Source organism: Pseudomonas sp. CH61 (assembly GCF_059429415.1).
In genome coordinates, this window is the sequence record NZ_CM182098.1 from 5610503 (window position 1) to 5668173 (window position 57671).

The window sequence follows — 57671 nt, forward strand, 5'->3', positions numbered from 1 at the left end:
GGACCAGGTACACCGGCACGTCGACGTGCAGTTTCTGATGCACGTCTTGCAGACGGCCGCGAACCTGGCGTGCGAGGGTATCGATGTCCTGCTCACTGCCGCCAAGCAGGGTTTCCACCGGAATGGTCACCAGCACGCCGTTCAACGGACGCCCGCGACGGCGCTTGCGCAGCAGTTCCAGCAAGGTGGTCCAGGCGCTGCCGTCGACTTCCGCGTCAGGCTGGGTCATGTAGCGCCCGGCGGTGTCGATCAGCACACCGTGGTCGGCGAAGTACCAGTCGCAATGACGGGTGCCGAGGGTGTCGCGGGTCAGCTTGCGGTCGATCTTGTTGATCGGGAATTCCAGACCGGAAAAGTCCAGCAGGCTGGTCTTGCCGGAAGCCTGCGGACCGATCAGCAGGTACCACGGCAAGTCACTGCGCCAGCGCTCGCTGCGGCCGCGATACAGGCTGGAAGTCTTCAGGGTTTTCAGCGCGTCTTTGAAGCGCGCCTTCAACTCCTTCTGTTCTTCGTCGATCAGCTCTTCGCGGCGAATGCGGTCCTGGCCGTCCTCGCTTTCTTCCTCGGCTTTCTTGCGAATACCCGAGCGCCAGCTGACGAAGACCATGGTCAGGCCCCAGATCAGAAACAGCACAGCGATGGTCAGCAAGCGAGAGGTCGAGCTCTCCCAGAACTTGTAGTCATCAACCGCCAACAACGGGCCGACGAACCACACCAGCAGCGCCACGAACAGCACCAGCAGCAAGGTCCAGACCCAGGTCTGGCGCAGGAAGGCGCCGACTTTCTTGAAAAACTTTTTCATCACACGTCCCTGTTTACGGCTGCGACTGCGGTTGCACCGCGGCCGGATCAAGCGGCTGATAAGGTTGCAGAACGGTGTCGCGCTGCTCGCCCAAGACCCAGGCGAAGCCCGAATACATCACCACCAGGCAGACCAAAGTGAACAACACCACCATCCACGCCGGCACGATGCGCACCAGGTTGCGACGCTGATCGTTCAAGCCTTCCCAGTGCGGCGACAACTCGCGCGGCACGTCGCCACGTAACTGACGAATCTGCCGGTACAGAGCATCGCGGATGCCTTCAAGTTCGAGCATGCCGCGTGCCTGAACGCGGTACTTGCCCTCGAAACCGAGGGACAGGCACAGGTACATCAGTTCGAGCATCGGCAGGTGCTTGACCGGGTTTTTCGACAGTCGATCGAGCAACTGGAAGAACTTCTCGCCCCCGAAGGTTTCGTTGTGGAAGCTGCTCAGCAGGCTCATCTGCGACCATTCGCTTTCGTTGCCCCACGGTGTGGTCACGACAGCTTCGTCGACCACGGTGCAGAGCACGTAACGCGCGGCCATCACCTGGCTGCTTTCGGCGCCGTTGTGCAGGGCGCGTACTTCAAACAATTTCAGCCCGGCAGTCAGACGCTCGTTGAGTGCGTACAAGTCTTCGCGGGTTTCGCTGTGCTTGAGGCGCACCACTTCCGAAAGCAGCTCGGACGAAGCAGCGACCAGCGAATTGAGGCTGATGTTGAACGCTTCTGCCGGGCGCAGGCGCGCGGCGTAGATCATGCGTTCTTCCAGTTGCTCGAAACGCGGCGGCGCGGCGAAGTCGGTCAGCGGACTCGATGCCGGTCCGTGGCCCTGACGATCGAGCAGGACGGTTTTGTCGTCCTGGTTGTAATCCGTTTCCTTGATCATGTCGGTCAGTTCCTGATGGCCCAGAATTTCAGTTCAAGCTCGGCGAATTCGCCGGACACATGGAACGCGAAACCGCCGGAGCGCTCGAGTTGTGCCAGGTCTTCGGAACTGAGTTCGAGGATGAAATAGGTTTTGTTCGAGTGGAACGCGATCTGCCGCGGGGCCACCGGCAACGGTTTGACTTTGATCCCCGGCAAGTGCAGGTTGACCAGTTGGCGGATACGCTCCACCGGGCCGACCTTGAGGTGCGCCGGCAAACGGTGGCGCAGTTCTTCGGAGTCGCAGTTGGCACTCGCTGCCAGCACGAACGACGCCGAGCCGAGCAGTTTGTGGTCGTGCAACGGCGAGACGATGATGCCGTACTGACGTGCTTGCAGGATCAGTTCAATGGCGTGCTGCTCGAGCACCATCGACAGCACCTGACGAATTGCTTCCATCAGTTTGCGGAAGCTCCCACCCTGGTCAGCGTGGGAATAGCGGCTGTCCAGACGCGGGCGTTTGCTTTCGCCGGAGAAGGTCGCCAGATCGCCGAGCATGGTCAGCAGCGTGCGGTACAACTCTTCCGGGTGTACTTGCTCCAGACCGAGGTAGTGACGCAGCAGCAGTTCGGTGCGGTTGATCAGTTGCAGCATCATGAAGTCGCCGACTTCGGCACCGCCAACTTTGCCGTTGGAGCGAATCCGCTCGGCAATCGTGTCGCCACGGTGGTTAAGCATGCTGATGACTTCTTTCAGACACGACAGCAAGTAGCTGGAGGCGTGGGCCTGAATGTAGGTCGGCACGAAATCCGGGTCGAGGCTGATCACGCCGTCGGGCGTGGTGTCGAGCACGTCGCAGATCTTCAGTTTCACGTAGGCCTGATCGCTCTGCTGCTCGCCGAGCAACAGTTTGAAGTCCGGGCGACCGCAGCTGACCTGGCTAGCGGAATCGTCGCCGGCGTTGGAATCAGCGACTTCGGCGTCGTACGCGGTGTAACGCGCGAGCACGTCGGACTGCTCCGGACGGCGCGACTCGATGTGGTTACCGGTGACCAGCGGCAGCGCCAGATAGATCGGCGTGTTGCCGGTGTTCGGCGGCACGTCCAGCGCCAGCGGCTCAGTGTTGCCACCGAGCTCGAACAGGCTGCCGTCCGGCAGAATCCCCGAGGCTTCACTGATCACCAGTTTGCCCATGTTGAGGAACTGCAAGTCGATCTCCAGATTGAGGAAACCCCAGGTGTAACCACCCAGCAATTGGGTGCGGGTTTTCATCTGGTGATCGTAATAACGATCGTTGTGCTGGAAGTGCTGCGGACGCAGCAGCATGCCTTCCTGCCAAATGACTTTATGGGTATTCATGATCAGTCATCCGCCTTGGCGAGCACTTGATTGGTGTTGCGGATGCCGGTCTGGTCCAGAGTCAGATCGACTTCGGTAACTTCCAGCGGAGTGATCTGAACGGTGTGGCGCCATTGGGTGTCCGGCAAGTCGCGGTAAGCGGCGAGAACGCCCACATAAAGGCTGCCCTCTTCCACCTTGAGCTTCATTTCCACGGTTTCACCCGGGCGCAGCTCGAGCTCTTCGCTGGCCACCAGATCCGGGTTGAGGGATTCCTTGGCGCGCTCGTACAGGCTGAAGAAATCAGCGTTTTCGAAGGTCACCGGGTGCTTGAGTTCGAACAGGCGCACGACGATCGGCGACGGCCGACCGTTGAGGTCCGGGTTGAGCTGATCGCTGCCGGTCAGCTTCAGGTTGATCTTGGTCACTTTCGAGTACGGCGACAGCGACGAGCAACCGGCGAGCAGCACCAGCACGGTGAGCGCAGTCAGCGTCTTGAAAAAAGCGGTCGAGCGGCGAGACATGCGCATCATCCTTGGTGGTCGGTGTGGAGGGTGGAGATCAGGCGGATCTGTTCTTCGTAAGCCTGGGCAAAGTCGCGGGCCAGCAGACGCTCGCTCCAGTCATCGTCCTGACGCAGCGCCTGGTGATAACGACCGAACGCTCTCCAGCGTCCGCCCGAGGTCGCGATCAATGGCTTGTTGTCACGCTCGAAACGCAGGGTCAGTTGTTCCGGAGAGAAATGCTCCAGGGTGCCGCGCACGGCAGCGCGGCTGGCGGTCAGCAGGGCCACTTGATGCGCCTGCAGGTCGCGGAACGCGCGGGAGATCGCTTGCTCGGCCGGCAGATGGCCGGGCTTGCTTGGCTGCAACAGAATCTGCAGGGCTTCGCTCGGATCGACGGCGAATTTCAGCGGGTTCTTGTTGGTGCCTTGCACGGTGGTCTGGGCCAGACGCAATTCGTTTTTCAGCTCCGAGCGGGTACGCAGGCTCTGCTGCAGACCGCCGATGCTTTGGCGCAGCAAGCGCGCCGCGTTCAGCGCCAAGGCTTCGCGCTCGTCGTGGCTGAGGCCTTTGACGTCGACGCCCAGCGCTGCACCGAAATGATCCCAGAAACCTTCGCTTTGACGCTCAACGGCTTTCGGTGCCGGAGCGGGCTCAGGTTCGACGGGGGCTGCAATCAGCTCCGGCACCATCAGGCTTTCCATGTCGATGCGCGCGTAGTCGGCACGCTGACGGGAATCCTCAGGTTTGGTGTTCGGCGCCAGCAGTTCGTCGATTTCCGAGTACACACGCTCTTGCTGTTCAAGGGCATTGAGCGGGTCGAGATCGAGGAACGCGTCGTCCGGGATGATGCTGCCGGCAGCGCGTGGACGGCCGACTTCACCGTCGAAGGTCGCCGGGTCACGCACCAGGCGCGCGCGAATCTCGAAGTCACCCAGCACGTAGGTGCTGCCGTGCTCGATGCGCACTGGTTCGCCCTTGTGCAGGCGCGCGCCGCTCTCGCCGTCCTGGACACCGTTGCTGCTGGTGTCGGTGAGGAAGAACGTGCCCTCGCGGTAGCTGACAATCGCGTGATGATTGGACAGGTGACGCTTGCGGTCAGGGATGATCCAGTCGCAGTCCTCGCCCCGCCCGATCACGCCGCCGGCCTGTTTAAAGGTCTTCTGGCACAACTCGGTGGGCACGAACTGCTTGGTGTTCAGCATTTCGAAAACCAATTCCATGTTTGATGCTCCTTGCGGTCACTTGCCGCGATTGACCGCTTGCGGATCACCCAACGGGCGATAGTCGTTGTCGTTGAATTTGTAGTTGCCGCTACAGCCGCCCAGGCCGCATAGAACGACGAGGGTCAGCAGGACAGCTTGCCAGTGACGAACAGACATCAGAGGGTCTCCAGGTGTAGACAAAGCACAAAGCGCCGACCCTTGCGGGCGGCGCTGAAATTGGTTTTTGCGAGAATTTCGATGACGTTTTGCCTACCCATCGAAATCTCCCAGATTGATGTTCAGACGGCCGAGCCGATACAGCAGCGTGCGTCGCGGCAGGCCCAATTCGCGGGCGGCGAGGGTCTGGTTGCCGTCGTTTTTGCGCAAGCAATCGAGCAATAAAGTGCGTTCGACCTGCTCCAGACGTTCGCGCAAATTCAGGTGGCTGTTGTCTTCCGGCATTGCCTCCATGCGCAGGGAGAAATGCTCGGCGAGCAACTCGCCGCCTTCGCACAACAGCACCGCGCGCTCAACGAGTGCCTTGAGTTCACGCACGTTGCCGGGGAAGTTGTAGCCGGACAGGTGTTCCAGCGCCGCGCTCGACCAGCGCACCGGATCGCGTTGCAAATACGTGCAGGTCTTCTCGGCGAAGTGCTGGGCCAGTTCGAGGATGTCGCCTTCACGCTGACGCAGGGCCGGTAACTCGATCGGGAACTGCGCGAGGCGGTAATACAAGTCCTCGCGGAATTTGCCTTCGCTGACCAGCGTCGACAGATCGCGGTGGGTCGCGGCGATGATGCGTACGTCAATCTTGTGGGTGTCGTTGGAACCTAGCGGACGAATCTCGCCTTCCTGCAACACGCGCAAGATCTTCGCTTGCAACGACAGCGGCATGTCGCCGATCTCGTCGAGCAGCAGCGTGCCGCCATTGGCCGCATCGAACAGCCCGGCGCGGTCGCGGTCGGCGCCGGTGAACGCGCCTTTGCGATAGCCGAACAGTTCGCTTTCCAGCAGGTTTTCCGGAACCGCTGCGCAGTTCTGCACGATGAACGCCTGGGAACGGCGTGGGCCGCAATCGTGAATCGCCCGCGCAACGACCTCCTTGCCGGTGCCGGTTTCGCCACGCAACAACACGGTGTACGGGCTGTGCAGGACTTTGCTGATCAGCGAATGGGTCTGGCGCATCGCCGCGCTTTTGCCGATCAAGCCATAGCCACTGATGCTCGGCACGCTGCGTGCCACTGTTGCCGATTCCGCCAGCGGCTGACGCAGGCGTTGCAACAAATGCAATTGGCCAAGCACAAACGAGCCGAGCTGGCCGAGGGAATCAGCGAAGCCTTGCAGGTGGGTGCGACGACGGCTGGCGCACAGCAGCAGACCTTCGACAGCTTTGTGCTGATTGACCAGTGGCACGCACAACAGCGACTGCCACGGCGAGGTTGCCGCCGGCAGAAAACTGGTTTCGTGCAGGCTGCCGCTCAAGTCGTCGAGGCACACCACGCGGTTCTGGCACAGGGCAAATTGCAGCAGTTGTTCACCGTTGTAATCCGCCGGCAGGCTCGCCGCTTCGCGCGGTTGCAAGGCGCCGTCGAGGCATTCAGCGTTCATCCCCAGGCACGTGTGGGTGGCGTCGAGCAGATACAGCTGCGTCAATTCGCAACCGCTCAACTCGGCCAGACCACGCACGAAGTCACCCAGCAACGCAGCACCGTCCGCCGCCCGCGACAGACTGGCGAACTGCGCCAGCAACGCTTCGGCATAGACCAGTGGCTGCGGCACCTGAGTGAACATCACGCCCACCTCAGGCGAACTCGCACGTCACGCTGGCTTCACCGTCGAGCGTGGCATGCACACGCTTGAGGCTTTCACCGGTGGCCATGGCGTCGAGCAGACGATCCGCCACCAATGGCAGCACGTGCTGATCGAGCAGATGGTCGATCAGGCGCGCGCCGCTGTCGCTTTGCGTGCAGCGCTCGGACAGGTGATCGACGAGGTTCTGGCACCAGCTGAAATCCAGCTGACGACGGTTGAGGCGCTCGCCGAGGCGGCCGAGTTTGATCTCGATCAGCTCGCGCAATACCGGGCCGCCGACCGGGTAGTAAGGCACCACTTTCATCCGCGCCAGCAGCGCCGGTTTGAAGTGTTTGCTGAGTACCGGGCGGATGGTTTCTTCGAGGACTTCGGCGGTCGGGCGTGCGCCGTTCTCGCAAAGGTCGCTGATCTTGTCGCTGCCGAGGTTCGAGGTCATCAGGATCAACGTGTTGCGGAAGTCGATCTCGCGACCCTCGCCGTCGTTGGCCACGCCTTTGTCGAAGATTTGGTAGAACAGGTTGAGCACGTCCGGGTCAGCCTTTTCGACTTCATCGAGCAACACCACCGAGTACGGTTTCTGCCGCACGGCTTCGGTGAGCATGCCGCCCTCGCCGTAACCGACGTAGCCCGGTGGCGCGCCGATCAGGCGGGAAACGGTGTGCTTCTCCTGGAATTCGGACATGTTGATGGTGGTGATGAAACGATCACCGCCGTACAGCAAGTCAGCCAGGGCCAGCGCGGTTTCGGTTTTACCAACACCGCTCGGACCGACCAGCAGGAACACACCGACCGGCGCGTCAGGCTTGTTCAGGCCGGCAGCGGTGGCGCGCATCGAGCGATCCAGTGCGTGTACGGCTTGTTCCTGACCACGGATGCGCGTGCGCAGGTCGGTGGCGAAACTGGCGACTTTGGCGTTGTGTTCGCGGGCCAGTTGCGCCAGCGGCACGCCGGTCCAGGCGCTGATCACTTCGGCGACCAGACGCGGGCACACTTCGAAGCTGACCAGACGCTCTTTGACTTGGGCGGCGGTCAGGGCGCTGTGGGTTTCGTTGAGTTGGGCTTCCAGCGCCTCGACGCTTTGGCCTTCTTCGACTTCGGCAGCGACGGTTTCGATCACCGTGCCTTCGGCGTCTTCTTCGACGCTGACGGTCGGCTCGACGGCGGCGGCTTCGCGAGCCTTGGCCAGTTGCTGACGCAGTTCCAACAGGCGCTCGGCCAGTTGCTTCTGCTCAGTCCACAGGGTTTCCAGCGCGACCATTTCGTCTTCGGCTTCGTCGAGACGCGCTTCCAGAGCATCCAGCGCTTCGTGGTCGATCAGCAGACCGGCTTCGGCGTCGCGACGCAGGGCCTGACGCTGACGGCCACCTTCAGCCAGTTCGCCACGCAGGCGCTCAAGGCTTTCCGGGGCAGCGGCGAGGCTGATGCGAACGCGGGCGCACGCGGTGTCGAGAACGTCGACGGCTTTGTCCGGCAGTTGCCGGCCAGCCAGATATCGCGCGGACAGCTCAGCGGCCGAGACCACCGCGTCATCACGCAGGTAGATGCCGTGGCTCTTCTCGTAAACCTGGGCCAGACCACGGAGGATGGTCACCGCTTCGCTGACGGTCGGTTCGTGCAGTTGCACCGGTTGGAAACGACGGGCCAGCGCCGGGTCTTTCTCGAAGTATTTCTTGTACTCGGCCCAAGTGGTCGCAGCGATGGTGCGCAGTTCGCCACGGGCCAGTGCCGGCTTCAGCAGGTTGGCCGCGTCGGAACCGCCCGCGTTGCCGCCGGCGCCGATCAGGGTGTGAGCTTCATCGATGAACAGAATGATCGGTTTCGGCGAGGCTTTGACTTCGTCGATCACGCCTTTGAGACGACGTTCGAATTCACCTTTGACGCTGGCGCCGGCCTGCAACAGGCCCATGTCCAGCGATAGCAGCTCAACGCCTTTAAGCACTTGCGGTACTTCACCGGCAGCGATGCGCGACGCCAGACCCTCGACGATGGCGGTCTTACCCACGCCAGCTTCACCGACCACGATCGGGTTGTTCTTGCGGCGACGGGCGAGGATGTCGACCATCTGCCGGATCGCGCCATCACGGCACAGCACCGGGTCGAGTTTGCCGTCGCGGGCCTGCTGGGTCAGGTTGTGGGTGAAGCGCTGCAACAGCGATTCGCCTTGCGCGGCGGGTTTGCCATTGGCCGCTGGTTGCTCCTGTTGCGACAGGGCAAATTCCTTCAGGCGATCGATGTTCAGCTTGGCGAGCAGCGGCTGATAGCGGCTGCCGGCGTAGCGCATCGGGTTGCGCAGCAAGGCGAGGATCAGCGCGGCGTCTTCGACCTGGGTCTGGCCCAGTTCGAGGTTGGCCACCAGCAGCGCATCTTGCAGCCACTGCACCAGTTCCGGGGCGAACACCGGGTTGCGCGAAGCGCTGTGTTCGACGCGCGATTGCAGCGCGGCGCTGAGTTCGCCGGCGTCGACGTCTGCATCCTGCAGTGCGCGCGACAACAAGCCATTCGGACGCTCGAGCAGACCGAGCATCAAATCTTCGACGAGGATCTTGCTGCCGCCACGGGCCACGCAACGCTCGGCCGAACGTTCCAGATCACGACGGGTTTCGGCGTCCAGCGCCTGGATGAGTTGTTGCAGGTCTACGTTGATCATGGCTCACGTCCTTAATGAATTTTGCTGCCCAGGGTCACCACGCCGTCCGCTTTTTCGCGGCCCAGCCAACTGGTCCAACCGAGGCGACAGGCGTTCTGCTCACCGATGCGCAGTTCGCGGATTTCTTCCTGGCGCAACACCAGGCGGATGTCGTAATCGAGCGGGTCACGCAAGGTGAACCGCACCAGCGCGCAGAGCGGCTGGTAACCGAAACCGATCGGCAGGAATTCATGGAATCGCTGCCAGTCGAGTTCGGTGATGTGAATGCGGAATTTGCCGCTGCGGTCGCGCACGTGTTCGCCGAGCACCAGGTCTTCACCGAGCAGGCTGTTGGCGCGGCCCAAACGATTGCGCTGCTCTTCGAGAATTTCTACGCGGCGCTCGATGCACTGCTCGATGACCAGGTCTTCGTGCTTGAAGTAGTAACGCAGCACGGCTTCGATCAGCGCCGCCGAGTGCGCGCGCAAGCTGAGCAGGCCGAGGTACGGCAGCAGGCGTTTCCAGTTGAGTTCCTTGGCCTTGCGGATCTCTTCGCCACCCAGGCCAATCAGCGCAAACAGCTGCGCCGAAAACGGGTCAAGCGCGCCGCTCTGGAAGCTTGCGCGGTAACGATATTTGCGCCAGATCGGCAGCATCAGCCGTTGCAGGCGATGGTGGAACAGGTCGAGGAAGTTGCGCGTCGGGTTGCCGTCTTCGCTGTCGCCCAGGGCTTGTTCGCCGTAGAACGCCGGCAGCGGCGAACCCGAGCCGACCAGGCCGATCAGGTTGAAACGCATGCGCGCGCGCATCTGCCCGTGCTCTTCGAAAAACTCCACGCGATCGACGTCGCTGCGCGGAAAGCCCAGGCTCGGGTTGGCCTGAAACTCCACGTGGTCGTACAGATCGTCTTCGCTCAGGTACGGGTGTGCTTCGCGCAGCCGGTCGATCACCAGCAGCACGGCCTGAAACAGCGAGTACTCGCGTATTACCTTGGTCAGCCCGCTTAAAGCAGGGGCTGCAGGCCCATACGTGGTGTCCATTGGTACACCTCTCCCTGTGTGCTTTTTACGCGCAGCTCATGGAATGAATTGAGACTGGCGTAAAGCGCGAAAAACTCGTTAAGAACCGAAGCGAAAACGAACAGGTCGCCTTCGCCGATGTACCCTTCCGGGTCGATGGTCAGTTCGGTGCGCAAACCGCGCACCGGCAACCCACGGTGCAAGCGGTCGACGTGGTGATGCTTGATGTGCTTGAGGCCGCCGAGCAGGCGTTTGCTGACCTTCTCCGCGTGCTGGTCGTAGTAGCGCGGCAAGTCGTAGGTTTCGAGAATCACCTTCAACGCATTGACGTCGGCCAGCGACAGATAGTTAAGCGACATGTTGCTGATCAGCTTCCACAGGAAGTCACGGTTCAGCGGTGGCGCGAAGCTCGACGTGGCCGGGGTGATGTTGCGGAAACTCAAAAACTCCGGCGTCTCTTCGCAGGCCATGCAGATGTCGCCGAGCTTGAGCTTGCGCGGCAGATTCTGGTTGGTGCAGATCAGCTCGATCGACAGGGTTTCGTGGGCTTCGGTGTGGCGGATGCCGAAGCTCAGGTAGGTGTCGAGGCCATCGTGCAGCAAGGACGAACGCTGGCGAATGCTGTAATGCGGACGGCTATTGGGTACGTCGAAACTCGGGTCGTGCTCGAAGGATTCGAACGGCACGTATTCCTGATAACCGAGGCCACCGGGCTTCCAGCCGGTCACGGTTTCCACCGAAAACACACCGCAGTTTTCCAGATCGTATTCCGCTGGCAGCAGCAGGTATTCGTCCTGCTTGCCGTCCAGGCGAATCGGCAGTGCGTCGTGCGCAAACAGGTTCGCAATCGGCGTGCAGAACAGCTTGACGTTATCCAGAGTCGGACGCATGCGCATGATGCCGCTCTTGCGGATATCGAAGCGCAATTCGAGGCCACGCATCTGCTTGAGGGTGTCTTCCGGCAGCGCGTTGATGATGTCCAGACCGTTGACGTCGACAAACAGGAACTTGTCCTGGAAGGCGAAGTATTCCTGCAGGTAGCGATAGCCACGGAAGGTGTTCAGCGGATACGGGATCAACGCTTCTTCTTCGGCAAAGCCCACCGGTTTGACCCGATCACCGGGAATCTTGAACGCCATCGGCTTGCCGCTGACGCCATCAATCGGTTTGCCGGCGCCGTCGAGCGGGATCAGTTCGATGCCTTCAAGGTTGCGCAGCAGGCTCAGGTAGAGCATCTGGCTGATGTAGCGCTCACCGGCAAAGTGCAGACGCAGTTTGCTCAGTTCCAGCTCACCGAGGTGGCCATCGGCACTCATTTCCAGACGCAGGCTGAGCAGCGAGCCGTCGCCCTTCACCGAGTAGTTCAGCGCGGCCAGATCCAGCGGCAGCACGTCAGTCGGGTAGCAGGTGCGGAAGCGGCAACGCACGTCTTCGATCGGTTTGCTTTCAATCGGCGTATCGCGCTCGACGCGCAACGCCGGCCCGGAACGCTTGAGCGGATCGAACTGCAAAATGCTGAACGCCGGCAGCGGGCGCATGTAGTTCGGCCACAGCAGTTGCATCAGCGAATGGCTGAGCTCCGGCAACTCGTCATCGAGCTTCTGGCGCAGCCGCCCGGTGAGAAACGCAAAGCCTTCGAGCAACCGCTCCACATCCGGATCCCGCCCTGCCTGGCCCAGATACGGCGCCAACGCCGGACTACGCTCGGCGAAACGGCGACCGAGTTGGCGCAGTGCGGTGAGTTCGCTTTGGTAGTAGTGGTTAAACGACACGGGTTACCTGCCTGGTAGTGAAACGCATCAAAAAAATATCCTGTAGACCGCGACCGTCACGCCGGCACAGACGTAACCGCCAATCAGGAGAAACGGCACAATCGAGATCCAGCCGTACGCCATGTAGGCATCACTGAGCTGGCCGACGACCAGACTGAGCAAGCCATACAGCATCCATGGCACGGCGTAGAACGGGATGAACTTCACCGGCGCCCACCAAACCATCCGCAGCGCCTGCTGCTCGTTGCGGCTCTGCGCCGATCGGGACATCCACAGCGAAAAGCCCAGAAGCCCGGGAATTCCCCACCACAACAGGTACTGCCAATAAATCCCGGACGACTCGGGTGTTAAATACTCGCCATTCCACAGGTCATAGGAACTGATCGCCAACACCGCCAGCAATGGCCACCACAATGCAGCCATGAAGAAGCTGAGTTGCGCGCGACTAAGCATGAGCATCTCACTTGATGAGTCGGTCATGCGTCCGTCTCCTGCCCCGGGGTCGCTGGCACGTATTTATTCATCGCTGCGCAACTCCCTGTTTTTGCGCCGTGATCGCGACACCCGTATAGACATAGAGCTCTTCACCGCCGTAGCCACCAATTGCCGCAGCGCTGAGTGGATGGCTGTCCCTGGTGCCATATCGAACCCAGCCTTCAGTCCACATCCCTCCACTTTCGTGGCGAATCTCCACGTAATAGTCCGGCGCTTCGTGCTTGGTAATCTCGACGAATGCCCCGCCATCCTCGGCGCCAACCCACAACGCATTGGGATGCGCGAACAGCTTTGGTTCGGTCGAGCTTTCCATTCGCACCAGCAGCGTCAAGCCGACCACAATCGTCAGCAAACCGACCGAGCTGAGAAAAGCGGTGAGACATTGCCAGGCTCTGAGTTTCATCGAGCCAACCCGAACAAGTGCTTCATGGGCAGAAAGCCCCGGTATCGACCGTCCACGAACGGACAGCTTTTTCTTCAGTTTTTTTGATGCTCGCTACTGCCTTTCGCAAGGTCTGCGCGTCGATGGACTTAGTCGCGTTCTGGCTTTTGATCGACAGGCTGTACTGGTCGCTGATCTGACCCGATACGTCTTCACCGAATGACTGGTAGTTGCCGATGGAACTGCGCTGGTTCGGGTTTAACGTGAAACTGCGTGGCTGATCGTCATAGTTGGAGTCATTCGCCAGTTCCAGTTCCAGTGGTACTCCACAAGTGTTCAACAGGTAAACATCATTGCGATAGACCTGCTGCGCAGCACATGCAGTCAGCGAAACGAAGCACGCGAAGAAGCTTACCCATCTCATCATCAAAATCGTCCTTGGCAGTTTCATGGACAAACCGAAGCCTCGCTGATTGTCCACTCGCGCTCGTACACCTGCTGAGCAGCACAGCCATAAAGGGAAACGAACGGCAAGATGAGACCGGTCAACCTAGTCATCGAACTCGACCCTTGCCAGCCAAAGCAGGCTTTTGACGTCCTGTTCAGACGCCGCCATTCTCTTTTGCAGATCAGCGGAGGACTGCGTGTAACTGCTGAAGTAATGCATGACATCCACCTCGCCGGCGTTCGGCGTCGGGTGGTTGTCCTTAGGGTTTTGCATCAATGTCGATGTTTCTTTGTGAGTCCAGGAGTAACCGGGGATGATTCCCCCGCCATACTCATTGAGAATCAAATGACCAAACTCATGAGCCGACGTTTCTTTGAACTCTTCTCTGGCAATGTCTTTGGCGAACTCTGGAGTTCGACGTCGTTGAACAACGTAGCTTTCATAGGCATAGCCGGCGTTGTGATAAACCTTTCTGGCAATGGCCAGACTGGTGGAACGACCAAAGTCCTTCGACAAGGAGTCAATCAACGGGAAATTCCCGGCTTTGGGCTCGACGTTGATCTCGGTTTTGACCGTGACTTTGTAAAGGCCTTTGCTGGTCGTGATGCCCTCGGCGATACCGCCGCCGCGTGAGCCATTACGCGACCAGTACAACTCGATACCTTCCTTGGCCCAGCCGAGCAACGTGCTGAAAGGCGTGGGTACCAGTCCGGGTGTGGATCCACTGCTGCCGCCATCCGAAAAGCTCGGGCGCAACGTCACTTCAACGGTCTTGGCGTTGCGGTCAACACGCACATCGACCCATTTCACCTTTTTAGCCGAGCAATCAAGCTTCACTTCAGTCACTTGTTGCTTCCCCGCCCCGGTCGCGGTGAGGCGCACTTTCAGGTTCGGGCTTTTCAGGACTTTGGTATCGAGGACGCCGGCTGTGTCGTAGCCGTCCCATTGCCATGGATGCTTGCCTGGTGGCAGGAACGGCGCGGTATTGGCTTCGGCGTATACCAGCTTCTCGCCGTCCAGCACCTCCAACTTCACACTGTCAGCTGCGTCCATGCGGTTCTCGACGACGAAATCGACCAACTCACGGTTTTTCGATGTTCCTGATTTCAGTTCGTCGAAGTCTGGAATTTCCAGCGGCGTCAGTACCGAGTTGCCACCGGACTTCAAACCCAGTCGGTAATCCAGCGCCGCGACAACCGCTATAGCGGCAAGCCCCGAAAAGGGTGCTGGCGAATGCGAATTCCCGATGATCACTGTCCCGGAACCTGCCGTAACCTTGTTGCCGTGAGAGCCAACAGAGCCAACCGTGGCGGCCGGTTTGCCATTGATCAAAACCGTGGTCGCCAGATCGCCGACCATCGCACCACCACACGCAGAGGCATCGCCTTCACGGGCGGCCGCGAGGCCGTCGAAGAACACGTCGCCGGAACCGGCGGCGATCGGGTTGGTACCGTGGCCTGGAAGTGGGCAAGCGGTGGGGTCGGATACGCGTGCTGCTGGTTTGCCAGACATCGGGGATCTCCTTAGGTGACCTTCACTTGTCCACTGCCATCCAGGCGCGCGGAAAAACTGACCTGACGCTTGAAACCTTCAACTTCCAGCAGGCCTTCGATGCTGAAGGCCAGGCGCAGTTGATCGTGGTCACGCGGCAGGGAAATGACACGCACGTTGCTCAGGCGCGGCTCGTAGGCTTCGATGAAGTTTTCGATGGCCAGACGGGCCTGACTCAGGGAGTCGTGCAGGCTCAGACGCATGTCATTGAGATCGGGCAACCCGTAGTCGGCCAGCGTTTGCACGCTGCCGGCCCGGGTGCTGAGCATTTTGGCCAGATGGGCAGCCACTGACGCCATGGCACAAGCCTCAAGGCTGTTGCCCTTGCGTAGTTGTGCGTCGCCGTTGAGGCGTTCGAACAGGCTGCCGTATCCGTCCATGAGTCGCTCTTACTCTTTGTCCAGCTTGCCAACCAGCGACAGGGTGAAATCGGCACCCATGTACTTGAAGTGCGGACGCACGTTCAAGCTCACGCGGTACCAGCCCGGCTCGCCTTCAACGTCGCTGACGATCACTTGCGCAGCGCGCAGCGGACGACGGCCACGGACTTCGGCGCTCGGGTTTTCCTGGTCGGCAACGTACTGACGGATCCACTTGTTCAGTTCCAGCTCGAGGTCGGTACGTTCTTTCCACGAACCGAGTTGCTCGCGCTGCAGCACTTTCAAGTAGTGAGCCAGGCGGTTGACGATCATCATGTACGGCAGTTGGGTGCCGAGCTTGTAGTTCAGCTCTGCGGCCTTGCCTTCTGCGCTGATGCCGAAGAACTTCGGCTTCTGCACTGAGCTTGCGGAGAAGAACGCCGCGTTGTCGGAGCCTTTACGCATGGTCAGGGAGATGAAGCCTTCCTCGGCCAGTTCGTATTCACGACGGTCGGAAACCAGAACTTCAGTAGGAATCTTGGTTTCGATTTCGCCCATGCTTTCGAAGTGGTGCAACGGCAGGTCTTCAACCGCGCCACCGCTCTGCGGGCCGATGATGTTCGGGCACCAGCGGAATTTGGCGAAGCTGTCGGTCAGCTTGGTGCCGAACGCGTAAGCAGTGTTGCCCCACAGGTAGTGCTCGTGGCTGTTGGCAACGGTTTCCTTGTACACGAACGATTTGACCGGGTTTTCTTCCGGATCGTACGGGTTACGCAGCAGGAAACGCGGCACGGTCAGGCCAACGTAGCGGGAGTCTTCCGAAGTACGGAAGCTCTGCCATTTGGCGAATTGCGGGCCTTCGAAGTGGTCTTTCAGATCTTTCAGATCCGGCAGGCCGGTGAAGCTTTCCAGACCGAAGAACTTCGGACCGGCAGCAGCGATGAACGGCGCGTGGGACATGCACGAAACGCTGGCCACGTACTGCATCAGCTTGACGTCTGGCGAGCTTGGCGACATGTAGTAGTTGGCGATGATCGCGCCCACAGGCTGACCACCGAACTGGCCGTATTCAGCGGTGTAGATGTGCTTGTACAGGCCCGACTGCATGACTTCCGGCGAATCTTCGAAATCGTCCAGCAGGTCTTCTTTCGAGACGTTGAGGATTTCGATCTTGATGTTTTCGCGGAAGTTGGTGCGGTCGACCAGCAACTGCAGACCACGCCACGAGGATTCCAGAGCCTGGAAATCCGGGTGGTGCAGGATTTCGTCCATCTGACGGCTGAGCTTGGCATCGATCTCGGCGATCATGCGGTCAACCATGGCCTTCTTGACCGGCTCACCGTTGTTCTGCGGCTTGAGCAGTTCTTCGATGAACGCCGACACACCGCGCTTGGCGATGTCGTAGGCTTCGTCGTCCGGAGTCAGACGGGTTTCGGCGATGATGCTGTCGAGAATGCTGTACTCGCCGTTGCCGGCGCTCTTCTCTTGTGCTGCGCTAGTGCTCATTGTGTTGGCTTCCTTGGCTGGAGTCTCAGGCGTCCGGGGCTGCGGCGTTCAGGCCCAGCTCACCGAGTACGCGACCGCGGGATTCGTCGTCGGCGAGCACGCCTTCGATCGCTTTACGGAACGCAGGAGCGTTACCCAGCGGGCCTTTGAGGGCCACCAGCGCATCGCGCAGTTCCATCAGTTTTTTCAGCTCAGGCACTTGCTCGACCAGGCTGGCCGGGTTGAAGTCCTTCATCGAATTGACGCGCAGTTGCACAGCCAGCTCGTCGGCCTCGCCATCTTCCTGCAGACGGTTCGGCACGCTCAGCGTCAGACCCAGTTCTTGCTTGGCCAACACTTCGTCGAAGGTCATCTTGTCGATGCTGATCGGCTTGCGATCTTCGATTTTGCGATCGTCCTTGCGGTGGGTGTAGTCACCGATTGCCAGCAGCTTCAGCGGCAGTTCAATCTCTTCCTGAGCACCGCCGGTGGCGGGTTTGAAGGTGACGTTGATGCGTTCCTTGGGGGCTACCGAGCCTTCTTTGGCCATGGCTTTTCTCCTTGCGGTTGTGGCCCTGGGGCCTATTCGAGTACCACTTCGAGGTCGAGGTGGCACAGCCTGCGATAAATCTCTTCCTTGCGTTCACGTACGGCATGGTTCTGCGGCAACAACTCGCAGCAGCTATGCAGTAAATGCAGCACTTCCAATGCAAGATCGGGCTCCCAGGCGTGCAGGCCTGAGTCCTGTAATGTCTGATCGAGGGTTTCCAGCTGGTTCTTGGCCAGTTCGTATTTCTTGGCCATGAAGCACAGGCGCGCGAGGGCGAACTGCCAGAAGAAACGTTCGCGTCCGCCGTGGGCCGACTGCAAACCTTGCTTGAGCGTCTGCACGGCAGGCTTCAAGCCTTCCTTGCGCAGCAGCGGCAGGACTTCTTCGAGGGCCTTTTCCCAGGCCGGCTGGGTTTCGACGTTTTCGCTTTCGACCTTGCGCGGCGCACTGGCACTTTGCAGGTGCGGCATGACGTTGGCGGCGATCCACGCCCGGGTGGACGGATCGGCAAACGGCGCACCGTCATGGAAACGCAACTCGACAATGCCGGGCAGCCGTTGAACCAAAAGCGCGAAGTGGATTTCCACTTCGCGCATTGCCAACTCGGCGTTGAGGTTCTGGAGACATTCCCAGACCATCCTCTGGCCATCGAACCAGAACGGCGCCTTCGCCAGGCTCGCCTCCAGTTCCACCAGCAGGTCGGCGTATTTGCCCTGATCGAAACGGTCTTGATAGAGCTTGAGCTTTTCCAGCGGCAGGCCGCGCAACACGGTGATCTGCTCGGCGTTGCGCTCGGGCACCGCGTCGATGGTCATCCACAGCAGCGTGCGGTTCAGGCGCAGGGCGCGCAGGTCGGTGGCTTTCTGCTTAAGCCACCAGGCGCACAGCGGCCGGGCACTTTCCTGCTGGGCGCGCAGGGCTTTGTGCGCGTCTCGTTCGTTATCGATCGGCGCGCCGGGGGTGAGCAACTGGCTGGCAGCCTGCTTGACCTGCGCCACCGCCGCACCGACCACGCCAGGGGCCGGTTGGTTGTCGGCCGCGCGCTGGATCATGGTTTTCAGGCGACGAGAGATCGGCAGCAGCAGCGGCGAATCATCGCCCAAGTGCTCAGCACACGCCGCTTCGAGACCGGACAGGTGCTCGGAGAGCTGCCGGAACATCGGCAACTGCTCTTTGATCGCAATGTTTTCGGTGATGACCTGCTCAAGACGCGGCACCAGCCAGCCGATGGCGGCGGCACGGGTGCGGGGTTTGAGCGGGTGAACGTCGGCCCAGTTGTTTTCCGACAGATGGTGCAGCAACCCGAGGCCGGCCAGCAGCCCGGGGAAGGATTCGCGCTGGTACAGCGACCAGGTCAGCCAGGCGCCGACACGCAAATCCTTGGATTGGGTACGCAGCAGGTTTTCGCTGTTTTCGCGAATTTTCAGCCAGTCGATCTGCCCGCTTTCGTGCATCGACGAGGCTTTGGCCAGCTCGCTTTCCAGCGCCTCGAATTCGCTCGAAAAACGAACGTCTTCGCCCGCGAAATTCTCTTTGGAAACAGAGACTTTAGCGAGTTCGAGGTAATGGGCGGAAAGTTTGCTTGAGTAGGACATCCATGGCCTTTATTAAGGATTACAGTCAGGCGCCTATTGGAGTTACCGCGGCGCGGGACAGTATCGAAGAGCGGTGAAGCGACTCATCCAATTGAGATGTGCTCTTTCAAGTGGGCGCATCGTAATCACTATGATGGCCACTAGCAAGCATCTGATTAAACAACAAGACGAAGTGTTCATTGGGGTCTGTAGGAGATTGCCCTATATGTCACAAGGGAATCCCTGATAGTCATTAATATTCGCCACATTTCTCTCTCCCCAGCCAAAGCCCTGAGCTAGAGCGCTTCTGGGCGGGGAGACGACATCTTGCCGGACGCTCGTCCCATTACAGGGTGGCAAGCATGACAACTCTTGAAAAAAATAGAAGTAGGACACTTCCGAAAATGCATCAGCCTCTTTGAACAATTCAGCGAGGACAATGACGAACAGAAAAAGTGCCATCAATTTGATGGCAAAGTATTTTGTGAAACTATCAGCAGGCCGGAAACACTGCACATTCGTGCTAATTCAATAGTTATCGAACTCCCCTCCTACAGTCATCTCCTTCAATTCATACAACGTTTTACAACCCAGAAGTCTCTGACAGATGACAGAGACACTTCTTACATCAATTTATTTCTCACGCCGCTAGCGTGCCTTGGCAAATCTTTAATGCGTGGCGATCACGGAGGATCGGACACCGCGCAATGACTCACTTTGCTTAAGGACAAGCGTATGTTCAGCACGGGCAATTGCGCGCCTTTTACCCTGCAGATTCCCGGAGTTCGCCACGACTTCAAGGTGCTCGCATTTGATGGTGATGAAGCCATCAGCTGCCTGTACGCCATCCGGGTCGAACTGGTCAGTGAACGAGCGGATATCGATCTGGAAGGTCTGCTCAGTCAGCCGGCGTTTCTACAATTCGGGTTTAACCAAGAAGGCATTCACGGACGCATTGAAGATGTGCGGATGGGTGAAGCTGGAAAACGCCTCACCGATTACCAACTGACGCTGGTGCCGGCGTTGTACTACTTGCAGTTCAGCCATGACCAACGGATTTTTCAGCAGCGCACGGTGCCGCAGATCATCGCGCAGGTGCTCAAGGGTCACGGTATTCAAGGTGATGCGTTCACCTTTCATGTCACCCCGAATCCGCCTCGCGACTATTGCACTCAATACGCGGAAAGCGATTTTGAATTTATCCAGCGGCTGTGCGCCGAGGACGGTATCGCCTGGCATCACCAGCATTCGACAGACGACCATTTGCTGGTGTTCACCGATGACCAGGTGTTTCTCCCCAGGTTGGCTGCGACACCGTATAAGCAGGAATCCGGCATGGTGGCCGAGCATCAGGTGATCAGCCGATTTGGTGTGCGTAACAGCACGCGCACCAGCTCCGTCACCCGCCGTGACTACGACCTGAAGCGCCCGAGCCTGTTGCTTGAAAGCCGCTTCACCGCCGGGTTCACTCCAACGCTTGAGGACTACCGCTATCCGCTGCTGATCGAGAACGAACGGCGCGGCAAGCAAATTGCCCGTCAGGCACTGGAGCGCCACCGTAGCGATTACGAACTGGGCGACGGCGAAAGCGATCAGACGAATCTGCGTTGTGGCCACCTGTTTGAGCTGACCGGACACCCGCGTGAAAAGTGCAACGACCTGTGGCTTCTGCTCAGCGTCGCCCATGAAGGCCGACAGCCACAAGTGCTTGAGGAGTTCGGCCCCAGCGACGTCAAAACCGCCGATGGTTTTACCCAAGGCTACCGAAATCGCTTTAGCGTGATTCCCGCTGAGGTGGTTTTCCGGCCTCCGCTGCCTGCACCACGCCGCCCGCTGGTGATCCAGACCGCACGGGTTACCGGCCCCGAAGACGAAGAGATTTACTGCGATGAGTTAGGTCGCGTGAAGATCGAACTTCCTTGGGATCGCAAAGAACTCAACAGTGAGCGCAGCAGTTGCTGGGTACGCGTGGCGAGCAGTTGGGCCGGAGATCATTTTGGGGCTGTGACCATTCCGCGGGTCGGCATGGAAGTTGTGGTGTCCTTTTTGGAGGGTGACCCGGACAAACCGCTGATCACCGGTTGTGTGGCCAACAGAGTTACCACGCCGCCCTACTCTTTACCCGACCACAAGACCAGAACCGTCTTGCGCAGCGAAAGCTCGCCGCGCAATGGCGGCTACAACGAACTGTCGATTGAAGATCGCGCGGGACAGGAACTGATCTACCTGCGCGCGCAACGCGACATGGCGCAGAAAATCGGCAACAGCCTTCAACTGGAAGTGGGCAACGAACGCCGCGAAACCATCAATGGCAGCAGTTACACCCTGGCTGGAAAGTCTCTCGACATCGAGGCCGGCCAGCAAGTGCATCTGAAGGCCGGCGCCAGTGTGGTGCTGGATGCCGGCGCCAGCATCACGCTGAAAGCCGGCGGCCATCACCTCGTAATCGACGCGGGTGGCATTTTCAGCAGCACGGAAATTGAAACGGGACGCAAGCCACACGACAGTGAAGTCCCCCACCTGCTGCTGCCTGGACTGGATGGCGCATTACCCGTTGCGCCAGCGGTGCACGCACGCGCAGACGACGAACTCGAAGAAGAGGAGGAAGTCGAGCTGGAGGATGAAGCGCCGGGCGGCATCACCTTGCGCATCGGAGTGTTTTTCGATGGGACAGGGAACAATAAGGCCAACAGCGAAACAGTCGCCGCTTGCTACGCGCCGGATGCCAATCTCGCGGAGGCGGCCGAAGAGATACAGAAACACTGCGCTGCTTACGGTTACGACGGGGATGGAAACTCGCCGGATAACAGTTATGGGAATGATGTGAGCAATATTGTGCGGTTGTATGAGTTGTATACCGACCATACGTACGAAGCTTTACCGGATACCACTAAAAACGCATCGATAGCGGTTTACATCGAAGGCATTGGTACCAAAAGCAATGGCACCGACTCTCTCTACTCACAAGCAACAGGTCGAGGCGAGACAGGAGTAGTAGCACGCGTCGAACAATGCCCAGCGGTTATCAAGGAGCAGATAAGCCTGCTTGTGGAACGAAATCCGCAGTTAGTAATTCAACAGATCGAATTCGATATTTTTGGTTTCAGTCGAGGAGCTGCAGCGGCAAGGCACTTTGCCAATGCGGTGTTCAAAGGTAGTGGGGGGCTTCTTGCCAAATCGTTTCCAAATGGCATCGAAGGTTTGGTAAACGGCTTTAGCTGGCGTCCGAAAATCGACACGCAGATCAACTTCATCGGGCTGTTCGACACCGTCGCAGCAATCGCCAACCCATGGCTGCTGGATTTTACCGGCGCTAACAGTAGGAACCCCGGGCTCGAATTAAGGCTGCCGGAAGGTTGCGCCAACAAGGTGGTGCATCTAGTGGCGCGTGATGAATACCGTGAGAATTTCGCGCTTAACAGCTTGGGCGAAATTGATCTGTTATTGCCCGGCTCACACTCCGATCTCGGCGGTGGATACTTACCCAGAGCCAAGGAAAAACTTCTGCTGAGCGACCCAATCACCAGCACCATCAGCCAAGGCAAAGAAGCGACCCGTAGTGGGGCCTATATCGCAGCTGAGAAGGAAGCGTTTTCATGGTATGCAAAGGGTGTTATCGATGATGACGGTTCGGGTAACCAGTTACAGGTGGCTGTGTGGGAAAGACCTGTTGCGCAAACAACAGAAAAGGGAAGAACCAACCCGGATCCCCAGAAGCAGGTTTACGCGGCAGCCCGCATTGAGCGTCCCGTTCATGGTGAGCTGTCGCTGGTGTATCTGCGCATCATGCGTGAACTTGCGCTCAGAAACGGTGTGCCATTGAAAGTTATCCCTGAGACATCCGCTCTTAATCTGCCCGAAGAGTTGGTACTCATCCATAAGAAACTCCAGGCTTACGCCTTAGGTGAGTCCTCCGTTGAAGGACTGACTATTGAAGAAAGAGCTTTGCTACGGAGCCGATATATACATCTTTCCGCTCATTGGAACGCGGCCAAAAATCTGAACAGCAGTGATATGAGCATTGTGTTCATAAATCGACCGGCTAAAAAAAACCAACGGGTGGTGCACCTGAATGAATGACTTCAATCGACCCGTCATCAAAGGTGTGTGGCTTTTCTTAGGATTTGTACTGGCTGGCTGCATACAAAATATCTCCCAAGCGTCGGAAAAAAAATCCTGGTTCCTTGGCTTTGGAGCACCCAGCTACATGGAGGTCTGGATTGAAACCGCCGATGTCGTGGATGTTCGGGAACGAGTGTTCCGGCGTGCTGGAGCTGGTATTGCGTCGGTACAAACGCCCGTTGGCCTCAAAGGAAAGCCCGCTGGCTGGCCAGAAAACCCCGGCAGAGGCAAAGGCAGATATGTAACCGGCGCCGACTTGCCACGCCTGATCTACGTGCGATGGCAATCACTTGCCGAATCTCAAACCTATGAGGCTTACATCGTCATTCCGGAATCCGCCCGGGAAATCATGCGCAAGTCCGAAAAAGCTTTCTGCAGGTTTGGTGGGGAGTGGATCACCGAATCCCGCGACAATATGGGTATTGGACTTGCGCCGGGGGGCATAGTGAAGGTCTGGCTTGGAGGGACTTGCCTGAAGGCAGTTGAGATTGCCCGGGTTGAAGGGACCGTCAACAAGCAGGGCCCGGATCAAGGAAAAAGTCAGGGCCGCTATGCACTACCTCTTTCACCTGAGTCCAGAGCCTATATCGAAAAATTCGGAATTCCCTATGGCTCGTGGTAACTACAATGCGGCTAACACACCGAGCATTCCGCGAGACCGCACCCAAACGGTCGCAGTTTTGCTGTTGGGATTACTGCTCGCGGGTTGCACGCAAGCCTATGTTCAATCTGCGGATAAAAAGCCATGGTTTCTTGGTTTTGGAGCACCAGACTATATGGAAGTCTGGATTGAAACTGCAGACGTTGTAGATGTCCGAGAACGTGTTTTCCGACGCGCCGGAGCCGGGATAGCGTCGGTACGAAGGCCGCACAATTACAAGGGCCACCCCGCGGGCTGGCCAGAAAATCCTGGCAGTGGCGCGGGTCGTGATGTCATCGGTGCCGACCTACCCCGATTGATCTATGTGCGCTGGCAGTCGCTGGTCGAACCTCAAACCTATGAGGTCTATATCGTCATTCCCGAATCGGCCCGGGAAATCATGCGCAAGCCGGAAAAAGCTTTCTGCAAGGCTGATGGGAAATGGATCACCGATTACCGCAATGAAATAGGTATTGGTTTGGCACCCGGCGGAATTGCCAGGGTCTGGCTTGGAGGGCCCTGCTTGAAGGCTGTCGAGATTGTCCGCGTGGAAGGAACGGTCAATCCGAAAGGTCCTTACGAAGGTAAATCCGGCGGTACACATCGACCTCTTTCTGATGCATCCAAAGCCTATATCGAAAAATTCGGTATTCCCTTTGGCTCGTGGTAAACACAATCCGGTGATCTCACCGTGGAATCCAAGCCATAACATAACCAAATACTTAAGCCCGCTTTTCGGTTTTCTGCTGGCGGTTTGCACTCAGACTCATGCTCAAGCGAAAGACAGACTGCCCTGGTTCCTTGGCTTCGGAGCACCGGACTACATGGAGGTCTGGGTCGAAACCGCCGATGTGGTGGATATTCGAGAGCGAGTATTCCGACGTGCCGGAGCCGGAATTGCTTCGGTAAGAGCTCCCGCTGATAACAAAGGCACGCCCGCAGGGTGGCCAGAAAACCCCGGAAGTGGCGCAGGGCGGGATATCACCGGCGCCGACCTGCCCCGCTTGATCTACGTACGCTGGCAATCACTGGCCGAACCTCAGACTTATGAGGCCTATATACTCATTCCCGAGTTAGCTCGGGAAATTATGCGCAAACCGAGAAAGCTTTCTGCAGGCTTGATGGGAAATGGATCACTGACTACCGCGACGACGTCGGAATCGGCTTGGCTCCCGGCGGCATAGTGAAGGTCTGGCTTGGAGGGCCTTGCCTCAAGTCTGTAGAGATTGCCCGGGTCGAAGGGAGTGTAGTGAAGCAAGGCCCGTATCAAGGAAAAAACGAGGGACGGTACGCCCTGCCTCTATCACCGGAATCAAAAGCCTACATCGAAAAATTCGGCATCCCCTTCGGGAGCTGGTAAGGAGCACTACCTCATGGAATTGAAACCCCTGTTGTTCGCAGCATTGATCTGGCTTCCCGTTACTCAAGCCTCCGCAGATACCCCGCCACTGGACGGTCATTACTATTTAAACGGCGCAATGGAAATGGGCGCCGAGTTGCTACTGCGCAAGGACGGCACGTTTGACGCCGGCGTGGCGTATGGCAGTGCTGACGGGTTCGCCAAGGGTACCTGGCAGGTGGAAAACAACACCGTGACGCTGAAGAGCGAAACCAAACCGGCGTCGAACGGCGATTTGTCGGCCCTGTTTCAGGATCTGCAACTGGCGATCGAGCCGAACTGCCTGGCCGTGGATTTCGGCAACGGCAAGGCCTGCTTCCGGCGTCAATAAGCCGATTGGCAGGCACAAAAAATGGGCACCCGACCGCAATCGGTGTGCCCATTTTTTATTACGCTTTCCCCCGCTATTCAGGGGATCCGCCGCAATTAAGGATTAACGCTGTCTTTCAACGATTTGCCAGGCTTGAACGCAACGGTGTTGCTGGCCTTGATTTTGACCGGCTCGCCGGTCTGCGGGTTTTTGCCGGTGCGGGCGCCGCGGTGGCGTTGCAGGAAGGTGCCGAAGCCGACCAGCGTCACGCTGTCCTTGCGGTGCAGAGCGCCGGTAATTTCTTCGAGAACGGCGTTGAGTACGCGGTTGGCCTGTTCTTTGGTCAGATCTGCTTTTTCAGCGATTGCAGCGGCGAGTTCTGGTTTACGCATTAGTGAAGCCCCTTTGACGGTTTTTTGTTGTTATGTCCGTGCTGTTCTCGTTGGAACAGCGCCCAAGGCGCCGCAGGCTCTACTCTGCGGCAGACGGGAGTGAGAATGGCACGCGGATACCGGCGGCGCCAGTCTCCCCGCGACCTTTGTAGGGGCAAAAGCGGGGTGATTCCGACAGAACGACCGGTATTTACGCCAGCAAGGCCGGAAGCTGTTTGTTCAGGGCGAGTTTTTCCATCACCGCTGCGCCGGTCAGCGCGTAACCGAGCAACTGGCCGTCGGCGCTGTGACACAGAGCCTTGATGTCGGCGCCCTGCCCTTCAACCGTCCAGACGCCTTCGCTGCCCCGTGGCGGCGGCGAAACCACCAATGGGCACACCGGGGTTTTCACGGTGATCGGCATCGGGCCGTAGCTCACGGCGGTCGGATTTCCGGCGAGGGTTTGTGCCAGTGCTCGCGCACAGCTCATGAGGGGCATCACGTACAGCAGATTCAGCCCGTCGACCTCGGCGCAGTCACCCAGCGCATAGATATTGGCGTGGGAAGTCTTCAGGTGCCGATCTACTACAACGCCGCGATTGACCTGCACGCCCGCGGCGGCCGCCAGATCGATACGCGGTCGCAGGCCGATGGCCGAGACCACAACGTCGCACGGGATGACCTGGCCGTCGGACAGATGCGCTTCGAGGCCGTCAGCGACTTTTTGCAGGCGGGTCAGCACCGGGCCGAGGTGGAATTTCGCACCAAGGCTTTCCAGCCCGGCCTGCACCGCTGCCGCAGCGGCGGGGTGCAGCAACATCGGCATGACTTGTTCGCACGGCGCAACCAGTTGCACCTCGTAGCCGCCAAGGATCAGGTCATTGGCAAATTCGCAGCCAATCAGGCCGGCACCGAGCAGCAGCACCCGGCGTTTGCCCGCCGCAGCGGCGCGAAAACGCGCATAGTCTTCGAGATCATTGATCGGGAAGACCAGCTCCGCGCCATCGCCTTCGATTGGCACGCGCACGGTTTCTGCGCCCCAAGCGAGAATCAGGTCGCGGTAATGGACGGCTTCTTCGCCGATCCACAGGCGCTTGTGGCCGGCATCGATGCCGCTGATACGCGTGTGCGTGCGCACCTCGGCTTTCAACTGCTCGGCCATGGCGCCTGGTTCAGCCATGCTCAGGCCATCGGCGTCCTTATTCTTGCCGAAACCGGTGGAGAGCATCGGTTTGGAGTAAGAGCGGCCGTCATCAGCCGTGATCAGCAGCAGCGGGGTTTCGCTGTCGAGTTTGCGAAATTCCCGGGCCAGGTTGTAGCCCGCAAGGCCAGTGCCAATGATGACGACAGGTGCGCTCATGCCTTACTCCTCTGTTTTGCTTAGTTGATTTCGATCATTTCGAAGTCCAGCTTGCCGACGCCGCAGTCCGGGCACAGCCAGTCTTCCGGCACGTCCTGCCACAGGGTGCCCGGCGCAATGCCGTCATCCGGCCAGCCGTCGGCTTCGTTATAGATCAGGCCGCAGACCACACATTGCCACTTTTTCATTCAGGTACTTCCTCAGGGTTCAGGCTGGGTGCCGGCGCGGACGGTCGATGGAGTTGCGCTGCCATCCGGCTCAGGGCGTTTTGTACTGATGGTGCCGGGCAGATGCAAGCCTGTTCGGCGCAATGGTGCCCCGGATCAATCAATAGCGCAGCTCGCCATGGTAAGCTCGCCGCCTCATTTGCGGCCAATAATGACTCATTGTGCAACATTCAAATGCCTGCCCGACCCCGCTCTGGCTGACCCAAAGCCGACTGACGCCCCTCCCCGATTCGTTGACCCTCGACTGGTTGTTCGACGAAGGCTCCCTCACCCGCCGACTGACCCGGCTGTCCAATGACGGCTTCAGCGTCACGCCACTGTTTGAAGGCTGGGACACCCTGCGCGCTGACGAATGCGCTGCACTGGATCTGGCCGAGGGCAGCGAAGGCTGGGTGCGCGAGGTGTATTTGCGTGGCCACGGCGAGGCTTGGGTGTTTGCCCGTAGCGTCGCCTCACGCGCCGCCTTGCAGGGCGACGGGCTGCACATGGATGAACTGGGCAGCCGCTCGCTCGGCGAACTGCTGTTTTGCGATCAGGCGTTCCAGCGCCGCGCCCTCGAAGTTTGCCACTACCCTGAGGAATGGCTACCGCCAGCCGCGAAAGCGCCCGAGCTGTGGGGCCGACGTTCGCGTTTCGACCGTGGCGCGCTGAGCGTCCTGGTTGCGGAAATCTTCCTGCCGAGCCTGTGGAACGCCGCCCGCGCCCATCCGGAGAACTGCTGATGTATCAGAGCCTGCTCAAGTCCCTGAACCGCTTGAACCCGCGTGCTTGGGATTTCATTCAGTTGACCCGGATGGACAAGCCGATCGGCATTTACCTGCTGCTGTGGCCGACGCTGTGGGCGCTGTGGATTGCCGGCAAAGGCTCGCCGTCGCTGGCCAACGTGGTGATTTTCGTCCTCGGCGTGGTGCTGACCCGCGCCGGTGGCTGCGTGATCAACGACTGGGCCGACCGCAAGGTCGACGGCCACGTCAAACGCACCGCGCAACGGCCATTGGCGGCCGGCAGAATCAGTTCGAAAGAAGCGCTGGTGTTCTTCGCGCTGTTGATGGGTGTGAGTTTTCTGCTGGTGCTGTGCACCAATGCGCCGACCATCTGGCTGTCGCTCGGTGGTCTGGCGTTGGCCTTCACTTATCCGTTCATGAAGCGCTACACCTATTACCCGCAAGTGGTGCTGGGTGCGGCGTTCTCGTGGGGCATGCCGATGGCGTTCACCGCCGAGACCGGTGAGCTGCCGGCGGCAGCGTGGCTGCTGTGGATCGCCAATCTGCTGTGGACGGTGGGTTACGACACCTATTACGCGATGACCGATCGCGATGACGATTTGAAGATTGGCGTGAAATCCACGGCGATTCTGTTTGGCGAGGCGGATCGGGTGATCATCCTGAGTTTGCAGGCGTTGTCGCTGGGCTGTCTGTTGCTGGCGGGTTCCAAATTCGAGTTGGGGATCTGGTTCCATCTCGGTTTGCTGGTGGCTGCTGGCTGCTATGCGTGGGAGTTCTGGTACACCCGCGATCGTGACCGCCTGCGTTGTTTCAAGGCGTTCTTGCACAACCACTGGGCCGGGTTGGCGATTTTCGTCGGGATCGTGCTGGATTACGCATTGCGCTAAACACCAATCAATGTAGGAGTGAGCCTGCTCGCGATAGCGGTGTGTCAGTTAACGAAAATGCCGACTGATACACCGCTATCGCGAGCAGGCTCACTCCTACAGGGGACCTCGTTTACTTGGCTTTGGCGATTTTCCATGCGCCGTCCATTTTGCCGTCACCGGTCATGTCACCGGCCTTCTTGTCCATCACGAAGGTGTACAGCGGCATGCCTTGATAGGCCCATTGCATTGAGCCGTCGTCACGTTTGATGACAGTCCAGTCACCCATCGACTTGTCACCCGCCGCCGCCATCAACGGAGGCCAGTTGGTTGCGCATTTGTCGTTGCACATCGACTTGCCGCCCGAGTCCTTGGCGAAGGTGTACAGCGTCATGCCCTTGTGATCGGTGTACATGCCGTCCTTCTCCATCGCCGGCTCCGCGGCCAGCGCAAATCCAGGCAGCGTCAGGGCCGCAGCCATCAGCAGTGCTTTGAAAGAAACCGTCATTTGAGTCATGGAAACCTTCTTTTGTGGTTGTCAGGATTCGGACTTAGAGCTTAGTTGAGGATTTGCACAATCGCCGCCGGGCGAAAATACTGTCACACGACTGCAATAATTCCGTTATCTAATGCGGCGCAAGACAGTTAAATGACAAGAGGATTAAGGCATGGTTGGCAGGAGCATTCTGATCGTCGACGACGAAGCGCCCATTCGCGAAATGATCGCCGTTGCGTTGGAAATGGCCGGCTATGACTGCCTCGAGGCAGAGAACTCGCAGCAGGCACATGCCATCATCGTCGACCGCAAGCCGGACCTGATCCTGCTCGACTGGATGCTGCCGGGCACCTCGGGCATCGAGCTGGCCCGACGCCTCAAGCGCGACGAGCTGACCGGGGACATCCCGATCATCATGCTCACTGCCAAGGGCGAAGAGGACAACAAGATCCAGGGTCTGGAAGTCGGCGCCGACGACTACATCACCAAACCGTTTTCCCCGCGCGAACTGGTCGCCCGCCTCAAGGCCGTGCTGCGTCGCGCCGGCCCGACCGACGGCGAAGCGCCGATCGAAGTCGGTGGCCTGCTGCTCGACCCGATCAGCCACCGCGTGACCATCGACGGCAAACCCGCCGAGATGGGCCCGACCGAATACCGTCTGCTGCAATTCTTCATGACCCATCAGGAGCGCGCCTACACCCGTGGCCAGTTGCTGGATCAGGTCTGGGGCGGCAACGTCTACGTTGAAGAACGCACCGTCGACGTGCACATCCGCCGCCTGCGCAAGGCCCTCGGCGACGCCTACGAAAATCTGGTACAAACCGTGCGCGGCACCGGCTACCGGTTTTCCACAAAAGCATAAAAACAGCTGCAAGCTTCTAGCTACAAGCGGCAAGTAACAGCAAGCCGCTCTGACTTGTAGCTTGCAGCTTGAAACTTGAAGCTGCGGCTAAGGACGCCCCCGTGAATCAAAACTGGCATGGCACCCTGATTCGCCACATGCTGCTGCTGGTCACCGCTTGCCTGGTGATCGGCCTGATCACCGGCTATTACGGCTGGAGCCTCGCGGCGGGTCTGGGGATTTATCTGGGCTGGACGCTCAAGCAATTGCTGCGGCTGCACGAGTGGCTGCGCCAGCACCAACCCGACGAAGCACCGCCCGACGGCTATGGCCTGTGGGGTGAAGTGTTCGACAGCATCTACCACCTGCAACGCCGCGATCAACGCGTGCGCGGGCGTCTGCAAGCGGTGATCGACCGGGTGCAGGAATCCACCGCCGCGCTGAAAGACGCGGTGATCATGCTCGACAGCGACGGCAACCTGGAATGGTGGAACCGCGCCGCCGAAACCCTGCTCGGTCTCAAGACGCCGCAAGACAGTGGCCAACCGGTGACCAACCTGGTCCGCCATCCGCGCTTTAAGGAATATTTCGAGCAGGACAGTTACGCCGAGCCGCTGGAAATCCCCTCGCCGACCAATGATCGCGTGCGCATTCAGCTGTACCTGACCCGCTACGGCAACAACGAACACTTGATGCTGGTGCGCGACGTCACGCGTATTCATCAGCTGGAACAGATGCGCAAAGACTTCATCGCCAACGTCTCCCACGAACTGCGCACGCCGCTGACGGTGATCTGCGGCTATCTGGAGACCCTGCTCGACAACGTCGAAGAAGTGAATCCGCGCTGGAGCCGCGCTCTGCAGCAGATGCAGCAACAGGGCGGACGCATGCAGACGCTGCTCAACGATTTGTTGCTGCTGGCGAAACTGGAAGCCACCGACTACCCGTCGGACAACCAGCCGGTGCAGGTCGATACGCTGCTGCAATCGATCAAGAGCGACGCACAGCAATTGTCCGGCGCGAAAAACCAGCGCATCAGCCTCGAAGCCGACGCCAGCCTGTTGCTCAAAGGCAGTGAGGCGGAATTGCGCAGTGCGTTTTCCAATCTGGTGTTCAACGCGGTGAAGTACACCCCGGCCGAGGGCAACATCCGCATTCGCTGGTGGGGTGACGATCAGGGCGCGCACCTGAGCGTGCAGGATTCCGGGATCGGCATCGACAGCAAACACTTGCCGCGCCTGACCGAACGCTTCTACCGCGTCGACTCCAGCCGCAACTCCAACACTGGCGGCACTGGCCTGGGCCTGGCCATCGTCAAGCACGTGTTGCTGCGCCACCGCGCACGCATGGAGATCAGCAGCGTGCCCGGTCACGGCAGCACGTTCACCTGCCATTTCGCCCCGGCTCAGGTCGCCCAGGCACGGGCCATCAGCGCCGCTGAGTGATACCGGCCAGCACGCGCCACTAGGCAATCGCCAGGTCAGCCGCTACATTGGCTGACTTGTGCCTGCCTTTCAGGCGCGACTTTTCTCTCTTTTGAATCACACGGAACCCGCAAAACTCCATCATGGACCCTTCCCCTGGCTTGTCCCTCGCAACAATATTCGCCGATTTCGGCATGATCCTATTTGCTCTGATCCTGGTTTTGCTCAACGGCTTTTTCGTTGCGGCGGAATTCGCCATGGTCAAACTGCGCTCGACCCGGGTCGAGGCCATCGCTGAACAGAACGGCTGGCGCGGGCATATCCTGCGCACCGTGCACAGTCAGCTCGATGCGTACCTCTCGGCGTGTCAGCTCGGTATCACCCTCGCCTCCCTCGGTCTGGGCTGGGTCGGTGAGCCGGCGTTCGCGCATATTCTTGAACCATTGCTGGAAAGCGTTGGCGTGCAGTCGCCGGAAGTGATCAAAGGCGTGTCGTTCTTCGCCGCGTTCTTCGTCATTTCGTACCTGCACATCGTGGTCGGCGAGCTGGCCCCGAAATCCTGGGCGATCCGTAAACCCGAACTGCTGTCACTGTGGACGGCGGTGCCGCTGTACCTGTTCTACTGGGCGATGTACCCGGCGATCTACCTGCTCAACGCCAGCGCCAACGCGATCCTGCGTATTGCCGGCCAAGGCGAACCCGGCCCGCACCACGAACACCATTACAGCCGCGAAGAACTGAAACTGATCCTGCACTCCAGCCGTGGTCAGGACCCAAGCGATCAAGGCATGCGTGTTCTGGCGTCGGCGGTGGAAATGGGCGAGCTGGAAGTGGTCGACTGGGCCAACTCCCGCGAAGACCTGATCACGCTGGAATTCAACGCACCACTGAAAGAAATCCTCGCGATGTTCCGTCGCCACAAGTTCAGCCGTTATCCGGTGTACGACAGCGAGCGTCAGGAGTTCGTCGGCCTGCTGCACATCAAGGATCTGCTGCTGGAACTGGCGGCGCTGGACCACATTCCCGAGTCGTTCAACCTGGCTGAACTGACCCGCCCGCTGGAGCGCGTGTCGCGACACATGCCGCTGTCGCAGCTGCTGGAGCAGTTCCGCAAGGGCGGCTCGCACTTCGCCGTGGTCGAAGAGGCTGATGGCAACATCATCGGCTACCTGACCATGGAAGACGTGCTGGAAGTGCTGGTCGGCGACATTCAGGACGAACACCGCAAGGCTGAGCGCGGCATCCTCGCCTATCAGCCGGGCAAGCTCTTGGTGCGTGGTGACACGCCGCTGTTCAAGGTGGAACGCCTGCTAGGCATCGACCTTGATCACATCGAAGCGGAAACCCTCGCCGGGCTGGTCTACGAAACCCTGAAACGGGTGCCGGAAGAGGAAGAAGTGCTGGAAGTCGAAGGCCTGCGAATCATCATCAAGAAGATGAAAGGGCCGAAGATTGTGCTGGCGAAGGTGTTGATGCTGGATTGATGGGCTGATCCAGCACCGCGCCGCTTCCTTCGCGAGCAGGCTCGCTCCCACAGTTGAAATGCATTCCAGGGTGGGAGCGAGCCGGCTCCGGGCGGCGTTCCGACGAAGAGGTCCGCAGATGCAGCACATCATTGCTTGCCCAACGCAAAGTTGGGCAACGCCCCCAGCGGCTGGTTGAACTGATACGGAATCGACACCAACCCTTCCCCGGTATTGCGCTGCACCACAAAGTGCAAATGCGGGCCGCTGCTGTTGCCAGTGTTGCCTGACAGCGCCAGCGGACTGCCCACCGTCACTCGTTGCCCTTCGCGCACGCTCACCGAACCTTGCTTTAGGTGCAGGTACACGCCCATGGTGCCGTCGTCATGCAGCACCCGCACGAAATTGCCCGATGCATCCGAGCCGCGACCGCTCTGTGAATTCTCGGTCTTCACCACCACCCCTGCCCGCGCGGCAATGATCGGCGTGCCGACCGGCATCGCGATGTCCATCGCATAGCGATTCTTCGGTCCGTAGTGGCTGTACTGGCCGTTGGCACCCTGGCTCAGACGAAACGGTCCGCCGCGCCATGGCAGTGGATAGCGATAGCCCTGCGCGGTGCCTGTGGGGTCGCCGAGGGAGTAATGGAACTGCGGCGTATACACCAACGGCTTGCCGCCGGTAATCGCCGTGAGCAGAGCCAAGCGCGTGTTGCTGCGCGCTGGCAGCACCCGGCGGATGGTTTGTGCCGGCGCGCCACGCACATTGCTCATCCCGGTAAACGCCAGCGCCACCTCGACCGGCGCATACAGATCATTGCGCACGAAGACCACGTCAGTGCCTTTCTGTTTTTTGATGTCGAGATAGACCTGCCGCTCGAGGCGCTCGACCATGCGGTCCTGAAAGACGAACACCTGCGCGCCTTTGCTTGGCCGGTCGCTGTAGGAGACCACGCCGTTGGCATCGGTGGATTTGTAAATGGTCATGGCCACAGCCGAGGAGGAGGCCATGAAGAGACCATAGAAAAACAGCAGGCGCGCGAGCATGGGCAAGAGTCTGTCGAAGTAAGGCCTGGGAATGAGCCTAGCAGGTGAAGCAGACCAGGCTAGTCGACAGATGTTTCAAATTGGCCAGTCTGGGAGATTGGTGGTGCAAGTGATGGCCCCTTCGCGAGCAGGCTCGCTCCCACATTTGAAACGCATTTCAAGGTGGGAGCGAGCCTGCTCGCGAAGGCGGACTGTCAGACGACGAAGATCACGCGCCCGGAACGAAGTGCTTCTGCGCCGTGCCGCGGGCGATCAGGCGGGAGATGTAGTCGAGCTTCTGCGCGTCCTGATCGACGAAGCGGAAGGTCAGTTGCAGCCATTCGCTGTCCGGTTTCGGCTCAAACGCGACGACGGCGTGCAGGTAACCGTTGAGGCGGGCGATTTCCGCGTTGTCGCCCTGCTCCAGATCGAGCACGGCGCTGTCGAGGATCTGCGGCAGGGTGTCGGTGCGTTTTACCACCAACAACGCTTCCTTGATGCTCAGAGCCTTGATCACGCATTGCTGAGTACCGCTTGGCAGGCGCAATTGGCCCTGGCCACGGCCGCTGGCCGGAGCCGACGCGGCGGCTGGTGCCTTGACCGGTGGGCTGTTGAGCAAACCACGCGATGGCGCAGCGGCGGGCGCTGGTGCGGCAACTGCCGGTTTGGCAAACGGATTGACCGCAGCGGCCGCCGGAGCACCGCCGACCACGGCGGGCTTGCCACCGGTCAAGGCGCTCAGGGAATCGTTGCCGAACGCCGAGTTCATTTTGGTCGGCGCGCTGTTCATCAGGGTGTCGAGCTTGCCGACCTTGTTCAGCGCCTGCTTGACCTTGGTCAGCAGTTGCTCGTTGGTGAACGGCTTGCTGACGTAGCCGGAAACGCCAGCCTGAATCGCCTGCACGACGTTTTCCTTGTCGCCACGGCTGGTGACCATGACGAATGGCATGGTCTTGAGGTTGTCTTGCTCACGGCACCAGGTCAGCAGTTCGAGACCGGACATTTCCGGCATTTCCCAGTCGCACAGGACCAGGTCAAAGGCTTCTCTGGCCAGCATGGCCTGAGCCTTTTTACCGTTGACGGCGTCCTCGGTGCGGATCCCCGGGAAGTAATTACGCAGGCACTTTTTCACCAGGTCACGAATGAACGAAGCATCGTCCACGACCAACACACTGATCTTGCTCATCCAACACCCCTATTAAAATCCCGGCAAGCATAACGCTGGCTGATGGCACATTGCCAAAACTCTTCAGTCACGCCGGGACTTTTCGTTCGCGGGTGCTGCTTTTTAATCGAATCTGCCCATGAAAAGCACAAACAAAAACGCCCGGCCAAAGGGCCGGGCGCTTTTCTCAGGCAATCTTACTTATCGTCAGCATTGCCCGGAACATTAGCGGTTTCGCCGCTTGTGCCTTCAACTTCTTCTTTCATGCGCTTGAGGCCCATGTGGCGCACGTCGGTGCCGCGCACCAGGTAAATGACCAATTCAGAGATATTGCGCGCGTGGTCGCCGATGCGTTCCAGCGAACGCAGGACCCAGATAATGCTCAAGACCCGCGAGATAGAGCGCGGGTCTTCCATCATGTAGGTGGCCAGTTCACGCAATGCGGTCTTGTATTCGCGGTCGATGATCTTGTCGTATTGCGCCACCGACAACGCCAGATCGGCGTCGAAACGGGCAAACGCGTCCAGCGCATCACGAACCATATTGCGCACCTGGTCGCCAATGTGACGAACCTCGACGTAACCGCGCGGCGCTTCGCCTTCTTCGCACAGCTGAATCGCTCGACGAGCGATCTTGGTCGCTTCGTCACCGATGCGCTCGAGGTCGATCACCGACTTGGAGATGCTGATGATCAAACGCAGGTCGGACGCCGCCGGCTGACGGCGGGCGAGAATGCGCAGGCATTCTTCGTCGATGTTGCGTTCCATCTGGTTGATCTGGTCGTCGATCTCGCGCACCTGCTGAGCCAGACCGGAATCGGCCTCGATCAGCGCGGTCACCGCGTCGTTGACCTGCTTCTCGACCAGCCCGCCCATGGCCAGGAGGTGGCTGCGCACTTCCTCAAGCTCGGCGTTGAACTGCGCAGAGATGTGATGGGTAAGGCCTTCCTTAGAAATCATTGTGTTCGCTCCGCAAAAGCTTTAACCAAGAGCTGCAAGCTACGAGCTGCAAGCTGAAATTTGTCGTTACGCTGAACCGCTTTGACTTGCCGCTCGCAGCTTGAAGCTCGCGGCTGTACGGTCAACCGTATCGACCGGTGATGTAGTCTTCGGTCTGCTTCTTCGCCGGATTGGTGAACAGGGTATCGGTGTCGCCGAATTCCACCAGTTTGCCCATGTACATGAACGCCGTGTAGTCGGACACCCGCGCCGCCTGTTGCATGTTGTGCGTGACGATGACGATGGTGAACTTGGATTTCAGCTCGTAGATCAGCTCTTCGACTTTCAGCGTCGAGATCGGGTCGAGGGCCGAGCACGGTTCGTCAAGCAGCAGCACTTCCGGCTCAACCGCGATGGTACGGGCGATGACCAGACGCTGTTGCTGACCACCGGACAGACCGAGTGCCGATTCATGCAGACGGTCTTTGACTTCGTCCCACAGCGCCGCGCCTTTCAACGCCCACTCGACCGCTTCATCAAGGACGCGTTTCTTGTTGATGCCCTGGATGCGCAGGCCGTACACGACGTTCTCGTAGATGGTTTTCGGGAACGGGTTGGGCTTCTGGAACACCATGCCGACACGACGACGCAGCTCCGCAACGTCTTCGCCTTTGCGATAGATGTTGTTGCCGTACAGGTTGATCGCGCCTTCTACGCGGCAGCCGTCAACCAGATCATTCATGCGGTTGAAGGTGCGCAGCAACGTCGATTTACCGCAACCGGACGGGCCGATGAACGCGGTCACGCGCTGCTTCGGGATGTTCATGCTGACGTCGAACAGTGCTTGTTTCTCACCGTAGTACAGGCTCAGGCCCGGTACTTCGATGGCCACGGTTTCCTGTTCGAGACTGAGGCTCTGCTTGTCGCGGCCCAGGGCAGACATATTGATGCCGTGGGTATGTGTTTCGTGCTGCATGGGAGGCTCCCTGTGCTAACAAATTTGGTTCGGAACACTGCTTGTTGCAGCTTCCATCAATATTCCAGTGGACGCGGTTCAATGTGGGAGCGAGCCTGCTCGCGAAGGGGCCCTTGAGGCCGCCAAAAGCTTCGCGAGCAGGCTCGCTCCCACAGGGTTCGCGTCGTCCTTAGCTATCCAGTGCTTTGTATTTTTCACGCAGGTGGTTGCGGATATACACCGCCGACAGGTTCAACGTGGCGATCACCAGCACCAGCAGCAGCGCCGTGGCGTACACCAGCGGGCGGGCCGCTTCGACGTTCGGGCTCTGGAAGCCGACGTCATAGATGTGGAAGCCCAGGTGCATGATCTTCTGATCCAGGTGCAGGTACGGGTAGTTGCCGTCCACTGGCAGCGACGGCGCCAGTTTCACCACACCCACCAACATCAGCGGCGCCACTTCACCAGCAGCACGGGCCACGGCGAGAATCATGCCGGTCATCATCGCCGGGCTGGCCATCGGGATCACAATCTTCCACAAGGTTTCAGCCTTGGTCGCGCCCAGTGCCAGCGAACCTTCACGCACGGTGCGCGGAATACGCGCCAGACCTTCCTCGGTCGCGACGATCACCACCGGCACCGCCAGTAGCGCCAAGGTCAGCGAGGCCCAGAGCAGACCCGGCGTACCGAAGGTCGGTGCCGGCAAAGCTTCGGGGAAGAACAAGCGGTCGACCGAACCACCGAGTACGTAAACGAAGAAGCCCAGACCGAACACGCCGTAAACGATCGCCGGTACGCCGGCGAGGTTGTTCACCGCGATACGGATGATCCGCGTCAGGGTGTTCTGCTTGGCGTATTCGCGCAGGTACACCGCCGCCAGCACGCCGAACGGGGTGACGATCATCGCCATGATCAGGGTCATCATCACGGTGCCGAAGATCGCCGGGAAAATCCCGCCTTCGGTGTTCGCTTCACGCGGGTCGTCCGAGAGGAATTCCCAGATCTTGCTGAAGTAGAAGCCGACCTTGGTAAAGGTGCTCATCGCGTTCGGCTGGTAGGCGTGAACCACTTTGCCCAGACCGATTTCGATCTCTTTGCCGTTGGCGTCACGAGCCGTCAAGGCATCGCGGTTGAACTGCGCATGCAGATCGGCCAGACGCGCTTCGATGTCCTGATAACGCGCATTCAGCTCGGCACGCTCGGATTCCATGTCCGCTTGCGCGGTGGCGTCGAGCTTGCCTTCCAGTTCCAATTTGCGACCGTGCAGACGGATGCGTTCCAGCCCTGCGTTGATCGCACCGATGTCGGTTTTTTCCAGCGACTTCAGTTGTGCCGCCAGACCGTTCACACGGTTGATCCGCGCTTGCAGTTCAGGCCACGCAGCCTCGCCTTCGGCGATGACTTTGCCATCCTGTTTGACGTTGACCAGGTAGCCGTAGAAGTTGCCCCACTCGCGACGCTCGATCGCCATCAACTCTGGCGGCGTGGTCTGGTTGGTCAGCCACTCGCCGACGATCCAGGTGAAGTCGTTGCCGTTCAAGTCTCGGTTGCCGACCTTGATCAGCTCACGGGTCATGAATTCCGGACCTGCGTCAGGCACCGGCAAACCGGCACTCTTCAGACGGGCACGGGGCACTTCTTCTTTCTGTACCACTTCGCCGATGACCAGGTGATTGGCCTGGCCCGGTACGTCGTAGTTGGCGTGGACCAGGTCCGCCGGCCAGAAGTGACCCAGACCGCGCACGGCAATCACCGCCAGCAGGCCAATGGTCATGATGACCGCGATGGACACCGCGCCACCGCTGATCCAGACGCCCGGGGCGCCGCTCTTGAACCATCCTTTCAGGGAGTTCTGTTTCACAGACTTCTACCTTTGCTTAAAGCGACGAGTATTTCTTGCGCAGACGCTGACGAATCAGTTCTGCCAGGGTGTTCATGACGAAGGTGAACAACAGCAGCACCAGCGCCGAGAGGAACAGCACGCGGTAGTGGCTGCCGCCGACTTCCGACTCGGGCATTTCCACCGCGACGTTGGCGGCCAGGGTGCGCAGGCCTTCGAACAGGTTCATTTCCATGACCGGGGTGTTGCCGGTGGCCATCAGCACGATCATGGTTTCGCCGACCGCACGGCCCATGCCGATCATCAGCGCCGAGAAGATCCCCGGGCTAGCGGTCAGGATCACTACGCGAGTCATGGTCTGCCACGGCGTGGCACCCAGAGCCAGCGAACCGAGGGTCAGGCCGCGCGGCACACTGAACACGGCGTCTTCAGCGATCGAGTAGATGTTCGGGATCACCGCAAAACCCATGGCCAGACCGACCACCAGAGCGTTGCGCTGGTCGTAGGTGATGCCCAGGTCGTGGGAGATCCACATGCGCATGTCACCGCCGAAGAACCAGTTCTCCATGAACGGACTCATGTACAGCGACAACCAGCCCACAAACAGGATCACCGGAATCAGCAGCGCACTTTCCCAGCCGTCCGGGACTTTCAGGCGGATCGATTCAGGCAGACGGCTGAAGGTGAAACCGGCGACCAGGATGCCGATCGGCAACAACATCAGCAGGCTGAAGATGCCCGGCAGATGCCCTTCTACATACGGTGCGAGGAACAGACCGGCGAAGAAGCCGAGGATCACCGTCGGCATCGCTTCCATCAGCTCGATCACCGGTTTGACCTTGCGGCGCATGCCCGGGGCCATGAAGTAGGCGGTGTAGATCGCCGCAGCAACCGCCAGTGGCGCGGCCAGCAGCATCGCGTAGAACGCGGCTTTCAGGGTGCCGAAGGTCAGTGGCGAGAGGCTCAGTTTCGGTTCGAAATCGGTGTTGGCCGCAGTCGATTGCCAGACGTATTTAGGCTCGTCGTAGTTCTCGTACCAGACCTTGCTCCACAGCGCGCTCCACGAGACTTCCGGGTGCGGGTTGTCGAGCAGCAATGGTTGCAGCTTGCCGCCGGCTTCAACGATCACGCGGTTGGCGCGCGGTGACAGGCCGAATACGCCTTGACCATCGACCACCTGATCAACCAGCAGCGTGCGATGTGCGGTGCTGTGGAACACGCCAAGCTTGCCGCTGGCATCCAGCGCGAGGAAGCCTTTGCGCCGTTCTTCAGCGCTGATTTCAACGATCGGCGTGGTGCCCATCTGGAAGGTGCGGATCTGTTTCAGGCGCAGCTCACCGTCGGTATCACGGGCCATGAACCATTGGGCCAGACCACCCTTGGAGTCGCCGACGATCAGCGAGATGCCACCGACCAGTTGCGTGGTCGCGGTAACTTCAGCGTCAGCGTTTTCCAGCAGTTTGTAGCGCCCGTTGAGGCTCTTGTCGCGCAGGCTGAACACATCGGCCTGAGCGCGACCGTTGACCACATACAGCCACTGCTGGCGCGGGTCGACGAAGATGTTTTTCACCGGCTCAGTCATCTGCGGCAGATCGATACGCTTCTGCTCGTTGGTGACTTCGCCAGTCATCATGTTTTCTTCGCTGGTCAGCGACAGCACATTGAGTTGCGAACCGGTCGAACCGACCAGCATCAGGGTCGTGTCGGTGGCGTTGAGGCTGACATGCTCCAGCGCACCGCCGGCTTCGTTCAGCGCGATCGGCGTCTCGCCATACGGATATTCGATGGCCGGGCTGATGGTTTTCTTGCCATCGGGGTAGCTGACTTTATAGGTGTGACGGAACACCAGCGCCTGACCGTTGGACAGGCCCACGGCCACCAGCGGATGGCCCGGCTGGTCTTCACCAATCGAGGTTACGGTGGCGCCGGCCGGCACCGGCAGATCGACGCGCTTCAGTTCAGCGCCACTGTCGATATCAAAGAACAATGCCTGGCCCTTGTCGGAAACGCGCATCGCCACCTGATTCTGCTCTTCGAGCGAAATCATCAGCGGCTTGCCGGCGTCCTGCATCCAGGCCGGGGTGATCGAGTCTTTCGCGGTCAGGTCGGCACCCTGGAACAGCGGCGCAACCACGTAGGCGAGGAAGAAGAAGATCAGGGTGATGGCTGCCAGCACCGCGAGACCGCCAACGAGGACGTACCAGCGGGTGAAGCGATCCTTGAGCGCGCGAATGCGGCGCTTGCGTTGCAGCTCAGGCGTATTGAAATCAATGCGCTTGGGAGGATTAGTAGTCATGTGGGAATTGGCCAGATCATTCATGCGCTCACCCTAGCGATCCTGTATGACAGAAAGATGACAATGCAGTGACGCAGCAAATCCACCGCCAGCGGGACTGGCAGAGGATCAAAAATTTGAGGTGTGGAAAAGGCCGGCCTGCAAGCAGATCCGGCCTTTTACCTGAGTCCGGCGGGGTTCACCCCGGACTCAATTTGTTACTTCTTTGCGACAGCGCCGCCTTCCTGCAGACCCAGGTCAGCCAGTGCTTTTGCAGCAACCTTGGCTGGCAGTGGGATGTAGCCGTCTTTCACTACCACTTCCTGGCCCTGTTTCGACAGCACCAGTTTCACGAACTCGGCTTCCAGCGGAGCCAGAGGCTTGTTCGGGGCTTTGTTGACGTAAACGTAGAGGAAACGCGACAGCGGATATTTGCCGTTCAGGGCGTTTTCTTCGGTATCTTCGATGAAGTCAGTGCTGCCCTTCTTCGACAGCGCAACGGTTTTCACGCTGGCAGTCTTGTAGCCGATGCCCGAGTAACCGATGCCGTTCAGCGAGGAGCTGATCGACTGCACCACCGACGCCGAACCTGGTTGTTCGTTGACGTTTGGTTTGTAGTCGCCTTTGCACAGGGCTTCTTCTTTGAAGTAGCCGTAGGTGCCGGATACCGAGTTACGACCGAACAGTTGCACTGGCTTGTTGGCCAGGTCGCCGGTCACGCCCAGGTCGCCCCAGGTTTTCACGTCGGCTTTGGCGCCGCACAGACGGGTCGACGAGAAGATCGCATCAACCTGTTCCATGGTCAGGTGCTGGATCGGGTTGTCCTTGTGTACGAAAACGGCCAGGGCATCCACGGCAACCGGGATAGCGGTTGGCTTGTAGCCGTACTTCTGCTCGAAGGCCGCCAGTTCGGTGTCCTTCATCTTGCGGCTCATCGGGCCCAGGTTGGAGGTGCCTTCAGTCAGCGCAGGTGGCGCAGTGGCGGAGCCAGCGGCCTGAATCTGGATGTTGACGTTCGGGTATTCTTTTTTGTAGTTCTCAGCCCAGAGGGTCATGAGGTTGGCCAGGGTATCGGAGCCGACGCTGGACAGGTTGCCCGACACACCAGTGGTCTTGGTGTAGCTCGGGATAGCAGGGTCAACAGCGGCGAACGCGTTGGCAGTCGCAACGCCAGCAGCGACAAAAGTCATTGCCGCCATCAAACGCTTCAGTTTCATGCCTTACTCCTAGCAGATAGGGTGTGTTAAGTCGGGGCCAAGTATCAGCAGGCCGTGTGAACACTCTATGGCTGAAATATGACAATTGGATGAAAGGCCAGCATCCGGGTTTTACAAGATGATTCGAGTTGCCCCCCATTCGCGAGCAGGCTCGCTCCCACAGTTGAAATGCATTCCAAATGTGGGAGCGAGCCTGCTCGCGAAGACGCCGGGACTATTGAGGGAGATTTCGGATCAACGCCCCTTCTTCCACAGCCACGCCCCCACCAGAATCCCCATGGTGCACAGCACCGCCACATAGTAGGCAGGTCCCATCGCGCTTTCTTTCAGCAGCAGACTGACCACCATCGGCGTCAGGCCACCAAAGATCGCGTAAGCCACGTTGTACGAGAACGACAAGCCGCTAAACCGCACCACCGGCGGAAACGCTTTAACCATCACATACGGCACCGCGCCGATGGTGCCGACCAGAAAACCGGTCAACGCGTACAGCGGGAACAGCCAGTTCGGGTGATCGGCGAGGCTGTGATAGAACGTCCACGAGCTGATCAGCAAGCCCAGGCAACCGAACACAAACACGCGGCCGGCCCCAAAGCGATCTGCCAGTGCGCCGGAAATGATGCAGCCGATGCTCAGGAACACGATCGCCAGACTGTTCGACTGCAGCGATTGCGTCGGCGTGAAGTGATAGACGGTTTGCAGCACGGTCGGGGTCATCAGGATGACCACAACGATGCCAGCGGAGAGCAACCAGGTCAGCAGCATCGAGATCGCAATCGCGCCGCGATGGTCACGCAGCACCGCGCGCAGCGGCACTTCTTCGGCCAGCGCCTTGCGCAATTGCAGCTCGGCGAACACCGGCGTCTCGTGCAACCAGCGGCGCAGGTAGACCGAGAACAGGCCGAACACACCGCCGAGCAGGAACGGGATCCGCCAGGCGTAATCGGAAACCTCGGCAGGCGTATAAATGCTGTTGATCGCCGTAGCGACCAGCGAGCCGAGCAGAATGCCGGCGGTCAGGCCGCTGGTGAGGGTGCCACAGGCGTAACCCATGTGCTTTTGCGGTACATGTTCGGAAACGAAGACCCACGCGCCCGGCACTTCACCGCCAATCGCCGCGCCCTGAATCACCCGCATCACCAGCAACAGGATCGGCGCCCACAGGCCGATCTGCGCGTACGTTGGCAGCAGCCCCATGATAAGGGTCGGCACGGCCATCATGAAGATGCTCAGGGTGAACATCTTCTTGCGCCCCAGCAGGTCGCCGAAGTGCGCCATGACGATGCCGCCCAGCGGCCGCGCGAGGTAACCGGCGGCGAAGATGCCGAAGGTCTGCATCAGGCGCAGCCACTCGGGCATGTCGGCCGGGAAGAACAGCTTGCCGACCACGGTGGCGAAGAAGACGAAGATGATGAAATCGTAAAACTCCAGCGCGCCACCGAGGGCGGACAGCGACAGAGTCTTGTAGTCATTGCGGGTCAACGGTCGTGCGGGTTGCTCGGGCTGCGCGAGGCTCGAAGGCGCTGTGGTCATGGCAAGGGCTTCTCTTATAGTCGGAACTGCCGCCACAACAACGCTGGCGGTGGCTTGGGCAGGTTCGGCACCATAGCAAATTGTTCGAAAAAGCACATAGAGCCGCGTAATTGACGGTCGAAATGAGAACCGGATGGTCGTCGTGGAGTCTACCGACCGATATACTCGCAACCTGCTCCGGTTTGTAGGGGGTTGCTGTGCGAAAACGTCGTTGGCCCGGCCTTTGCTCGGGATTAGCCGGTTTCGCAGAGTTTCTCCTTAGGCGCCTGATGGAAAACGTGACGAACGTAGTAGGTTCGGTGCTGAATCGTTTTTCCCGAAGACGGCTACCACCAGCAATACCAACGAAGAGTCACGGGTCAGAGGCACCCCCGGCATGATAGAGCTCGAACAAGAAGATCCAATCCCGCAAGGCGACCTGGCCCTGCAAATCACCGCACTTCCACGCGAAACCAATGGCTTTGGCGATATTTTCGGCGGCTGGCTGGTAGCGCAGATGGATTTGGCCGGCACCGCGATGGCCAGCCGTGTCGCTGGCGGTCGCGTCGCCACGGTTGCCATCGATCGCATGGCGTTCCTCGTGCCAGTGGCTGTCGGCGCACAATTGTCCTTCTATACCCAGACCCTGGAAATCGGCCGCAGCTCGATCCAGATGATGGTTGAAGTGTGGAGCGACGACCCGCTGTCCAGTGAGTGGCGTAAAGTGACCGAAGCCGTGTTTGTCTTCGTCGCCATCGACGGCAGCGGCCGCACTCGCTCGGTTCCGCCACGCGCGCGTTAAACCTCGCGGCCGTTTTACGGTCGATAATCGTCCCAAGTGTCTGATCGAGAGCTGTCCCATGAACACGCCCAACGTTGAAGCGGTGAAACTGGATGAACTGAACTGCTGGCGCATCCGCCACGGTCAGGCCGAAGTGCTGGTGGCCCAGCAAGGCGCGCACATCCTCAGTTATCAGATCGATGGGCAGCCGCCGATCATCTGGCTCAACGACAAAGCCGACTTCAAGACGGGCAAAAGCATTCGCGCCGGCGTGCCGGTGTGCTGGCCGTGGTTCGGCAAGTTCGAGCGCAACCCGCAGAGCGTGCAGGCCATGTACACCGGTGCGCAACCGGCACCCGCGCATGGTCTGGTGCGGGCGATGGATTGGGAGTTGGGCGGCATCGAATCAGAGGCTGACGGTGTCAAGGTCGAGTTCAAGCTGCCCTACCCTGACGGTGGCCTGCCGGGCTGGCCGCACGAAGTCGATCTGACCCTGACCCTGCATTTGTCCGAACAACTGAGCTTCAGCCTGACCAGCCACAACCGTGGCAGTGACAGCGTCAGCCTGAGCCAGGCGCTGCACACGTATTTCGCGGTCAGTGATGTGCGCAATGTGCAGGTCGACGGTGTCGATGGTTTGAATTACATCGAGACGCTGGATGACTGGAAAACCAACAGTCAGCAAGGCGATCTGCATTTTGCCGGCGAAACCGACCGCATCTACCTCGACGCTCCGCCGCAGTTGAGCATTGTCGACCCGACCTGGGAAAGACGCATTGTGCTGACGGCTACCGGTTCACGCACGGCGGTGATCTGGAACCCGTGGATCGATCGCGCGGCGGCATTGGCGGATATGGATAACGATGGCTGGCAGCGCATGTTGTGCATCGAGACGGCGAATGTGATGGATGACGTGGTTACGCTGGCGGCGGGTGCGAGCCATACCATGGGCGTCAGCGTCGCCAGCAAGCCGCTCTAACAGCACCGCAAAACCAAATGTAGGAGTGAGCCTGCTCGCGATAGCGGTTTGTCAGATCCATTAAATTGGCTGACACGACGCTTTCGCGAGCAGGCTCGCTCCCACAGTTGTTTGGTGGTGATTGTTAGAGATCAGATTCCTGCACCACCCGCACCTTGTCCGCTTCCAGCGCATACGCCGCATCGGCCAGATCATTGCTGACCTTCTCGACCTTCAGCGTGCCGGTCACCCACAGCGGCGTATAGATGTCGTCCAGTTTCAAACCCTTCGGATAACGCACCAGCACCAGTTGATTCGGCGGCGGTGGCGGCACGTGGATGCAAGCGCCCGGGTACGGCACGAGGAAGAACAGCGTGCTGCGGCCCTTGGCGTCGGACTCCAGCGGCACCGGATAACCACCGATGCGGATGTGCTTGTCGTTCATCGACGCCACGGTTTTGGTCGAATACATCACCGCCGGCAGACCTTTGGCCTGCTTCATCCCGCCCTTCTCGGTGAAGGTGCCGGTGGCTTCCGGGGAGTTGTGGTCGATTTCAGGCATGGCCTCGAGGGCCTTTTGATCCGACTTGGGCATCAGTTCGAGCCAGTCGGTTTCCGGCAGTTCGCCGGCGTGGGCCAAACCGCTGCCCAGGAAAAGGAGAGTCAACAGAAGACGGCGCATGAAGGTGCTCGGTATAGAAAGGAAGGAACATTGAATCGCCGAGCATTCTAGCCCTCCCGGCCACGTTGGCAGAGAGGGCTTTGTCGCTTTGGATCAGTTCTTTTTGATCAGGCCGTAGATCACCAGCAACACGATCGCGCCGACCAGTGCGCCGATGAAGCCTGCGCCCTCGCCCGCGTGATAGATGCCCAGGGCCTGGCCGCCGTAAGTGGCTGCCAGCGAACCGCCGATACCGAGCAGGATGGTCATGATCCAGCCCATGCTGTCATCGCCCGGCTTCAGGAACCGCGCCAGCAGGCCGACGATCAAGCCGATAAAGATGGTTCCGATAATTCCCATGGCAATTCCCTCTCAGTAGTAGATATGCGAAGCCTAGTCAGACTTTGGCATCCTGCCATGAGAGAACGGCGGCCCCTGAATGGTTCCGCCGCTGCCACATGAAACTGTCGTTACTCGCCGATCAGCGCTTCGACCTTGACGATCTGCGCCTGCAGCGTGGCCATGTCGGCGCAACGCAGGTTGGCGTGGCCGACCTTGCGCCCGGCCTTGAAGGCTTTGCCGTAGTGATGCAGATGGCAATCTTCGATGGCGATGACTTTCTCAACCGGTGGAACAACGCCGATGAAGTTGAGCATCGCACTCTCGCCGACCTTGGCCGTCGAACCCAGCGGCAGGCCGGCAACGGCGCGCAGGTGGTTTTCGAACTGGCTGCACTCGGCACCTTCGGTAGTCCAATGCCCGGAGTTGTGCACGCGCGGGGCGATTTCGTTGGCCTTGAGGCCACCGTCGACTTCAAAGAACTCGAACGCCATCACACCCACATAGTCGAGCTGCTTGAGCACACGGCTCGAGTAATCTTCGGCCAACGCCTGCAACGGGTGATCGGTGCTGGCCACCGATAGCTTGAGGATGCCGCTGTCGTGGGTGTTGTGTACCAGCGGATAGAACTTGGTTTCGCCATCGCGAGCACGCACGGCGATCAGCGAGACTTCACCGGTGAACGGCACGAAGCCTTCCAGCAGGCAGGACACACTGCCCAGTTCGGCGAAGGTGCCGACCACGTCTTCCGGCTTGCGCAGGACTTTCTGGCCCTTGCCGTCATAACCCAGGGTGCGGGTTTTCAGCACGGCCGGCAGACCGATCGAAGCCACGGCGGCATCCAGATCGGCTTGCGATTGAATGTCGGCGAAGGCCGGGGTCGGAATGCCCAGGTCCTTGAACATGCTCTTTTCGAACCAGCGGTCGCGAGCGATGCGCAGGGCTTCGGCACTCGGATAAACCGGCACAAACTGCGAGAGGAATGCCACGGTTTCGGCCGGGACGCTTTCGAATTCGAAGGTCACCAGATCGACTTCATCGGCCAGTTGGCGCAGATGATCCTGATCGCCGTAATCGGCCCGCAGGTGTTCGCCCAGCGCAGCGGCACAAGCGTCCGGCGCAGGGTCGAGGAAAGCGAAGTTCATGCCCAGCGGGGTGCCCGCCAGGGCCAACATGCGACCCAACTGGCCGCCACCGATTACACCGATCTTCATCTCAACAACCTCAGGCAATACGTGGGTCTGGATTGTCCAGGACGCTGTCTGTCTGCTCGGCACGGAAGGTTTTCAGTACCGCGTGGAACTGTGGATGCTTGGCGCCGAGGATGCTCGCCGAGAGCAGCGCGGCGTTGATCGCGCCAGCCTTGCCGATAGCGAGGGTGGCGACCGGGATGCCCGCTGGCATCTGCACGATCGACAGCAGCGAGTCGACACCCGAGAGCATGGCCGACTGCACTGGCACGCCCAGCACCGGCAGGTGGGTCTTGGCCGCACACATGCCTGGCAAGTGGGCTGCGCCACCGGCACCGGCGATAATCACCTCGATGCCGCGGCTTTCAGCCTCTTCGGCGTACTGGAACAGCAGATCCGGGGTACGGTGGGCAGAAACCACCTTGACCTCGTACGGGATGCCGAGCTTTTCCAGCATATCGGCGGTGTGGCTAAGGGTGGACCAATCGGACTTGGAGCCCATGATCACGCCAACCAGTGCACTCATCGTCGCGCCTCTTCTCTCTGGAGCGCCCGCAGGCGCGTCATAAAACAACAAGCCACGCAGGTTGCGTGGCTTGATTGTACGAAAAATGGCCGGACGTGCCGGCCGAAGGCCGCGCAGTATACCGCAAAGAAAGCAATAAACAGCCCCCCGCACGACCATCTGTCATCTGCCGCAAATGCCCGGTTTTATTGACCTGAAGGTCAGCGCCGCAACACCGCAAATCCCCTGTAGGAGTGAGCCTGCTCGCGATGGCGGTGTGTCAGTCACATCGTCGCTGAATGTGCTGACGCTATCGCGAGCAGGCTCACTCCTACATTGGATCTCTGTTCAGGTCAGGAAGCTTGTGCCGCGCCACCCTCGAGCTTGCGCCACAGCAGGCGCACGTTGGCTTTACGCACCAAGGCGCAGCGATACAGGCGAATCTCCAGCGGCACGTGCCATTGCGGGCCGCCGCAGACCACCAGTTCGCCACGCGCCAGCTCAGCACGCACGCTCAGTTGCGGCACCCAGGCAATTCCAAGCCCTTCCAGCGCCATGCTCTTCAGGCTGTCAGCCATCGCGGTTTCGTAGATAGTGGTGAAGCGCAGCTGACGCTGACGCAACAATCCATTCACCGAGCGACCGAGAAACGCCCCGGCGCTATAGGCCAGCAACGGCACGCTCGCCTCCCCCTCCAGATCGAACAACGGCTTGCCATCAGCATCTGCTGCGCACACCGGCAGCATCTCGGTCTGGCCCAAATGCAACGAGGGGAAAATCTCCGGATCCATCTGCATCGCCGCGTCCGGGTCATAGAACGCCAGCATCAAGTCGCAGCCACCTTCACGCAATGCATGCACCGCGTCGCCGACGTTGGTTGCGACCAAGCGCGTGGCGATGTTCAAGCCTTCATTACGCAGTTGTGCAATCCAGCGCGGGAAGAAACCCAGCGCCAGCGAGTGAGCCGCGGCAACCTGCATCACTTCGCCCTGCCCGCCCTCCAGATGATGCAGATGGCGCAGCACTTCACCGAGCTGTTCAACCACCGTGCGCGCGGTCACCAGAAACAATTGCCCCGCTGCCGTCAGCTCGATCGGCGTGCGCGAGCGATTGACCAGGGTCAGCCCCAGCGCAGCCTCGAGACTGCGGATCCGCCGACTGAACGCCGGCTGGGTCACGAAGCGCCGTTCGGCCGCTTGCGAGAAGCTGCGGGTGGCGGCCAGAGCACTGAAGTCCTCGAGCCATTTGCTTTCCAGATTCATCACGTCCTCCCGGACACGCACCAAAACAGGTCACACGTCTGCCGCGCACGCGGCGTCACACGGGCATTATGCCGAATGTGCATAGGGCAGTGCTGAACAGCATTGGCCCAAAATTTCCTACAAGCCTAGCATTCGCAGCGTTCCGGCACAGACCGGGTCCATATCGAGATGATTTCTATCATGTCCTCCGCTGCATCTTTCCGCACAGAAAACGACCTGCTTGGCGCCCTCGAAGTACCGGCTCAAGCGTATTACGGCATCCAGACCCTGCGAGCGGTGAACAACTTCCGTCTCTCCGGCGTTCCGATTTCGCATTACCCGAAACTGGTTGTCGGCCTGGCAATGGTCAAACAGGCCGCTGCTGACGCCAACCGCGAGTTGGGTCACCTGAGCGAAGCCAAGCACGCTGCCATCAGCGAAGCCTGTGCCCGATTGATCCGCGGTGATTACCACGAAGAGTTCGTGGTCGACATGATTCAAGGTGGCGCCGGTACTTCCACCAACATGAACGCCAACGAAGTGATCGCCAACATTGCGCTCGAAGCAATGGGTCACCAGAAAGGCGAGTACCAGTACCTGCACCCGAACGACGACGTCAACATGGCGCAGTCGACCAACGACGCTTACCCAACAGCGATCCGTCTGGGTCTGCTGCTCGGTCACGACACCCTGCTGGCCAGCCTCGACAGCCTGATTCAGGCATTTGCCGCCAAGGGCAAAGAATTCGATCACGTCCTGAAAATGGGCCGTACCCAGCTGCAAGACGCTGTGCCGATGACCCTCGGCCAGGAATTCCGTGCCTTCGCCACTACCATGGGCGAAGACCTGGCCCGTCTGAAGACGCTGGCCCCGGAACTGCTGACTGAAGTAAACCTGGGCGGCACCGCGATCGGCACCGGCATCAACGCCGACCCGCGTTACCAAGCGCTGGCTGTTCAGCGTCTGGCCCTGATCAGCGGTCAACCGCTGGTTCCAGCGGCCGACCTGATCGAAGCGACTTCCGACATGGGCGCCTTCGTGCTGTTCTCCGGGATGCTCAAGCGCACTGCGGTGAAGCTGTCGAAGATCTGCAACGACCTGCGCCTGCTGTCCAGCGGCCCACGCACCGGCATCAACGAAATCAACCTGCCAGCGCGTCAGCCAGGCAGCTCGATCATGCCCGGCAAGGTCAACCCGGTGATTCCGGAAGCTGTGAACCAGGTGGCGTTCCAGGTCATCGGTAACGACTTGGCGCTGACCATGGCAGCCGAAGGCGGCCAACTGCAGCTGAACGTGATGGAGCCGCTGATCGCTTTCAAGATCTTCGACTCGATCCGCCTGCTGCAACGGGCCATGGACATGCTGCGCGAACATTGCATCGTCGGCATCACCGCCAACGAAGCGCGCTGCCGCGAACTGGTCGAACACTCGATCGGTCTGGTCACCGCACTGAACCCGTATATCGGCTACAAAAACGCCACCCGTATCGCCGGCCTCGCACTTGAAAGCGGCCGCGGCGTGCTGGAACTGGTGCGCGAAGAAGGTCTGCTCGACGAAGCCATGCTCGCCGACATCCTGCGCCCGGAAAACATGATTGCTCCACGTCTGGTTCCGCTGAAAGGCTGAACCGACGCGTTACTTGTAGCACCGCTCACCAGGTCGAGGGACTAGACACCTCTCACCTTTTGAGGGCTTGGGGATTTAGTCCCCAAGCCCTTTTTTTTAACTTTCTGACCCTGAGACCCGTATGTCTGGGGACTGAACAATGTGGGAGCGAGCCCGCTCGCGAAGACGGCGGCACATTCAAAAACGATGTGTCTGCAATGCCGCTTTCGCGAGCAGGCTCGCTCCCACACAGAGCAGTTCCTGCACAAGCCCGGCGCCGGTAACGCCGGGTGTTTCAAAGCCTCGTTTCGTCGCTTGCACCACTACCGTGCAGACGGGCGCGTCACTGATCGGTATAGTGCCGCCCCTCTTCGCGTGAGCGGTCGTCGGTAACGAGGCCATAACCCATGCGAAACCCGAACTAATAACAAACCCGCGAAATGGAACCGGACGAAACCTTCGCCTCACCCGTCGTGCCGCGCGCACACCGGTGTAACACGATGTTTCTTCCATCCAGTATTTGCTTACACAATAAACAGCGAGGAAAAATCCATGCTCGAAGTCATTAACGACTTCCTCTCAGGGAAAGTACTGATCGTGCTCATTGTCGGGCTCGGTAGCTACTTCACGATTCGCTCGCGTTTCGTTCAATTGCGCCACTTCTTCCACATGTTCGCGGTGTTCCGCGACAGCCTCAAGGGCAGCGCCGGGCAACTCAGCTCGTTCCAGGCCCTGATGCTCAGCCTTGCCGGCCGAGTGGGTGCAGGCAACATCGCCGGTGTCGGCATCGCCGTGACCCTCGGTGGTCCGGGTGCGGTATTCTGGATGTGGGTGACCGCACTGGTCGGCATGTCCAGCAGCTTCTTCGAATGCACCCTGGCCCAGGTCTACAAGCGCGCCGATGGCGACGGCCTGTACCGTGGCGGCCCGGCCTACTACATCCAGCACGGCCTTAAGCTCAAAGGCATGGCGGTGGTGTTCTCGGTCCTGCTGTTGGTCACCTACGGCTTTGCCTTCATTGGCCTGCAGTCCTACACCGTGACCCACTCGCTGCAGAACGCCTTTGAATTCAACCCACAACACACCGGTATCGTCCTGGCAGTGCTGCTGGCCATCACCTTCCTCGGCGGCATCAAGCGCATCGCCTCGGTGTCCGACCTGCTGGTGCCGATCAAGACTCTGGCCTATATCGGCGTAACCCTATACGTGATCGGTACTCAGATCGAACACGTGCCAGCCATGCTGGAAACCATCTTCAAGAGCGCCTTCGGTCTTGACCCGGCCTTTGGCGGCCTGCTTGGCAGCGCCATCGTCATGGGCGTGAAGCGTGGCGTATTCGCCAACGAAGCGGGCTTGGGCAGTGCACCGAACGTCGCCGCTGTGGCTGCCGTGAAGCACCCGGGCGCGCAGGGCGTGGTTCAGGCTTTCAGCGTGTTCCTCGACACCTTCGTGATCTGCACCTGCACCGCGCTGCTGATCCTGCTGTCGGGCTTCTACACCCCGGGCTTCGAAGGTGACGGCATCGTCCTGACCCAGAACTCGCTGGCCGCTGTGGTCGGTGACTGGGGTCGCATGTTCGTCAGCGTCGCGCTGTCGCTGTTCGTCTTCACCTGCATCCTCTACAACTACTACCTGGGCGAAAACAGCCTGCAGTTCCTCACCCGCAACCGCGCCGCGCTGATGATTTTCCGCGGCCTGGTGCTGGCGCTGGTGGTATGGGGTTCGATGCAGGACCTGTCGACGGTGTTCGCCTTCGCCGACATCACCATGACCTGCCTGGCCTTCGTCAACCTGGTGGCCCTGGCCATGCTGTTCAAGGTCGGCATGCGTGTGATGCGCGACTACGACGAGCAGCGCCGCGCCGGCGTCAAACAGCCTGTGTTCGACTCGAGCAAATTTGCCGATCTGGACCTCGACCTGAAGGCCTGGCCGACCAATCCGTCTGCCGCTGCCGGCCAGACCGAAGCCGAGCCGCAAGGCGTACCTGCAGCGCAACGCTGACAGGTGAATGACGGGCGCATCCCCTGCGCCCGTCAGTTATTGTGGTGCAATAACTTGTAGGAGTGAGCCTGCTCGCGATAGCGGTCTTTCAACCAACATCAATGTTGAACGATGAACCGCCATCGCGAGCAGGCTCGCTCCCACAAGGACCTCATCCTTTCGGAGAATCCCCATGAATTCGTCGACCTACCCCGCCGCCCAGCACGTCATGGTGCTCTACACCGGTGGCACCATCGGTATGCAGGCCAGCGCCAATGGCCTGGCCCCGGCGTCCGGTTTCGAAGCGCGGATGCGCGACTACCTGCACAGCCAGCCTGAACTCGTCGTACCGCAGTGGCAGTTCCGGGAAATGTCGCCGCTGATCGACAGCGCCAACATGACCCCGGCCTACTGGCAGCAACTGCGTGAAGCGGTGGTCGATGCCGTTGATGTGCAAGGTTGCGACAGCGTGCTGATCCTGCACGGCACCGACACGCTGGCCTATAGCGCGGCTACAATGAGCTTCCAGTTGCTCGGCCTGCATGCGCGAGTTTGCTTCACCGGTTCGATGCTGCCGGCCGGTGTTACCGACAGCGATGCCTGGGAAAACCTCGGCGGCGCACTGGTTGCCCTCGGCCAAGGTCTGGCGCCGGGCGTGCATCTGTACTTCCACGGCGAACTGCTGGCGCCGACCCGTTGCGCGAAAGTGCGCAGCTTCGGCCGTCATCCGTTCAAGCGTCTGGAGCGTCAGGGCGGCGGTGTCAAAGCCCCTTCGATTCCAGCGTCGTTGAACTACAACCAGCCGAAACAACTGGCCAAGGTTGCGGTGTTGCCACTGTTCCCGGGCATCAGCGCTGAAGTGCTCGACGGTCTGCTCGACAGCGGCATTCAAGGTCTGGTGCTGGAGTGCTACGGCAGCGGTACAGGGCCGAGCGACAACCCTGAGTTTCTGGCAAGCCTTGGCCGTGCGCGGGACAACGGCGTAGTCGTGGTTGCTGTGACGCAATGCCATGAGGGTGGCGTTGAGCTGGATGTGTATGAGGCGGGCAGTCGCTTGCGCGGTGTTGGCGTGTTGTCCGGCGGTGGCATGACTCGCGAGGCAGCGTTCGGCAAGTTACACGGCCTGCTCGGTGCAGGGCTTAACACACAGGAAGTTCGTCAACTGGTTGAGCTGGACCTGTGTGGCGAGCTGGTCTGACCAGCGCCGCCCAATACATCTCTCGTCATAAATAAACCTTCCTGCAAAATTGATGCAGGAAGGTTTAAACAATCAATCTAATGTAACTTCAAATTTTCCGCCGGTAAGCTTGGAGTTATTGTCTCTATCGCCCTGCACATTATCCAGCAATCCAGCGATTTTTTTACTGCCCTCTTGCCACTCGACTCGAATCCAGCCCTTTGTCGCCACCCACTCTTGCACAGAATTCTGAAACAACAAATAAACAGGGTCGCCGTGCCCCACAAACTCCACTTTCTTATTCAAATGAGCTTTGCCGATTACCACGCCGATAATATTATTGCGGTCCGGATCTCCGCCGCTCATATCGAAGTCCAAAACAATATTATTTGCACGGACTTCGGCGTGAATGACCGGAAATGTTTGCTTTTGACCGTCAACCTCCACAGTGATTTGGCCTTGAAGCGCCGTCTTGCTGCCTTTGAAAAATTCGAGCGGATATTCTTTAGCTTGTGAACGGTTCATTTAAATCTCCTTTTTCGACACATTAGTCAAAATTCATATCTACTGAAAAACCCGCAACACCCACTAAACAACTAGCGACATCCACTGGCAAACTAGACCCAACTTATGGAGCTGTCAAAAAAAATACCTACAAATAAAAATATTCGACAAACGGTTAACAATTCGCCAAAAACCTGTAATTTCTGACAGTAGACCAACCGCAGCTTAAACTTTAGAATTGACATGCACCATGTCCTGCTCTAATTATTCGAAGTTAACTTTAAAAAACATAACTTGCAAATTGCAAATCTCTCGCCAGTGATTGGAAGTTTAACTTTCAATATATTCTCAACATTACAAATTATCTGAACGGCACATAAATTGCTGGGGTATCCCTATCCATGATCGGGAAACTTCTTATGCTCCACTCCCACCTCACCACCCTTAACGCCGTCTCGCTGATCCTCAACACCTTCAAAGCCGAAGGCCTGTCGAGCGAAGCGTTGCTGGCCGGCAGCGGTATCAGTGCGGCGGATCTCAGCCGTGCCGACACGCGTATCACCACCAATCAGGAGATGCAGGTCTGCGCCAACGCGGTCGCGCTCAAGCGCGATATCGGTCTGGAACTGGGCCGGCGCATGCATGTTTCTTGCTACGGCATCCTCGGGTACGCACTGCTCACCTGTGCCACCTTCGGTGACGCTCTACGCCTGGCGATCCGGTATCCGGCGCTGTTGGGAACACTTTTCGAACTGAGCCTGGAAGACGATGGCGAGCGCGTCTGGTTCGTCGCTGCCGATTATCGCGAGAGCCCGGCGATGGCGGTGTTCAATGCCGAGTTCTGCCTGGTGTCGCTGAAGGTCATTTGCGATGACCTGCTCGGGCATCCACTGCCCTTGCTCGCCACGCGCTTCGAACACGCCGCGCCGGACTATCGCGACAGCTATGCCGAGCACTTCGACAGCCCGTTGCACTTCACCGCCAAGGACAACGCCTTTGCCTTCGACCGTCACTGGCTCGACCAACCGCTGCCGCTGGCCGATCTCATCACCCATCAAGCCATGGCCGAACGTTGCCGCAAACAGAACCTGGAGTTCACCGGGCGTCAGGCGTGGCTGGGGCGGATTCGGCAGCTGCTCAGCGCGCAATTGAACGCCGCGCCAGGGCTGGAGGGTTTGGCACAACAGATGAAATGCTCGCCGCGCACCTTGCGCCGGCATCTCAAGGACATGGGCAGCAGCTATCAGGAACTGCTCGATGAGCTGCGCTTCGAACGGGCGAAGCAGATGTTGTGTGAGGACCAGTTGCCGATCTATCGCATTGCCGAAACTCTTGGCTTCAGTGAGACTGCCAGCTTCCGCCATGCCTTCGTGCGCTGGAGCGGCGTGGCGCCGAGCCAGTTCCGACCTTGAGATAAATCAGGCACCGAGCCATCAGCTGAACTACATTACGCAGCCCAATCACGTTGCCGGTGTTTTTGTTTGATGCCTCTTTTTCGCCGCGGCTCACGCCTTGCCTTGCTCGCTGTATTGCTCAATTTGCCAATGGCCGTCCAAGCCATTCAACTAGACTGGTGGGGCCGCCCGCCGCATCCGACCGTCGATGCGCCCGAGGATGGCAAAACCATCATCCCGATCCCCGCCGCGGCACAGCCCCTCGATAGGCAGAAACCTTTGACGGGATTGATCAGCGGCTTTCGCGGCCTCTTCTACCTTAACGTCTACAGCGATGAAAACTACCGCGAGCGTCTGCACAAGCTTGGACCGATTCCGCTGCTCACCGCCGATGAGTTCCACAACTGCATAACCGAATTCCAATACATGAACCTGTCATCGTCGGCGCAACGCACCGACATTGCACAGGGCATCGTGGTCGATACGCTGAGTTTCGATTGCGTCAAAACCAATGGCTGGGAAACCAAACGTTATCTGCTGATCGACTGGCGTACGCCCGGCACCCCATTGCTGGCCTTGGGACGGGTTCGCGGAGATCACATGCTTGCGTTTCAGCCATTGCAGGAAACGCCGGCCCCGGTGCTCGACACCTGGCTCAAGAGCATCGAAGGCGCCCGTGACGCCATGCGCCATGACGTTCCCGAAGCGCCGCTGAGCATCGTGGTTGATCCGCAACCCTACCTTGCCGGTGACGGAGCCTTGCAACTTTGGGAACTGCATCAGCAACTGAGCAAGGCCAGCGACAAACGCCCGGTACTGAAGAAGGTCGATGAGCTGTTTCTGAATCAGGACTATCGCCGCATTGGCGCCGACCAGAAGGAATACACCGGCCAACTCAATGACATCGCCTACTGGAAAAGCGAACTGACGCCGGACGAAGGCTCCCGGCAGTGGCTGCTGGAAGTTGTACGCCGGGCCCCGCAACGCATTCCGGTGTACCTCAACCTCGCGGATCAGGCCTGGAAGGGTTACGAAAAAGCGCCGGCCTACACCACGCAATTCGCCTTGGCGCAGGAGTATTACCGGATCTATTGCGGCCTGCGCCTGCAACGCAATATGAGCGTGCCCGAGCGCGTGATGCAACGGCTTGGCCTCAAGCAGGCCGATCCTCAGGCCTGCCAGGCACAATGGCCGTTGATCGAGGCTGTCGACCAGCAAGACGCGGCCCGTGTGAAGCAATTGCTCGACAGTGGCCTCCAAGCGAAAACCCTCGGTGAGGACGGCCGCAGTGCCTTATCGCACGCACTGGATGCACCGAACTTCGCTATTGCCCGTTTGTTGCTTGAACGCGGCGCAGCCACCAGCGGGATCAACGGC

51 protein-coding genes and 2 pseudogenes (2 of these 53 running past the window's edge) are annotated in these 57671 nt (G+C 59.5%); 17 read left to right on the top strand and 36 right to left on the bottom strand.

What is annotated here, in order from left to right:
* The 18 genes and pseudogenes from tssM to tssA all read right to left on the bottom strand — a co-directional run.
* Positions 1-802: the start of a type VI secretion system membrane subunit TssM gene (tssM, locus tag AC5SEM_RS25345; RefSeq protein ID WP_495471513.1), read on the bottom strand. Its footprint begins 2738 nt before the window's first position; only the first 802 of its 3540 coding nucleotides appear in the window; it begins with the start codon at positions 800-802; the stop codon falls past the left edge of the window.
* 13 nt (positions 803-815) lie between these two features.
* Positions 816-1691, bottom strand: a complete 876-nt coding sequence (gene icmH / locus AC5SEM_RS25350; RefSeq protein ID WP_007920301.1) for a type IVB secretion system protein IcmH/DotU — start codon at positions 1689-1691, stop codon at positions 816-818.
* Positions 1692-1696: 5 nt separating this feature from the next.
* On the bottom strand, positions 1697-3028 hold the full coding sequence (gene tssK / locus AC5SEM_RS25355) for a type VI secretion system baseplate subunit TssK (RefSeq protein WP_007920300.1): 1332 nt from the start codon (positions 3026-3028) through the stop codon (positions 1697-1699).
* Between the two features lie 2 nt (positions 3029-3030).
* Positions 3031-3531: a type VI secretion system lipoprotein TssJ gene (gene tssJ, locus AC5SEM_RS25360; protein WP_007920299.1), complete on the bottom strand. Its 501-nt coding sequence runs from the start codon at positions 3529-3531 to the stop codon at positions 3031-3033.
* Positions 3532-3536: 5 nt separating this feature from the next.
* A complete protein-coding gene (gene tagH, locus AC5SEM_RS25365) occupies positions 3537-4733 on the bottom strand; it encodes a type VI secretion system-associated FHA domain protein TagH (RefSeq protein ID WP_034152083.1) in 1197 nt (398 codons plus the stop codon).
* Positions 4734-4751: 18 nt separating this feature from the next.
* A complete protein-coding gene (locus tag AC5SEM_RS25370; protein ID WP_007920296.1) occupies positions 4752-4892 on the bottom strand; it encodes a hypothetical protein in 141 nt (46 codons plus the stop codon).
* A 93-nt stretch (positions 4893-4985) separates the two neighbouring features.
* Positions 4986-6506 (bottom strand): sigma-54 interaction domain-containing protein, encoded by a 1521-nt coding sequence (locus tag AC5SEM_RS25375; RefSeq protein WP_095113199.1) that lies wholly within the window; start codon positions 6504-6506, stop codon positions 4986-4988.
* A 10-nt stretch (positions 6507-6516) separates the two neighbouring features.
* Positions 6517-9174, bottom strand: coding sequence for a type VI secretion system ATPase TssH (gene tssH, locus AC5SEM_RS25380; RefSeq protein WP_495471514.1), 2658 nt, complete (start codon positions 9172-9174; stop codon positions 6517-6519).
* An 11-nt stretch (positions 9175-9185) separates the two neighbouring features.
* Complete coding sequence (gene tssG, locus AC5SEM_RS25385; RefSeq protein ID WP_116028535.1) at positions 9186-10193, bottom strand: type VI secretion system baseplate subunit TssG; 1008 nt, start codon at positions 10191-10193, stop codon at positions 9186-9188.
* Positions 10157-11944 carry a type VI secretion system baseplate subunit TssF gene (gene tssF / locus AC5SEM_RS25390; protein ID WP_007920286.1) on the bottom strand — a complete coding sequence of 596 codons (1788 nt, stop codon included), beginning with the start codon at positions 11942-11944 and terminating at the stop codon, positions 10157-10159. The genes tssG and tssF overlap by 37 nt, the downstream gene beginning before the upstream one ends.
* A 27-nt stretch (positions 11945-11971) precedes the next feature.
* A complete protein-coding gene (locus AC5SEM_RS25395; protein ID WP_116028536.1) occupies positions 11972-12424 on the bottom strand; it encodes a hypothetical protein in 453 nt (150 codons plus the stop codon).
* Positions 12425-12464: 40 nt separating this feature from the next.
* A complete protein-coding gene (locus AC5SEM_RS25400; RefSeq protein WP_495471515.1) occupies positions 12465-12842 on the bottom strand; it encodes a hypothetical protein in 378 nt (125 codons plus the stop codon).
* Positions 12843-12864: 22 nt separating this feature from the next.
* Positions 12865-13248 (bottom strand): hypothetical protein, encoded by a 384-nt coding sequence (locus AC5SEM_RS25405; RefSeq protein ID WP_495471516.1) that lies wholly within the window; start codon positions 13246-13248, stop codon positions 12865-12867.
* Positions 13249-14487: 1239 nt separating this feature from the next.
* Positions 14488-14781: pseudogene (locus AC5SEM_RS25410) on the bottom strand (PAAR domain-containing protein); the annotation flags it as partial.
* Between the two features lie 11 nt (positions 14782-14792).
* Entirely contained in the window at positions 14793-15200 is a 408-nt protein-coding gene (tssE, locus tag AC5SEM_RS25415) for a type VI secretion system baseplate subunit TssE (RefSeq protein WP_007920274.1), read from the bottom strand.
* Positions 15201-15209: 9 nt separating this feature from the next.
* Complete coding sequence (tssC, locus tag AC5SEM_RS25420; protein WP_007920272.1) at positions 15210-16685, bottom strand: type VI secretion system contractile sheath large subunit; 1476 nt, start codon at positions 16683-16685, stop codon at positions 15210-15212.
* Between the two features lie 25 nt (positions 16686-16710).
* Positions 16711-17214 (bottom strand): type VI secretion system contractile sheath small subunit, encoded by a 504-nt coding sequence (tssB, locus tag AC5SEM_RS25425; RefSeq protein WP_003229587.1) that lies wholly within the window; start codon positions 17212-17214, stop codon positions 16711-16713.
* Between the two features lie 32 nt (positions 17215-17246).
* Positions 17247-18809, bottom strand: a complete 1563-nt coding sequence (gene tssA / locus AC5SEM_RS25430; protein ID WP_007920270.1) for a type VI secretion system protein TssA — start codon at positions 18807-18809, stop codon at positions 17247-17249.
* Between the two features lie 714 nt (positions 18810-19523).
* Between tssA and tssI the strand changes: the two genes are divergently transcribed.
* The 5 genes and pseudogenes from tssI (at position 19524) to AC5SEM_RS25455 (ending at position 25280) form a co-directional block, all read left to right on the top strand.
* Positions 19524-22868 (top strand): type VI secretion system tip protein TssI/VgrG, encoded by a 3345-nt coding sequence (gene tssI, locus AC5SEM_RS25435; RefSeq protein WP_495471517.1) that lies wholly within the window; start codon positions 19524-19526, stop codon positions 22866-22868.
* Positions 22861-23532, top strand: a complete 672-nt coding sequence (locus AC5SEM_RS25440; protein WP_495471518.1) for a DUF2931 family protein — start codon at positions 22861-22863, stop codon at positions 23530-23532. The genes tssI and AC5SEM_RS25440 overlap by 8 nt, the downstream gene beginning before the upstream one ends.
* Complete coding sequence (locus tag AC5SEM_RS25445; RefSeq protein WP_495471519.1) at positions 23519-24220, top strand: DUF2931 family protein; 702 nt, start codon at positions 23519-23521, stop codon at positions 24218-24220. The genes AC5SEM_RS25440 and AC5SEM_RS25445 overlap by 14 nt, the downstream gene beginning before the upstream one ends.
* A pseudogene (locus AC5SEM_RS25450) lies at positions 24168-24910 on the top strand (DUF2931 family protein). The gene AC5SEM_RS25445 and the pseudogene AC5SEM_RS25450 overlap by 53 nt, the downstream one beginning before the upstream one ends.
* Positions 24911-24923: 13 nt before the next feature.
* The gene (locus tag AC5SEM_RS25455; RefSeq protein WP_110718151.1) at positions 24924-25280 is read left to right on the top strand and encodes a hypothetical protein; all 357 of its coding nucleotides are present in this window, start codon (positions 24924-24926) and stop codon (positions 25278-25280) included.
* A 95-nt stretch (positions 25281-25375) separates the two neighbouring features.
* On the opposite strand, the gene AC5SEM_RS25460 is transcribed toward AC5SEM_RS25455, so the two are convergent.
* The 3 genes from AC5SEM_RS25460 to AC5SEM_RS25470 form a co-directional block, all read right to left on the bottom strand.
* The gene (locus tag AC5SEM_RS25460) at positions 25376-25651 is read right to left on the bottom strand and encodes an HU family DNA-binding protein (protein WP_003213368.1); all 276 of its coding nucleotides are present in this window, start codon (positions 25649-25651) and stop codon (positions 25376-25378) included.
* 190 nt (positions 25652-25841) lie between these two features.
* Positions 25842-26990, bottom strand: coding sequence for an NAD(P)/FAD-dependent oxidoreductase (locus AC5SEM_RS25465; RefSeq protein ID WP_077575081.1), 1149 nt, complete (start codon positions 26988-26990; stop codon positions 25842-25844).
* A 20-nt stretch (positions 26991-27010) separates the two neighbouring features.
* Positions 27011-27178, bottom strand: a complete 168-nt coding sequence (locus AC5SEM_RS25470; protein WP_034152097.1) for a rubredoxin — start codon at positions 27176-27178, stop codon at positions 27011-27013.
* A gap of 200 nt (positions 27179-27378) precedes the next feature.
* Here AC5SEM_RS25470 and AC5SEM_RS25475 point away from each other — a divergent pair, with 200 nt between their 5' ends.
* Together AC5SEM_RS25475 and ubiA are read left to right on the top strand one after the other, a co-directional pair.
* The gene (locus AC5SEM_RS25475; protein ID WP_077575082.1) at positions 27379-27939 is read left to right on the top strand and encodes a chorismate--pyruvate lyase family protein; all 561 of its coding nucleotides are present in this window, start codon (positions 27379-27381) and stop codon (positions 27937-27939) included.
* The gene (ubiA, locus tag AC5SEM_RS25480; protein ID WP_495471520.1) at positions 27939-28829 is read left to right on the top strand and encodes a 4-hydroxybenzoate octaprenyltransferase; all 891 of its coding nucleotides are present in this window, start codon (positions 27939-27941) and stop codon (positions 28827-28829) included. Before AC5SEM_RS25475 ends, ubiA begins: the two co-directional genes overlap by 1 nt.
* A 112-nt stretch (positions 28830-28941) precedes the next feature.
* Here the strand turns inward: ubiA and AC5SEM_RS25485 are convergent, their stop codons facing one another.
* Complete coding sequence (locus AC5SEM_RS25485) at positions 28942-29325, bottom strand: COG4315 family predicted lipoprotein (protein ID WP_495471521.1); 384 nt, start codon at positions 29323-29325, stop codon at positions 28942-28944.
* Positions 29326-29476: 151 nt separating this feature from the next.
* Here AC5SEM_RS25485 and phoB point away from each other — a divergent pair, with 151 nt between their 5' ends.
* The 3 genes from phoB (at position 29477) to AC5SEM_RS25500 (ending at position 33053) form a co-directional block, all read left to right on the top strand.
* On the top strand, positions 29477-30166 hold the full coding sequence (phoB, locus tag AC5SEM_RS25490; RefSeq protein WP_007896474.1) for a phosphate regulon transcriptional regulator PhoB: 690 nt from the start codon (positions 29477-29479) through the stop codon (positions 30164-30166).
* A gap of 137 nt (positions 30167-30303) precedes the next feature.
* Positions 30304-31590 (top strand): phosphate regulon sensor histidine kinase PhoR, encoded by a 1287-nt coding sequence (gene phoR / locus AC5SEM_RS25495; RefSeq protein ID WP_238786360.1) that lies wholly within the window; start codon positions 30304-30306, stop codon positions 31588-31590.
* A gap of 122 nt (positions 31591-31712) precedes the next feature.
* Complete coding sequence (locus AC5SEM_RS25500; protein ID WP_116028549.1) at positions 31713-33053, top strand: hemolysin family protein; 1341 nt, start codon at positions 31713-31715, stop codon at positions 33051-33053.
* A 128-nt stretch (positions 33054-33181) separates the two neighbouring features.
* Here the strand turns inward: AC5SEM_RS25500 and AC5SEM_RS25505 are convergent, their stop codons facing one another.
* The 8 genes from AC5SEM_RS25505 to AC5SEM_RS25540 all read right to left on the bottom strand — a co-directional run bounded on the left by AC5SEM_RS25505 (position 33182) and on the right by AC5SEM_RS25540 (position 43980).
* The gene (locus AC5SEM_RS25505) at positions 33182-34078 is read right to left on the bottom strand and encodes a peptidoglycan DD-metalloendopeptidase family protein (protein WP_495471522.1); all 897 of its coding nucleotides are present in this window, start codon (positions 34076-34078) and stop codon (positions 33182-33184) included.
* Positions 34079-34286: 208 nt separating this feature from the next.
* Complete coding sequence (locus AC5SEM_RS25510) at positions 34287-35243, bottom strand: response regulator (protein WP_495471523.1); 957 nt, start codon at positions 35241-35243, stop codon at positions 34287-34289.
* Between the two features lie 176 nt (positions 35244-35419).
* Positions 35420-36181, bottom strand: coding sequence for a phosphate signaling complex protein PhoU (gene phoU / locus AC5SEM_RS25515; protein ID WP_016985766.1), 762 nt, complete (start codon positions 36179-36181; stop codon positions 35420-35422).
* Between the two features lie 121 nt (positions 36182-36302).
* Positions 36303-37136 (bottom strand): phosphate ABC transporter ATP-binding protein PstB, encoded by an 834-nt coding sequence (gene pstB / locus AC5SEM_RS25520; RefSeq protein ID WP_034152104.1) that lies wholly within the window; start codon positions 37134-37136, stop codon positions 36303-36305.
* A gap of 169 nt (positions 37137-37305) precedes the next feature.
* Positions 37306-38976, bottom strand: coding sequence for a phosphate ABC transporter permease PstA (gene pstA / locus AC5SEM_RS25525; protein ID WP_077575089.1), 1671 nt, complete (start codon positions 38974-38976; stop codon positions 37306-37308).
* 16 nt (positions 38977-38992) lie between these two features.
* Positions 38993-41026, bottom strand: a complete 2034-nt coding sequence (locus AC5SEM_RS25530; protein ID WP_193559267.1) for an ABC transporter permease subunit — start codon at positions 41024-41026, stop codon at positions 38993-38995.
* Between the two features lie 422 nt (positions 41027-41448).
* Positions 41449-42447, bottom strand: coding sequence for a phosphate ABC transporter substrate-binding protein PstS (locus tag AC5SEM_RS25535; RefSeq protein WP_495471524.1), 999 nt, complete (start codon positions 42445-42447; stop codon positions 41449-41451).
* Between the two features lie 234 nt (positions 42448-42681).
* Positions 42682-43980 (bottom strand): MFS transporter, encoded by a 1299-nt coding sequence (locus tag AC5SEM_RS25540; RefSeq protein ID WP_495471525.1) that lies wholly within the window; start codon positions 43978-43980, stop codon positions 42682-42684.
* Positions 43981-44356: 376 nt separating this feature from the next.
* Here AC5SEM_RS25540 and AC5SEM_RS25545 point away from each other — a divergent pair, with 376 nt between their 5' ends.
* Together AC5SEM_RS25545 and AC5SEM_RS25550 are read left to right on the top strand one after the other, a co-directional pair.
* Positions 44357-44761: an acyl-CoA thioesterase gene (locus tag AC5SEM_RS25545; protein ID WP_003229628.1), complete on the top strand. Its 405-nt coding sequence runs from the start codon at positions 44357-44359 to the stop codon at positions 44759-44761.
* A 58-nt stretch (positions 44762-44819) separates the two neighbouring features.
* Complete coding sequence (locus AC5SEM_RS25550; RefSeq protein ID WP_495471526.1) at positions 44820-45719, top strand: D-hexose-6-phosphate mutarotase; 900 nt, start codon at positions 44820-44822, stop codon at positions 45717-45719.
* Positions 45720-45843: 124 nt separating this feature from the next.
* On the opposite strand, the gene AC5SEM_RS25555 is transcribed toward AC5SEM_RS25550, so the two are convergent.
* The 5 genes from AC5SEM_RS25555 to AC5SEM_RS25575 all read right to left on the bottom strand — a co-directional run bounded on the left by AC5SEM_RS25555 (position 45844) and on the right by AC5SEM_RS25575 (position 49655).
* Complete coding sequence (locus tag AC5SEM_RS25555; protein ID WP_007920225.1) at positions 45844-46380, bottom strand: DUF3299 domain-containing protein; 537 nt, start codon at positions 46378-46380, stop codon at positions 45844-45846.
* A 93-nt stretch (positions 46381-46473) separates the two neighbouring features.
* Entirely contained in the window at positions 46474-46719 is a 246-nt protein-coding gene (locus tag AC5SEM_RS25560) for a GlsB/YeaQ/YmgE family stress response membrane protein (RefSeq protein WP_007920223.1), read from the bottom strand.
* A gap of 110 nt (positions 46720-46829) precedes the next feature.
* On the bottom strand, positions 46830-47912 hold the full coding sequence (locus AC5SEM_RS25565; RefSeq protein ID WP_077575094.1) for a 5-(carboxyamino)imidazole ribonucleotide synthase: 1083 nt from the start codon (positions 47910-47912) through the stop codon (positions 46830-46832).
* A gap of 10 nt (positions 47913-47922) precedes the next feature.
* Positions 47923-48414, bottom strand: coding sequence for a 5-(carboxyamino)imidazole ribonucleotide mutase (gene purE / locus AC5SEM_RS25570; protein ID WP_007920220.1), 492 nt, complete (start codon positions 48412-48414; stop codon positions 47923-47925).
* 332 nt (positions 48415-48746) lie between these two features.
* On the bottom strand, positions 48747-49655 hold the full coding sequence (locus AC5SEM_RS25575; RefSeq protein WP_007962273.1) for a LysR substrate-binding domain-containing protein: 909 nt from the start codon (positions 49653-49655) through the stop codon (positions 48747-48749).
* Positions 49656-49835: 180 nt separating this feature from the next.
* Between AC5SEM_RS25575 and aspA the strand changes: the two genes are divergently transcribed.
* The 3 genes from aspA to AC5SEM_RS25590 all read left to right on the top strand — a co-directional run bounded on the left by aspA (position 49836) and on the right by AC5SEM_RS25590 (position 54417).
* Positions 49836-51260: an aspartate ammonia-lyase gene (gene aspA, locus AC5SEM_RS25580; RefSeq protein WP_053125149.1), complete on the top strand. Its 1425-nt coding sequence runs from the start codon at positions 49836-49838 to the stop codon at positions 51258-51260.
* 531 nt (positions 51261-51791) lie between these two features.
* Complete coding sequence (locus tag AC5SEM_RS25585) at positions 51792-53240, top strand: alanine/glycine:cation symporter family protein (RefSeq protein WP_495471527.1); 1449 nt, start codon at positions 51792-51794, stop codon at positions 53238-53240.
* A gap of 172 nt (positions 53241-53412) precedes the next feature.
* Positions 53413-54417: an asparaginase gene (locus AC5SEM_RS25590; RefSeq protein ID WP_495471528.1), complete on the top strand. Its 1005-nt coding sequence runs from the start codon at positions 53413-53415 to the stop codon at positions 54415-54417.
* A 72-nt stretch (positions 54418-54489) separates the two neighbouring features.
* Here AC5SEM_RS25590 and AC5SEM_RS25595 read toward each other — a convergent pair whose 3' ends face one another.
* On the bottom strand, positions 54490-54921 hold the full coding sequence (locus AC5SEM_RS25595) for a hypothetical protein (protein ID WP_495471529.1): 432 nt from the start codon (positions 54919-54921) through the stop codon (positions 54490-54492).
* A 398-nt stretch (positions 54922-55319) separates the two neighbouring features.
* On the opposite strand from AC5SEM_RS25595, the gene AC5SEM_RS25600 reads away from it, so the two are divergent.
* Both AC5SEM_RS25600 and AC5SEM_RS25605 read left to right on the top strand, forming a co-directional pair.
* Entirely contained in the window at positions 55320-56312 is a 993-nt protein-coding gene (locus AC5SEM_RS25600; RefSeq protein ID WP_495471530.1) for an AraC family transcriptional regulator, read from the top strand.
* A gap of 72 nt (positions 56313-56384) precedes the next feature.
* Positions 56385-57671, top strand: the 5' portion of a protein-coding gene (locus AC5SEM_RS25605) for an ankyrin repeat domain-containing protein (RefSeq protein WP_495471531.1). It continues 603 nt past the right edge of the window; the window shows 1287 of its 1890 coding nt (coding positions 1-1287); it begins with the start codon at positions 56385-56387; its stop codon lies off the right edge, out of view.

Excerpts from the sequence above, each read along its gene's own strand:
- aspA (WP_053125149.1), top strand. The coding sequence starts at position 49,836 with ATGTCCTCCGCTGCATCTTTCCGCACAGAAAACGACCTGCTTGGCGCC.
- AC5SEM_RS25405 (WP_495471516.1), bottom strand. The coding sequence starts at position 13,248 with ATGATGAGATGGGTAAGCTTCTTCGCGTGCTTCGTTTCGCTGACTGCA.
- AC5SEM_RS25585 (WP_495471527.1), top strand. The coding sequence starts at position 51,792 with ATGCTCGAAGTCATTAACGACTTCCTCTCAGGGAAAGTACTGATCGTG.
- tssE (WP_007920274.1), bottom strand. The coding sequence starts at position 15,200 with ATGGACGGATACGGCAGCCTGTTCGAACGCCTCAACGGCGACGCACAA.
- tssK (WP_007920300.1), bottom strand. The coding sequence starts at position 3,028 with ATGAATACCCATAAAGTCATTTGGCAGGAAGGCATGCTGCTGCGTCCG.
- AC5SEM_RS25470 (WP_034152097.1), bottom strand. The coding sequence starts at position 27,178 with ATGAAAAAGTGGCAATGTGTGGTCTGCGGCCTGATCTATAACGAAGCC.
- AC5SEM_RS25550 (WP_495471526.1), top strand. The coding sequence starts at position 44,820 with ATGAACACGCCCAACGTTGAAGCGGTGAAACTGGATGAACTGAACTGC.
- tssH (WP_495471514.1), bottom strand. The coding sequence starts at position 9,174 with ATGATCAACGTAGACCTGCAACAACTCATCCAGGCGCTGGACGCCGAA.
- AC5SEM_RS25370 (WP_007920296.1), bottom strand. The coding sequence starts at position 4,892 with ATGTCTGTTCGTCACTGGCAAGCTGTCCTGCTGACCCTCGTCGTTCTA.
- tssG (WP_116028535.1), bottom strand. The coding sequence starts at position 10,193 with ATGGACACCACGTATGGGCCTGCAGCCCCTGCTTTAAGCGGGCTGACC.
- AC5SEM_RS25510 (WP_495471523.1), bottom strand. The coding sequence starts at position 35,243 with ATGAGCAAGATCAGTGTGTTGGTCGTGGACGATGCTTCGTTCATTCGT.
- AC5SEM_RS25600 (WP_495471530.1), top strand. The coding sequence starts at position 55,320 with ATGCTCCACTCCCACCTCACCACCCTTAACGCCGTCTCGCTGATCCTC.
- AC5SEM_RS25465 (WP_077575081.1), bottom strand. The coding sequence starts at position 26,990 with ATGAGCGCACCTGTCGTCATCATTGGCACTGGCCTTGCGGGCTACAAC.
- purE (WP_007920220.1), bottom strand. The coding sequence starts at position 48,414 with ATGAGTGCACTGGTTGGCGTGATCATGGGCTCCAAGTCCGATTGGTCC.
- AC5SEM_RS25455 (WP_110718151.1), top strand. The coding sequence starts at position 24,924 with ATGGAATTGAAACCCCTGTTGTTCGCAGCATTGATCTGGCTTCCCGTT.
- AC5SEM_RS25395 (WP_116028536.1), bottom strand. The coding sequence starts at position 12,424 with ATGACCGACTCATCAAGTGAGATGCTCATGCTTAGTCGCGCGCAACTC.
- tssB (WP_003229587.1), bottom strand. The coding sequence starts at position 17,214 with ATGGCCAAAGAAGGCTCGGTAGCCCCCAAGGAACGCATCAACGTCACC.
- AC5SEM_RS25590 (WP_495471528.1), top strand. The coding sequence starts at position 53,413 with ATGAATTCGTCGACCTACCCCGCCGCCCAGCACGTCATGGTGCTCTAC.
- AC5SEM_RS25460 (WP_003213368.1), bottom strand. The coding sequence starts at position 25,651 with ATGCGTAAACCAGAACTCGCCGCTGCAATCGCTGAAAAAGCAGATCTG.
- AC5SEM_RS25565 (WP_077575094.1), bottom strand. The coding sequence starts at position 47,912 with ATGAAGATCGGTGTAATCGGTGGCGGCCAGTTGGGTCGCATGTTGGCC.
- phoR (WP_238786360.1), top strand. The coding sequence starts at position 30,304 with ATGCTGCTGCTGGTCACCGCTTGCCTGGTGATCGGCCTGATCACCGGC.
- AC5SEM_RS25555 (WP_007920225.1), bottom strand. The coding sequence starts at position 46,380 with ATGCGCCGTCTTCTGTTGACTCTCCTTTTCCTGGGCAGCGGTTTGGCC.
- AC5SEM_RS25440 (WP_495471518.1), top strand. The coding sequence starts at position 22,861 with ATGAATGACTTCAATCGACCCGTCATCAAAGGTGTGTGGCTTTTCTTA.
- AC5SEM_RS25535 (WP_495471524.1), bottom strand. The coding sequence starts at position 42,447 with ATGAAACTGAAGCGTTTGATGGCGGCAATGACTTTTGTCGCTGCTGGC.
- AC5SEM_RS25540 (WP_495471525.1), bottom strand. The coding sequence starts at position 43,980 with ATGACCACAGCGCCTTCGAGCCTCGCGCAGCCCGAGCAACCCGCACGA.
- phoB (WP_007896474.1), top strand. The coding sequence starts at position 29,477 with ATGGTTGGCAGGAGCATTCTGATCGTCGACGACGAAGCGCCCATTCGC.
- AC5SEM_RS25575 (WP_007962273.1), bottom strand. The coding sequence starts at position 49,655 with ATGAATCTGGAAAGCAAATGGCTCGAGGACTTCAGTGCTCTGGCCGCC.
- AC5SEM_RS25400 (WP_495471515.1), bottom strand. The coding sequence starts at position 12,842 with ATGAAACTCAGAGCCTGGCAATGTCTCACCGCTTTTCTCAGCTCGGTC.
- AC5SEM_RS25485 (WP_495471521.1), bottom strand. The coding sequence starts at position 29,325 with ATGACTCAAATGACGGTTTCTTTCAAAGCACTGCTGATGGCTGCGGCC.
- tssI (WP_495471517.1), top strand. The coding sequence starts at position 19,524 with ATGTTCAGCACGGGCAATTGCGCGCCTTTTACCCTGCAGATTCCCGGA.
- tssJ (WP_007920299.1), bottom strand. The coding sequence starts at position 3,531 with ATGTCTCGCCGCTCGACCGCTTTTTTCAAGACGCTGACTGCGCTCACC.
- icmH (WP_007920301.1), bottom strand. The coding sequence starts at position 1,691 with ATGATCAAGGAAACGGATTACAACCAGGACGACAAAACCGTCCTGCTC.
- pstB (WP_034152104.1), bottom strand. The coding sequence starts at position 37,136 with ATGCAGCACGAAACACATACCCACGGCATCAATATGTCTGCCCTGGGC.
- phoU (WP_016985766.1), bottom strand. The coding sequence starts at position 36,181 with ATGATTTCTAAGGAAGGCCTTACCCATCACATCTCTGCGCAGTTCAAC.
- AC5SEM_RS25530 (WP_193559267.1), bottom strand. The coding sequence starts at position 41,026 with ATGCAGGACGCCGGCAAGCCGCTGATGATTTCGCTCGAAGAGCAGAAT.
- tagH (WP_034152083.1), bottom strand. The coding sequence starts at position 4,733 with ATGGAATTGGTTTTCGAAATGCTGAACACCAAGCAGTTCGTGCCCACC.
- AC5SEM_RS25595 (WP_495471529.1), bottom strand. The coding sequence starts at position 54,921 with ATGAACCGTTCACAAGCTAAAGAATATCCGCTCGAATTTTTCAAAGGC.
- AC5SEM_RS25375 (WP_095113199.1), bottom strand. The coding sequence starts at position 6,506 with ATGTTCACTCAGGTGCCGCAGCCACTGGTCTATGCCGAAGCGTTGCTG.
- tssA (WP_007920270.1), bottom strand. The coding sequence starts at position 18,809 with ATGTCCTACTCAAGCAAACTTTCCGCCCATTACCTCGAACTCGCTAAA.
- AC5SEM_RS25445 (WP_495471519.1), top strand. The coding sequence starts at position 23,519 with ATGGCTCGTGGTAACTACAATGCGGCTAACACACCGAGCATTCCGCGA.
- AC5SEM_RS25505 (WP_495471522.1), bottom strand. The coding sequence starts at position 34,078 with ATGCTCGCGCGCCTGCTGTTTTTCTATGGTCTCTTCATGGCCTCCTCC.
- ubiA (WP_495471520.1), top strand. The coding sequence starts at position 27,939 with ATGTATCAGAGCCTGCTCAAGTCCCTGAACCGCTTGAACCCGCGTGCT.
- AC5SEM_RS25560 (WP_007920223.1), bottom strand. The coding sequence starts at position 46,719 with ATGGGAATTATCGGAACCATCTTTATCGGCTTGATCGTCGGCCTGCTG.
- AC5SEM_RS25545 (WP_003229628.1), top strand. The coding sequence starts at position 44,357 with ATGATAGAGCTCGAACAAGAAGATCCAATCCCGCAAGGCGACCTGGCC.
- tssC (WP_007920272.1), bottom strand. The coding sequence starts at position 16,685 with ATGAGCACTAGCGCAGCACAAGAGAAGAGCGCCGGCAACGGCGAGTAC.
- AC5SEM_RS25500 (WP_116028549.1), top strand. The coding sequence starts at position 31,713 with ATGGACCCTTCCCCTGGCTTGTCCCTCGCAACAATATTCGCCGATTTC.